Origin of the sequence: Metallococcus carri, from assembly GCF_011440275.1 — a bacterium.
In the GTDB taxonomy this organism is placed as follows: Bacteria; Actinomycetota; Actinomycetes; order Actinomycetales; family Dermatophilaceae; genus Metallococcus; species Metallococcus carri.
Map to the genome: position 1 here is coordinate 168508 of NZ_JAAOIV010000001.1, position 57388 is coordinate 225895.

Sequence of the window (57388 nt, forward strand, 5' to 3'; positions counted from 1 at the left end):
GTCGACGACCCACACGGCCGACGGCACCTTGTTCATGTCGCGGACGCCACCCAGGGTGCGCTCCAGCTTGTCCTTCTCGCGCTGCAGGATGAGCAGTTCCTTCTTGGTGTGACCCGAACCGGCCACGTCCTCGAAGTCGATCTCCTCGAGCTCCTTCAGGCGCGCGAGACGCTTGTGGATGGTGTTGAAGTTGGTCAGCATGCCGCCGAGCCAGCGGTAGTTGACGTACGGCATACCGACCCGGGTCGCCTGCTCGGCGATCGACTCCTGGGCCTGCTTCTTGGTGCCGACGAACAGGATCGTGCCGCCGTGCGACACGGTCTGCTTGATGAACTCGAAGGCGTCGTTCAGGTAGGTGAGCGACTGCTGCAGGTCGATGATGTAGATGCCATTGCGCTCGGTCATGATGAAGCGCTTCATCTTGGGGTTCCAGCGACGGGTCTGGTGCCCGAAGTGGACGCCGCTCTCGAGGAGCTGGCGCATCGTGACGACGGCCATGCCGAAGTCCTTTCGTGTGAAGGTTTCCAGTTGTTTCCTGGTGCCCCAGCAGGCCCCACCCGGCCGGGGCCGGGACCAGGAGCTCGCTCCGCACGAAACGGGACGGGACACGCGAATTCGACCCAGACATGCTGGGCCGTGGCTTCATCGTACGGGATCCGCGTCGTTTCGCGGAAATCCGTTCGCCACGGCCGCTGCGCGCCCGGTAGGTTCTCGTGCTCGTGAGCCTGCTCGAAGCCGTCCTGCCCGCGCGCATGGGAGCAGGCTTTCGCTGGCTGGTCGCCTCCTCCTGGACCGCCAATATCGGCGACGGGATCGTGCTGGCCGCCGGACCGCTGCTGGTCGCCTCCCAGACCCGCAATGCCGTGCTTGTCGCACTGGCCGCGATCCTCGAACGCCTCCCCTATCTCCTCTTCGGCCTGCACGCCGGCGCGTTCGCCGACCGCTGGGACCGCCGCCGCACCGTCATCGCGGCTGATCTGGCGCGCGCGTGCGTCGTGCTCGGCCTGTGCGTGGTGATCGCCACCGGGACCGTGTCGATCGGGTGGGTGTATGCCGCCCTCTTCCTGGCCGGCACCGCCGAAGTGTTCAGCGACTCGGCCTCGCGCACCTTGCTGCCGATGCTGGTGGACAAGGCCGACCTCGGCATCGGCAACGCCCGCCTGCAGGCGGGTTTCCTCACCGCCAACCAGCTGGTCGGCCCGCCGATCGGGGCGTTCCTGTTCGCCGTCGGCCACGTCGTGCCCTTCTCGGTGCAGGCGCTCGCCGTAGCGCTCGGCGTGGTGCTGATCTCCCGGATCCGGCTGCCGTCCGCCCGCGGCCGCGAGCAGGTCGACACCCACGTGCGGCAGGACATCGTCGACGGCATCCGCTGGCTGTGGTCCAACGCGGCAGTGCGCACGCTCGCGCTGATCATCTTCGTCTTCAACATCACCTGGGGCGCGGCCTGGTCGGTGCTGGTGTTGTGGGCGCTCGACCGGTTGCACATCGGGACGGTCGGCTATGGCCTGCTCACGACGATGGTTGCCATCGGTGGCCTGCTCGGCACGGTGAGTTACGACTGGCTCGAGCGTCGGGTGCCGCTCGCCACCCTGATGCGGATCTGCCTGACCCTGGAAGTGCTGACCCACCTGGCGCTCGCGCTCACGACGATCCCCTGGGTGGCGATGGTGATCATGGTGATCTTCGGCGCCTACGCCTTCGTCTGGGGCACGCTCGGGCAGACCGTGCGGCAGCGGGCGGTGCCGACCGAATTCCAGGGCCGGGTCGGCAGCGTCTATGTCACCGGGCTGGTCGCCGGCCTGCTCGTCGGGCAGGGTCTCGGCGGCTGGATCGCGCAGGTCTGGGGCCTCGCGGCGCCCTTCTGGTTTGCCTTCGTCGGATCGGGCCTCACGCTGGTGCTGGTCTGGCGCCAGCTGGCCCATATCGCGCACGCCGACGCGCACGCGACCTGAAGCCGTCCTACCGTGGCGTCCATGGATTCCCCACTGGTGGCCCGCATGCAAGGCTTCGGCGAGACGGTCTTCGCCGAGATGACCCAGCGCGCCGCCGCAGCCGCAGCCGTCAACCTCGGCCAGGGTTTCCCCGACACCGACGGGCCACCCGAGGTGCTGTCAGCCGCCGTTCACGCGATCGAGGCGGGAGAGAACCAATACCCGCCCGGCATCGGCATACCTGCGCTGCGGGAGGCGATCGCCGAACACCAGGCGAGATTCTGGGGGCTGTCGGTCGACCCGGCGACCGAGGTGCTGGTCACGGTCGGGGCGACCGAGGCGATCGCCGCCACGATCCTCGCGCTGTGCGAGGTGGGCGACGAAGTGGTCACCTTCGAGCCCTATTACGACTCGTATGCCGCCTCGATCGCGCTCGCCGGTGCCGTTCGCCGCACCTCGGTGCTGCGGTTCCCCGACTTTGCGGTCGACGAGGACTCGCTGCGTGCCGCCTTCTCGCCGCGGACGAAGCTGGTGTTGCTCAACACTCCGCACAATCCGACCGGCAAGGTCTTCACCCGCGCCGAACTCGACCTCATCGCGGCGCTGGCCCGCGAACACGACGCCTGGGTGGTGACCGACGAGGTCTACGAGCACCTGGTCTACGACGGGGCTCACCTGCCGATCGCGAGCCTGCCCGGTATGCCGGAGCGCACCCTCACCATCTCCTCCGGCGGCAAAACCTTCGCCACGACCGGCTGGAAGGTCGGGTGGGTGCACGGCCCGGTGGAGGCGATTTCGGCGGTGCGGACGGTCAAGCAGTTCCTGACCTTCGTGGGCAGCGGTCCGTTCCAGCCGGCGATCGCGGCGGGGTTGCGGTTGCCGAACTCCTATTTCACCGGCTTCGCCGAATCGATGCGGTCTCGCCGCGACCTGTTGGTCGGGGGCTTGCGCGACCTCGGGCTGTCGGTGGCGGTGCCGGCGGGTGGTTATTTCGTCATCGCGGATTGTTCGCCGTGGGGCGCCGACGCGCTGGCGCTGTGTCGTGAGCTGCCCACCCGGGTCGGCGTGGCGGCGGTGCCCGTCTCGGCTTTCCATGATTCCCCCTCTGCCGCAACGGGATTGGTGCGTTTCGCGTTTTGCAAGCAACGCTCCGTCCTGGAGGAAGGGTTGCGCCGGCTGAGCGCGATGGCGACCTTGTCCACAGGCTCTGCTCGCCCCTGATCGGCGTTCTCCACAGCCTGCCGTTGCGCCCCTGGCGCCGGCCGCGGCTGCCGTCGACGCTGGCGGTATGTCGATCGCGCTCCTGGCCGCCTGGCTCGGCCTGCTCGTCGGGTTGGGCCCGGTGGCCACCCCGGCACCGGCGCACGGCTACGTGTGGCCGCTCGACCCGCAGCCGCAGGTCGTGCGTCGCTTCGAACAGCCGCCCGCACGGTGGGCGGCCGGTCACCGCGGAGTGGACCTGCTCGGCTCCCCCGGCCAGCAGGTCCGCTCCGCGGGTGGCGGCGTGGTGGTGTGGTCGGGAATGCTCGCCGGGCGGGGCGTGGTGTCGGTGCGCCACCCGAACGGCTGGCGCACGACCTACGAGCCGGTCGACCGGCGGGCACCGCCCGGCACGGTGGTGACGCCGGGCGCGGCGATCGGGTCGTTGGCGACGACCGGTGGCCACTGCCTGCCGCGGGCCTGCCTGCACTGGGGGCTGCTCGTCGGCAAGGACAGCTACCGCGATCCGCTCACTCTGCTCGGCGACCAACGGGTGGTGCTGCTGCCGCTGGGTTGATCAGGTGCGCACCGGCCAGGGCCAGGCGGTGCAGCCCTGCAGGCCCTTGGTCTGCTGCACCATCACCGGGGCGCGCTGCCCCTTGGCCGGGCAGACCTGGTGGCCGTGGCCGAGCACATGCCCGACCTCGTGGTTGATCAGGTACTCGCGGTAGCCGGTGAGGTCGCCGTGGTAGTAGGGCACGCCGAGTTGCCAGCGAACAGCGTTGAGGACGGCTCGACCCGTTGTGGCACAAGACAATTCACCCTCGGTGGTGAGCGGCGCGCATTGCTTGTCGACGGTGTCCGGGCTGGCGATCTCGATGGTGACGGTCGGCTTCACGCCCTGGCTGACCTGGGCGTCGGTGAGCTGCACGAAGCGCACCTTGTCGGCGGTCTGCCAGCCGCGCGGGTTGGCGAGGGTGCCCCGCACGAGGGACGCCGCGGCCGCGTTGTCGATCCGCAGGCCGTTCTCGATCTGCAGCACGAAGGTGACGACGCGGCCCGGCCCCCGGGAGTCGATACCGGGCACCTTGACACGCGTGAACGTGCCCGGCCCGTGCTGGACCACCGTGGGCTGCGAGGCAGATGTGGTGCTCGCGCCACTCGACACCCCGGCACCCGTCGGCGCTGGTTCATGCGCCGCGGACGCCGGGCTGGTGCCGAGCGTCGATGTCGTGACGCCGCTCGCGGAGAGGCTGCCGGTCGGCGCCGGACCGGAACCCTCGGCGAGCGCACGCACACCACCGGCGGCCAGGGCCACGACACTGACCGCCACCAGGCCGGCGGCGATGCGGCGGCGGCGATAGATCGCGGCATCGCGCGGCGGCTGGGTCGGGAGGGCGCGGTGCGCACCGCGGGTCGGTTCAGGCACGCGGGTGCGCCTGCCGGTAAGACCGCCGGAGTCGTTCGACGGACACGTGCGTGTAGATCTGGGTCGTCGCCAGGCTGGAGTGGCCGAGCAGTTCCTGCACCATGCGCAGGTCGGCGCCGCCCTCCAGCAGGTGGGTTGCCGCGGTATGCCGCAAGCCGTGCGGGCTCAGTCGTTCTCCGGTGCTCGTCTGCCGTTGGGCCGCGTCCAGGCTGCGCCGCACGGTGCGGGGGTCCAGGCGTCCCCCGCGAGCGCCGAGGAAGAGCGCCGGGCCGGAGGTGGGCGTGGCCAGCGCGGGGCGCCCCTGCTGCAGCCAGGCGTCGAGCGCGTCGGCCGCGGGCACGCCATACGGCACGGTGCGCTCCTTGTTGCCCTTGCCGAGCACCCGCACGGTGCGCGTGCCACGGTCGCAGTCGTCGATGTCGAGCCCGACGAGTTCGCCGACGCGCAGGCCGCTGGAGTAGAGCAGTTCCAGCACCGCTCGGTCGCGCAGGTGCACCGGATCGGCATCGTCGGCGCTGACCTCCGCCACGTGCATGAGTTCGGCGGCCTCGTCCTGGCGGAGCACGGCCGGCAGATGGCGCGACCGCTTGGGGCTGGCGAGCCGGAGCGACGGATCGCTCGCAACCACCCCAGTGCGCACCGCCCACCCGAAGAAGCTGCGGATGGCTGCCGAGCGGCGCGCGATGGTCGACCGCGCCGCGCCGGCCCGGTCGAGGTCACCGAGATAGCTGCGCAGGTCGGCCAGCCGCACCTGCGACCACTCGTCGATCCCGACCTCGGCGAGCTGCTGGTCGAGCGCGCGCAGGTCGGCTCGGTAGGCGGCGACCGTGTGCTCGGACCGGTTGCGCTCGATCGCAAGATGATCGGCGAACCGCTCGATCACCGGCAGCGTCGCGCGCGTCTCGGTGGTCACGTGCACACGGTAGATCCTTCAACCAGCACCCTGGGCGACCGGCCGCGGCGCGTCCGACGCCGGGGTTACGCCGGCGGCCCTTCCGCGCGCAGTTTCTCCACCTCGGTCATCGCGTCGCGCAGCTTGTCCAGCCACTCCTGCAGGTGCTCACCGCTGAGCCGGACGCACCAGGCGAGGGCGTCCGAGCGCGAACGGGCGACGCCCGCATCCACCAGGGTGTCGAGCACCTGACGCTCGGGCTGGCGCAGCCTGGTCATGACCGGTGCGGCGACGTGGGTGAACAGGTAGCGGGACTCCCCCAGCCGCACCCCCCAGGACACCTTGCGCTGGAATCGCTGCTCAGCTTCTTGAGCGATGCCGATCCGCTCTGCCTTGGTGTCTGCCCGCCACCGAGCCACCGCGCCTTCTGCCTCGGCGCCGGAGGCGACCTGCTCGGTGAGCGTCCCGACCACGGTGATCTCCTCCCGGTCCGCGGTCACCTCGACATCGGAGAACCAGTCCTTCGGCAACCGGCCGGTGAACCAGTCACCCGCGTCGCCGACGTCCGGTTGTCCCGCGCCCGCGCGGCCACGACGTCCGCGGTCGGTTCCTTGTCCCGTCGATGGAGTCATCTACCGCCTCCTCCTTGATTACGTGATTACATCATTACACCTCTTCGATCGGCGTTCGGCAAGAGCCGGGTTCACGGCAGTCGCCACCCGTCGTCGCTGCGCTGCACCTCGCCCGCCCCTTCCAGGCAGGCCAGCGAGCGCAGCACCTCCGGCACGGTGAGGCCGGCGGATCGGGTGAGACGATCGACCGTGGTGCTGCCACGCGCGGGCATCGCGAACAGCACGCGTTGCGCCTCCTCCCCCAGGCGGTCGGCCGCGACGATCTGGCCACGACGAGGCGGTGCCAGGTCGCCGCCGATCGCACCGGCCAGCTCGATGACATCCCGCGCGTCGGACACCAGCACGGCCTTGCCTTCCCGCACGAGCTCGTGACACCCGGCGGACATCGCCGAGGTCACCGGTCCAGGCACGGCACCCACCGGCCTGGCCAGGGCCTCGGCGTGGGTCGCGGTGTTGAGCGATCCCGATCTCAGGCCGGCCTCGACGACGACCGTGCCGCGGGTCAAGGCGGCGATCAATCGATTGCGCGCCAGGAAGCGATGTTTCTGGGGTGCCGCACCCGGTGGCATCTCCGAGACGAGCGCGCCATCGCCGCGGATCACCTCAAGTAGCTCGGCGTGCGCCGCCGGGTAGGACCGGTCCACCCCGCACGCGAGGGCAGCGATCGTTGGCCGACGCGCACTGAGCGCGCCGCGATGGGCTGCCGCGTCGATGCCATAGGCGGCGCCAGACACCACCGTCCAGCCTCGTTCACTCAGGTCATGCCCGAGCTCCCCGGCCACGTGATCGCCATACGAGGTGGACATCCGCGACCCGACGACCGCGATCGACAGGCCGAGCAGATCGGTGAGCCGCCCGCCGCCGCGCACCCACAGACACCATGGCGGCACCTGCAGGTCGTCCAGCCCGGGCGGCCACTCCTCATCACCCGGCACCACGACCCGCACCCGCAGCTTCTCGGCGATCTGCCACAAGCGTTCGGGGTGGCGTTCGCGCACGCGCGCCGCGCACCGGGCGAACTGGCCACCGGCGTCGGTGACGATGCGGTCCCAGGCTTCCACGCCGGATAGTCCGAGCAGCTTGGGCACGATGACGCGATCCAGGGGCTCGACGACCTGTGACAGCGCGACCCGCGCGGCGCGCTCGGCGGGGTCGACCCGCTCAAGGGCGCTCATGCTGCCTGCGCCGTTCGCAGACCGAGTGCCTCGAGCACATGCGGCGGACCGGGACGGGTCTCGCCGCGCAGATCGGCAAGGGTCCAGGCAAGCCGCAGACACCGGTCATAACCGCGCAGCGTGAGTTGCCCGCGGTCCAGCTGGATCTCCAGCGGCTTGGTCGCCTCGCTCGGCAGCCGGAGCTCAATGCCACGCAGCACCGCGCCCGGCGCCTGGGCGTTCAGCCGCCATGGCCGGCCGTGCCACCGGCGCCGTTGCCGTTCGCGCGCCTCGAGCACTCTGGTCGCCACTGCCGCGCTGCCTTCGCCGGGCGGCCCGGCCAGCGCCGCCTTGGTGACCGCGCGCACCTGCAGTTGCACGTCGATGCGGTCCATCAACGGACCCGACAGCCGGGCGAGATAGGAGCGGCGGGCGACGACCGAGCACCGGCACCGCTCGCCCTTGCCGACCAGCAGACCACACGGGCACGGATTCGCCGCGAGGACGAGCTGGAACCGTGCCGGGAAACGCACCGCGCCGTGCGCCCGGGCGACCTGCACCGACCCGCTCTCCAACGGTTGACGCAGGGCGTCCAGGACGTCGCGACGGAACTCCGGTGACTCGTCGAGGAATGGAAAGTACACCTCGGTGTGTGACAACCATCGTACCGCGATCTGCGCCGATACCCGTGGTCAGAGCCCCGGGTCGCATCGGTCTCGTCGGCCAGCGGGCCAGGTCCGCCGCAGCTCAGATCGACCGAGGTCCATCCATCCTGGTGGGCTTTTCGCAGGCGCGCAGCTCGCCCATCGAACCTGGAGGACACCACCGAACCGTGCCAATCGAACTCACTCTTGCCCGTCGCGGTCTTCGAGTCGGAACTCACCGCGGATGTGGTCGAGGCGGTTCGGACGCTAGTGGAGATGGCCGCCACGACCGAGTCCCCGTTGCGGCGCTTGCGAATCAGCCTGGGTTGTGGCCACGTCGTGGAGGTCCCGACAGCAGCACGCCAGCTTGCACGCCCCGGAGATGCTTCGTCTGGTGTGCAGCCAATGCGGGACGCGACAGATGGCGCTGACCGTGTGCCCGGTCGATCCGGCGAGTGAGCGAGCTGCTCTGGTCCTGCGGACGCGTCTTGAGTTGCGCCGGGCGTTGGAGGAGGTCTCACGAGCCCAGCGCCGGCTCGGGGGAGCACGCCGGCGAGCCGAGCAGGCCAGAAGAGCTCCTCAGTCGAGTCCTGGTGGGAGAGCAGATGCACTCCGCGGGCCTGGCAGGTCGCCACCCACTCCAGACACCGGGCTGCCACCCGCAACGTGCGATCCAGTTTCCAGAACGCCACCGCCCGCACCCGACCCGAACCGATGCCGGCGCTCAGCGCACGCCGCCCCGGCCGCTCAGCCCGGGCATAGGCACTGGCCGAGTCACGGTCGACGTACTCCCCCATCACCGTCCAGCCGCCCTCGGCGGCCAGCATCCGCGTCAAGTCGACCCGCTGCCGCTCGATCGCGTCACGCCCATCCCCATACACACCCGAGACAACCGCAGGTACAAGAAGACCGCCCGCGTGCCCGGCAACGGCTCTTCCGGCCCTGTCCACCGAAACGACCCGAGAGCGCGGGTCCTTCGCGATGCTCGCGTTCACAGGTCGGCCGTGCCACTACCTAGCGCCTCTTGCCGCGGGTGCCGTAAGGACTCTGGTTGGTCGGCTTCAGCGAGACACCCAGCTCGCCGGCCCGGCTGCGCACGGCGTCTTCGGTCCGGCCGAGGTGTAGGCCCAAGACTCTGGTTGGGGTGTTCTGCGCAGCTTCACGGCGAAGCTGAGCGTCATGGGCGGCTGTCCACGAGTTGCCGGCATTGGCAGGCTTCTTGGCCATGCTGGGACCTCATCTCTCGGAGGGGCGGGTACGACATCCGCCGCTAGCACCAGCGTGCCATCAAGGTCGATACAACTCAAGCAGCAACGCGCGCGCTTTGCTTGATTTCCTTACACCGTTTCGGCGGTTCTACTCATCGGCGTGTCGCAACTACGCCTACCGGGCGGTTCTGCTTAACTGGTGTCATGACGTCATGGGACCCACATGGGCAAGTCCACCTGGACTCGCTCCGCACCAGCTTCGCCGAGGCGGGGTTGATCGACTTTGTCCAAGCCGCGACCGCCGAGGTGTGGCGGATCAACCGAGAACGCCACGAACCGGTGGAAGCGCACGACGACGCCTTCACCTTGAGCGTGCTCTCCTCGCGGAACCTGGCCAACAGGCTGCTCGCCGAGGTGCCGGACAGTGCCATGCTCCGAGCTTCGGGCGTGGTTGCCAGCAAGGAGTTCGGCTCGACGGTGCTGCACACCCCACGAGCTGACGTGCGCTTGGTGAAGGCACCCTTCGGGTCGGGGCGTCACCCGAGTTTCGAGGCGGACTTCGATTGGGCCGACTCCGAGGGCCGACAGGCCGCAGCGCTGCGCAACCATGCCGCGTACGACCCACCGTCGCGAGACCCGAAGGCTGAGCCGTTGTTCGAGTTTCCGTTGCCGAACGCTGCTGAAGCGGTCACCCACTGTCGTGAGGTGTTCCTGGTGTGGGGTGCGGAGCTGCGGACGGGCCTGACTGCCGGGTGGCTGGGACTGCCCACAGCGAACGCTCAGCGCTGGATCGCAGTGACCCCCGTCTGGTGGGACGAGCCACCCGCCCGAGGCAGCTCGACCAGTGGTGAGGGACCTGGTTCCGACGACGGATCGACCTTCGGGGATAAGCCCGCCCCAGTGCCCTCTCTGGCGCTCAAGCCGCGCCGGCAAGAAGGAGGCAACAGACTGTGACGTTCGAGTCCGAGTCACGTCAACGGGCACGTCGTCGCCGCGCGAGCGGAGCCTTGGTCGACTTGGATGGCAAGCGCCTGTCGGTTGCGCGGCGCCTACGCAGGATGCAGCGGACCGCTCTGGCAGCGCAGACCAGTGTGACGGCAGCGGCCATCACCCAGTACGAGCGCGGTGGCCGGCCCACGAACACCGTCGCAGCGGAGCTGGCGTTGGCACTGGGCGTGCCGATCGAGTTCTTTCGGCAAGGCCGCCCTTTGACGGCGGTTTCCACTGGCGACGCTCACTTCCGGTCGCTCCGAGCCACACCGGCCATCTCCCGTGATCAGGCCCTGGCCTTCGCCGAGATCGCACTGGCCGTCATCGAGGTCATCGAGCAGTACGTCGACCTCCCTCAGGTCACCGACATCATCGAGCCAGTCGACGACGAGCCCTCCCCGGCCCTGATCGCCTCCATCGCCACCGACACCCGTTCCCGACTCGGCGTGGAACCGGGGCCGGTCCCACACGTCGTCCGTCTCCTTGAGGCTCACGGCATCATCAGCCTGCGCTTGCCACCGGAGATCGATCCCCGCGTCGACGCGTTCTCCACCGAAGCCGGCCACCGACCCCTGGTGCTGCTCTCTCCGCTCAAGGACGACCGAGCACGAAGCCGCTTCGACGCCGCCCACGAACTCGGCCACCTCGTGATGCACCAAGACGTCGAGCCCGGGTCCAAGATCATCGAGACTCACGCACATCAGTTCGCTGCGGAGTTCCTGGCACCGACGCCAGAGCTTGAGCCGGACCTGCCACGCAAGGTCGACTGGGATGCGCTACTGCAAGCGAAGACCAAGTGGGGCATCAGTCTGGCTGCTCTCGTCTACCGATGCCACGCCATCGGACTATGGCGCGAACACAGCTACCGTCGCGCGAACCAGCACCTACGTAGCCAGGGCTACCCCGAACCCGGTCCGCTCGGTCCTCCTGAGTCCCCGTATCTGCTCGGCGCTGCCATCGATCTGCTCAACCAAGCAGGAACCACAACCGATGACTTGGCAAGAGCAAGCCGCTTCACCATCGAGCAGATCAACGACATCGTCGCGGCCGGTAGCGAGTCCAAGCCCCGGCTGCGCCTCGCCGTCGACCCCACACCCTGAGCCGACCCTCTAGCCCTGGGAGAACCAATGCGACTCCTTCCCGCTACAACTGAGCGCGCGGGTTCAGTCCTGATGGAGGAACCCACGCTGGGCATGTGCGCTCAAGACGGGCACGGTGTGCGGCAGCGCACTCCCATGGCGCAGCCGGCCAGCGGAGCAAAGGCCCTCGCCGAAGGGGGCACGAGATGAGGTTCAGCAGCGCCTTCGGTGTCACCCACGGCAAGAAGAGTCCGTGGTTCAATCCCCTGCTTGACCAGGATACGCCGCTGTACGTCGACCCATTCCTGGTGTTCGACGACAACAAGCCCCTGTGGGCGGGAGCCAAGCAGGAAGTCACGGACTTCTTCGACGCCGCAGCACGTCTCATCGAGCAATCCAAGGGCAACCAGAACTCGCTCGCATACAAGAAGGCGCTCGAACTGCTGAGGTTCCCCGAACCCAACGAGTTCTGCCTCGGCCTGAGCATGGGCACCCCGCACGGCTCCGGGACGGGGCCCAAGTTCGCCCGCGAGGTGGCAGGCGTTCTCGACCTCGCACGTCAGTACGGGCACATCGAAGACCTCGCGTTCATCGCGGGCTTCAACCTCTTCACCGGGGGAATCGGCCTAGATCGGATCAGCGACATCCTCTGCAACATCCTCAAGCATCGATTCATCCGATACACCCAGAAGGTGTCCAAGAAACTCGGCGTCACGATGGAGCCCGTGACCGTCAAGCACCCCGGCTGGGACCGGCAGCGATCCAGGTGGCTTCCCGACGCCAAGATCGAACTACCGAAATCCCCTATCGGTGACGGTGGAGTTCTGCTCGCACCCGAGCGGTTCTTGAAGGAAATCCCGACGGTAACTCCGGACGAGTTCTGGAGGTGGGCCGAGGTCCACGAAGGTCATCTTCTGCGACAAGACTTCAGCTACGAGATCGCACAGGGCCTCAACCAGGCAGACCGCCGCGTCCTGGCACGGAGATTCGCCCGCAAGTATCCAGACAAGGCAGCCGACTACCTGCGACTGGTAGCACAGATGCCCCACCTGCCCTACGACGTCGAGATGGACCCGAAAGGCCTGGTGTTCTGGCGGGAGACCGGAGAGGCCGTGGGTAAGGCCTCGCCCATCACCTCAGCCGACCTTCCTTCCCGGCAGCAGGAGTTCCCGGCGTTCGTCGAACTCCTCGCGGCACGCTTCCAGCATGCGGTCGAGAACACTGATCTGTGGCGCGCGCTGTGGGCCGCCGGAAGCCCGCAGAAAGAAGAGGTCATCCAGGCGATCGCCGGCGCGATGTGGACCGAAGCCTGCCGCGCCGCACAGGTTGACATCAGCCAGGAAGTCAACCGCGGCCGCAGCCCCGTCGACTTCAAATTCTCCAAGGGCTGGGAAGATCGCGCCCTTCTCGAAGTCAAAGTGATCCGCAGCAGTGGCTTCTTTAAGGGCGCCGCAACCCAGCTGCCCCAATACATGAAGACGGAGCAGATCAGCCATGGGGCGTACCTGTGCATCGGACACTACGACGAGGACTTCGCGCCAACGCGCATCAAGCGCGTCGAGGACACGATCGCCACTCTCGCGAAGGAAAAGGGCATCCAGATCAAACTCGTCCTAGTCGACGCCAGGCGAGACAACAAAACCTCTGCGTCAAAGCAATAGACGACGCCGGTCTCAGAACTATTCTTCGAGACACGTAATAAGGCGCACCGCCTCCTGGTCAGGAGCCAGCCAACCAAGAATGCGGTTGCAGACGTCGCCAACCTCAACTCCGGCAGCCGACTCTTCGGTGCCTCATCTGCAATCGGCTGGAGCCAGCATCACCGCGCTGCCCGGTCTCTACGTCATCGGGCCGCCGGGGTAGATCCTGGTGATGATCTCGACCACGAGGTTCAGGAGAGCTTCGCCTCGTCCGCCGTCACTGGCGGGTGGGAGGGCACCACCGCGAGCGAGCGGCTGGCAGCCGCGCGTCTGGCGAGATCGATCCACGAACGCCTCACCGACGACCCCGTGGCTGCGAAGGGCGAGTAGTCATCGGCCCGAGAATGCATGTCAGTGATGATGGAGACGCAGTAGAACCTGTCACGGCTCGGCCACAGGATCGTGCGACGGCCTATGCCAGCGCGCTCGATCAGGCCGTCCCGATCGCTACCGGGCGACGTCGACATCGTCCAGAAGGAGCGTGGCCGCGCTGACACTGCGACGTGGCACGATCGGAACCAGTTGCCAACCGGGCGGGGGCTCATGGTGGACACAGAGAAGTGGCTTAATCGGCGCGAGGTACCGGCCGATGCCGGGCCGCTTGCGGCCCGACTGGAACAGCTGTGCTCGGGCTGTGACGGTACCGGTGTGCTGGTCAGCGAGGCGTGGGAGGAATGGGACCGCCGGCAGACGCGCCTACAGCTGCGACGCTCCGGGGCGGAAGGAAGCACCGTGCTGGCCGCAATGCTCGATCAGAGCCTGACCGAGCACGAACAACGTCGGCCGATGCACCGGCGAGAGGTGCCTGTGAGGACTGCGGCGGGGCCGGGACGGTACCGACTGCCGAGGGTGAGGAGCTTCTGGCGTACCTCCGTCGACATTTGCACAGCGAGAAGAAGCGACGACCATAGAAGGCGCATCCCAAAGCGGCCGGGGCACGGCAACTCGTGTCGCTAGAGACTGCGGTCGGGAAAGGTCGCAATATGCTCATAGCGGTAGGAGAACTCCGAACTCAGCGACGTGCGATCAAGCCGCTGGTTCGGCGCTGCTCCTTGTTTAAGCATCCGTGTCACGTCGGCGGACTCGGTCACGATCTGTGCCTTGCCCTCGCGCAGGAGACGGTGCGGCCCGGCACTTGTAACGCTGGTGATCGGCCCGGGCACCGCGCCCACCCGGCGTCCCAGCGCCCGTGCCTCGGCGGCGAGGTTCAGGGAACCTGATCGAGCGGCGGCTTCGACGATGACGCTGGCCCCCGACAGGGCAGCCATGATCCGGCCGCGGGCAAGGAACCGGTGCCGTGTTGGGGTCGCTCCTGGTGGCAGCTCGCTGAGTAGGAGACCGACATCGCCAACGCGGTCTAGCAGCTCACGGTGCCCGGCCGGGTAGGGACGGTCGACACCGCCTGCGAGCACGGCGATCGTCTCTCCACCTACCGCGATGGCTGCTCGGTGCGCGGCACCTTCGATTCCGTACGCGCCACCGGCGACGATTATGCGCCCGTGCGAGGCGAGGTCGGAGGAGATCGAGCCGGCAACGTGCTCGCCGTACGCGGTGGCCGCGCGAGCGCCGGCAAGCGTCACCCGATCGGTGAACGGACGGGCCAGCAACGGGGCCGTGCCCCGCGTCCACAGCGCGTACGGCGCTCTGTCGCCGAGGTCGTTCACGGATGCGAGCCAGTCGGTGTCTCCAGGGGCAAGGACCCCGAGCCCGGTTTGCTCAGCGGTCTTGAGGCGTGTAGCGACGGCGGCGGTGTGTCGTGTCGGTATGAGGCGGTCGCGCCAGGTGCGTGCGTCTTCCCGGTTCATGCCTGGCACTGGACTGTCACCGTCGATGAGGCTCAGTGTTGCGACCGCGCCGACGCGGGAGAGGACGCGTCCAGTGATCGGGTCGTTGGGCTCGACGATCATCGTGAGCACCATGCGCGCGGTGAGTTCATCTCGGGTCAGGTCGGCGGTGGGCGCCATGATGGGCTCCTCTTCTCGGTCGGATGTCACCGAGAAGGTGCGCCAGGCTCGCTGCTGGATTGACGCCGGTCGGGTTTCGACAGATCAGACGAGGGCTTCGGCGGGGCGGCTTGCCGCCCGTCGCGCGCGCCGTTCAGCCGCGCGGGCGCGGATCAGGAGGGCGACACTGACTGGTCCCATGATGGCGAACTTCAATGCGTTCCAAATGAACAAGAAGACGAGCACGTACAGCCAGTCTGGTGCCCCGTCGTCGATGAGCACGGTCAGAACGCTCGCGGCGTACAGGTAGGGGATGGCTAGCAGCATGGCCGGGACACCCCACTTCAGGCCGCGCCGGGTACGGATCGCATCGAGTGCGATATTCGTGGGCATGTATCGGCGCAGGAAGTAGCGGGTGTTGGCGCTTGCGGTCCAGATCAGACGGATCATCGCGGACAGTCCTCTCCTGTGGGGTTCGGTAGCGAACAAACTCCTTGAGAGGGCCTTCGCCGAAGCATAGCCATGCCGTTGAGCTCTTCAACGGCGCGTGACTACTGCGCTACGTACATCTGATCTTAATGGGAAATCCCGGACAAGTGGAAGGGGACGGGGAGCGCGTGCCTCGTACCTACAATGTCGGTGATTGCCGTTCGGGCGTGCGGCGAGGCATCTGGCGCGGTGTCACGTTCCCGTCGGCCGTGATCTGAGCGGCGAGATTGAGGGAGCGACGGGCTCGCGCGGCGTCGACCTTCTGTGCTGTCGACTCCGGTGGTGCGCCGAGGGTTGCATCGTCGGTGACGTTGTACCTGTCGCGATAGGCGGCGATCACGCGGGCCTGCTCCCGCCATGCGGAGGCCTTACGTGCCTCGCGGGGTGGGGTCCCGAGCGGTTGCGTCCAGGGGGCTTGTACATCCAGGGCAGCGTCAAGTACGGCGTCGGCGCGGGCTTCGATCAGCTCCCGCCGGTCGTTGAGTGCCTGGCGCATGTCCTCGGACATCGGCCCGTCTGCGTACGGGATAAGCCCGGTGATCAGTCGCGGGGCCTGGCGCGTGCGACCGGAACCGGCGGGGCGGGCAGTGGCGCGGACGACACGATGGTGGAGAACGGCAGCGATGTCGTCGGCGTCGTCGAACCCGCGCGCTTGGACCAGGCGCGGGAGCAACTGGTCCATGTCGTGGTGGTTCGCCTCCGCGCGCCGTAGCTCGGCGGTGAGCGCCCCGAAAGCCTCCGACTCGATGACCGTCTCGGACTGTTCCTCGGTGAGGCCGGAGGCGCGGATGAGCGTGGCCCAGCGGTCGTGCTGGGCGACGGCTGCGATGGTCTCGTACTCGGCGGCGAGCTGGGCGATGGAACCCCAGGTGTCTTGCTCGGCGGTGATGGTCTCGTGGGCGGACAGTTCGGCGCCGGTGTGTTGGAGCACCCCGTGGAGCACGGTCCGAGCGGTGGCGTCGGGGTTGTCACCGGGGTGCGGGTGGGCATGGTCGTCGGGCCGGTCGAGGATCACATACGCCTGGTTGGATTGTCGGCCGCGGGTCATGGCGACGTAGAGGTTCTCCCGCGTCGTGGTCGACTCCACCAGCACATGCGCGCTGTCGGTGGTGAGACCTTGGGCGCGGTGCCCGGTGACCGCGTATCCCAGGTCGACCTGCTCGGCCACATACGACGCAGGAAGAACGATCGAGCCGCCGAAATGGCGTCCGGTCGGGCGGATGGTGATCGAGCCGTCGTCGCGGACGTTCGTGATGGTCCAGGTGTCGCCGTTACGCACCCACGTCTTGTGGTTGCGGAGGCGGCGGTCGTTGCGGCGGGTGATGATCGTGTCCCCGACTCCGGCGGTGGTGCCGTCGTTCAGCTCAACCTCGCGGCCCGGTGTCAGCGTGCCGTCGAGGATGAGGTCGGCACGCGCCCGCTGGTTCAGGGTCGTGACGTCGTCGCGGGTCTCGGCGATGAGCACCGAGACGAGGCCGTGGTCGCGGTCGGCGCACCAGGCGGCGTAGGCGGCGTCGCTCATAAGTTCGGCGTCGCCGTCGTGGATGCGGTCGTGTTCGAGGTAGGTGTCAATGACTTCGGTGTGACCGTGGCGGAGTGCCAGGGAGGCGGTCTTTTCCCAGGCGTGGGTGAATCGGTGGACGTCGACCAGCTCGGGAGCATCGTCCCGGTCGTTGACGAGCAGGGAGAAGGCGCCGCCGGCGTCGACGGACTGAAGTTGGGCGTAGTCCCCGACGAGCAGAACCTTCGCACCCGCATCTTCGGCGAGGGCGGTGATCCGGTCCAGGGACAAGGTGCCGGCCAGGGATGCCTCGTCGAGGATGACGAGTTGCCCCGCCTGGAACGTGGTGCCGTGGGCGAGGTGGTTGGTCCACCACTTTGCGGTGTTCTCCGTGGCGATACCGAGGTCGTCGGCCAGCACTTGTGCGGCCACGGCCGAGGGGGCCAGGCCGACCACCGAGCCCGGGCCGTGGTGCTTCTCCCAGGCGCGCCGCAGGGCGGACATGGCGGTGGTCTTTCCTGCCCCAGCTGGACCGACCAGCACGTCGATCACGCGACCCGAAACTGCAACCTTCGTCAGCGCCTGGGCCTGATCCTCGCTGAGCATCCGCCTCTCGCTGTCGGGGCGGGCGACGATCCGCTCCATCGTCTCCACCGGGACTGTCGGTGCGGTGAGGGTGCGGGAGCGGTCGAGCAGCCGGTCCTCGGCAGCGAGGAGGTCTTCGGCGGAGAACGCCGTGGAGTGCTTGGGCCGGAACACGCTCGTCCCGTCGACGCGACGGAAGACAGCAGGGCTGGCGGCCAACTCGGGCGGGGTGAGCCGAAGCGAGGCCTTTTCGGCGGCATCGACGACCATCCCGACGATCGCCTCGCGATCCCGTGTGCTGGCGAACCTCCATCCCATGGTCTGTCTTGAGGCTTCGGCGTGCAGGTTCCACCGCCGCCACGTCGACCGTTTCTCACCGACCACGGCCACCACCGCGGCCCCGAGTGCCGCAACTGTCTCCAGCGGTACATCATCAGCCCGCAACACCGCCGGGGTATCGGTGCCGGTCACGCCGCGCGCCCACGCCGTGGCATCGTGCCCGAGGAGGACGCTGGCACGGGTGCGCCACTGCTCGGTGAGGTCGGCCAGTGACCGGACCTGCTTGTCGGGTCGGGTGGCGAGGGTGGCTTGGGCGCGCAGCTTCACGATCGTCGCCGCCGAGGGCCGCCGGCCATGCTCGGTGACGTACTCGGCGATGAGCCGATCGGCCTCGACCTCGATGTCGTGCGAGCGGGTCGAGAAGGCTGCAATCAGTGTCTCCGGGACTGCGGTGATTTCCCAGGAGGGGTTGCGGTCCCGTCCTCGCTCCCGTGCCTCCCAGCCGAGGCCGAAGGTGCGGGTGAGCCGGTCGGCCAGCACCGCGTTGTAATGCTCGGACAGGGAAACCACGGCGGCGTGCATCGGCCGTCCGTCCAGCGACCGCCACCGCCCGTCCATCGCTGTCTGGACCTTGTTGCTGACCACGACGTGAGTGTGGAGCTGCGGGTCGCCGGCGCGGGAGTCGTAGTGGTCGAACCCGGTGGCGATCAGCCCGGTCACATCGACCTGGGCGACCGCACCATCGCCGGCCGCCGTGATACCGGTGCGGGTGGCCGCGACCTCGCGTTCCATGAAGTCCACCACCTCCGCGACCGCCTCATGGTGGGCCTGGGCGATCAACGCCTGCGCCCCCGCGTCGGCCACTCCCCAGAGCACCGAGACCGACTTCGGCACCGAGAAGGTGTAGTCGAACCCGGCCACCGCCCGCCGACTCCCCCGCGCGGTCTCCTCGGCTTCAATTTGCGCGATCGCTTCGGCCCGGCCTGCTGGCCCTAACTCAACCGGCAGTTGGTCGACGCGCTGCTTGATGCGCTCGGTGACTGGGGCGTAGTCCGGGAAGGCCCTTCCGAGCGGTTCACCGGTGACGGGGTCGCGGCCCATCCCGACCAAGAGCTGGAGCTGCGGCTCCGAAACCTGGTCCCCGGTCGCGAGCTGACCACCACCCAAGCCGGCGAGGCCGGAGCCGAGCCACCGTCCCGGCGGGGTACCTTCCTCCGCGTAGTATCGCGTCAACGGCGTCGACAGCGACCGGTCACCATCCGCGGCGGCTACGCTGCGAAGCAGGTACTTGTAGCCGTCACCGGCACTCATCACGCGCATCGAAACCGTCATGCAAAATAGGTGTGTCCCAACCTGATCCATGAGCTGCGCGGGGTCCCTCAGCCCAAACAAGTGTTCACGCGACCGTCCGCCAGGAGACACGGCTGAGCTGTCGGTAGCACCGACGTCGGGACGCCGGCTAGCGGCACAGGTCGAGGGCGGGTGTGCGGACAGAATGGGGCGAAGCACGGACCGCCAGTGGTGCGCGTTGCCGAGTTCGGAGGATGCGTGCGAGCGCGTAGCGGAACTGCCTTCAAGAGGATGTTCGATGGCGGAGGTTCGGCGAGTGAGGGTGCCAGCGCGCCCGCTGGGCTCGCCCGGCAGGCGCCGTTTAAGTGAGCGCACCTAGCTGCGGGTCCACCAAAGACACACCATCAGACCATATCGGTCTGATGCCGGGTGTCGTCTAAACTGGCTGCATGAACCGGGATGAACGCCAGACGCGCGCCACCCTCATCGATCCGTTATTGCGGTCGTCCGGCTGGGCAGAGGATCAGGTGGAGCGTGAGTACGCATACCGTCCTGGCAAGCTTCGGCTGCTCGGTGAGCAAACAGTGCGGGACGAACCGCAGTTCGTCGATTACGTGCTGCGCGACGAGCCGCGCGGCGCAATCCTCGCTGCCGTGGAGGCGAAGGACGAGAGCCACGCGCCGGGTGCGGGGATGCAGCAGGCATTGGCCTATGCGACCGACGTCCTCGCGCCATTCGCTTTCGCGACGAATGGGCACGAGATCGTGGAGCAGGACATGCGCACCGGCGCGGTTCGCCGACTCACGGAGTTCCCCTCGCCGGACGAGCTGCTGAAGCGGTGGCAATCCGATGTCACATGGCGCGGTCAGACAGTCACGGGCAGGCGCGGGGGTGAGGCCTCCAATCCGCTGCTGCAGCCGGCCTACAGCTTGCCCGGCGCCCCGTCGATGCGCTACTACCAGGAGCGGGCAGTCTCAGCGGCGATCGAGCAGATGCTGATTGGGCACCGTCGTGCCTTGCTGTCGCTAGCTACCGGTACGGGTAAGACGTTCATCGCGTTCAACATTGTCTACAAACTGCTCACCAGCCGGTACCTCAAGCGCGTCCTCTTCATCGCAGACCGAGTTAACCTGCGCGACCAGGCCTACAACGAGTTTGGCGGGCTGGGCGACCGCCGCGGCGTCGTGATGGGTGGGCACGTGCCGCTTGAGCGTGATGTGCACTTCGCCATCTACCAGTCACTCTACGCACAATCACCGGCAGGACCACGCGTCTTTGAGCGGTACCCGCGTGATTATTTCGACCTCGTGATCGTCGACGAGTGCCACCGTAGCGGATACGGCGACTGGGGAGCCATCCTTGAGCACTTCGACACCGCCTTCCATCTCGGTATGACGGCGACGCCCAAGGAAGACGACTCAATCAACACGTATAGCTTCTTCGCCTCCGAGAACGCAGACGACCGGGGTCAGCCGCGCCCTGTCTATGAGTACTCACTTGGGCGGGGAATCGACGACGGGTTCCTCGCCACTTACAAGGTCCTGAAGGTCAGCACCAGCGTCGACGAAGGCCTCGTGATCAACGATGAGATCGAGCGTGGGGCCGAGCTACTCGTACCCGAGGGGACCACACCCCGCGATGTCTACGAGATGCGGGCCTTTGAGCGGGACATCATCGTGCCGGACCGAACCCGGGTGCTGTGTGACCACCTGGCCGGTGTCTTGCGGACCTACGGCCCGCTCGACAAGACCATGGTGTTCTGCGTCACCATGGAGCACGCCGAGCTCGTCCGCAGTGAGATGCAGCGGCTGCTCGGCTCCGAGACCGGCAAGAACCTCTACGCGGCACGAATCGTCAGCGAGGAGCGAGACGCCCAGGCCACACTTGAGCAATTTCAGCTCGCGTCCTCCACGGAGCCGGTGGTCGTGACAACCGTCGATCTGCTTTCGACGGGCGTCAACGCGCCCTCAGTGCGCAACATCGTCTTTATGAAGCCGATCGGTTCGGTGACAACGTTTAAGCAGATCATCGGTCGCGGCAGCCGCATCGATGCGCTGACCGGCAAAACGTTCTTCCGGGTCATCGATTACACGAATGCCACCCGGCTGTTCGACGAATGGGATCTGCCCAGCCAACCCACCGTCACAGGGCCGCTGACCGGAAATGTCACCATCGCTGGATACGTGCAGGATGAGGAGTCCGGCGAGCCCGTCGGTGGCGCGTCGCTCTCCGTGCGACTCCAGGGGCGCCTGCTTGCCGAAACTCGTTGCGCAACTGATGGAAGCTTCGACGTTTCAGACCTGCCGAGTGCGGTACTCGACGTGTTTATCTCTGCCAGCGGATATACCCGACGGCATTCTCGCGTCGACAGCACATCGGATGACGCACGGAACCTCGTGGTCGCGCTGCGGCGCCCATCGCAGGGCGAACGGCGGGTGAGGATCTCCGGGCTGGAGGTATCGATCAAGGACGAGATCGAAGTTGACTTCGGCAACGGCCATGTCCTTCCGAGCTCGGATTACCTGGCACGCGCTAAGGCTGTCATCCGCGAGCGGGTGGAGTCGCTCGACGAGCTGCGAGGCGCATGGCGGGAGCGTGCACAGCGTGACTCACTCAGTGAATATTTGGCTATACGTCAAGTCACGCCCGAGTTGCTCGGACTCGTCATTGGCCGCACTGACGTAGACGCCTTCGACCTGCTCGCCGCAGCCGCCTTTGACGCTCCCATGACAAGTCGGGAGGCGCGGGCGGCCGCGGCGCAGGGCGAACTGGAGAAAAAGTACCCGAAGCTCCCTGACGGATTGATCGCCGCGGTACTCGACAAGTTCCGTCTCGGCGGCACCGCTGAGATCTCCAGTAGCGAGCTTTTCAGTCTCCTTCCCTTCAGCGCGACCTGGGGAGGCGTCCTCGGAGTGGCTTCCCAACTCGGCGGTCCAGAGCACGTCGCCGCGTTCCTCCAAGACGTACAGATTTGCCTCTTCGATACAGAAATTGACGGATGACACTCTTCGAACTGCAAGCAAAGATCAAGTCTGCCTCAGATAAGATGCGGGCCGACGACAACACCAAGAACGCGCTAAAGTACTTGGAACAACTGACGTGGCTGCTATTCCTCAAAGTCCTCGACTCGATGGAAGAGACCAAAGAAATGGTTGCCCGGATCGACGGGGCAACGTATCGGCCGCTTATCGCAGGCAAGTACCGCTGGAAGACCTGGGCACGGAACAACAAGCTGACCGGTGATGAACTCATCGAGTTTGTGACCGACGACCTTTTGCCCTACCTCCGAGGACTGCGGGGAAGCGCAAGAGCAGAGCGGATCGCAGCGATCTTCGGCGAGATTCGCACCGTGATGAAGTCGGGGTATTCGCTCAAAGAGGTCATCGCTATCGTCGACTCGATCGACTTCCATGCTCTCAACAACCACCACGCGATGAGCGTCATCTATGAGTCGCTGTTGGCACAAACAGCTGACGCCGGGTGGTCTGGGGAGTTCTACACGCCCCGCCCCGTCGTCGAGTCGATGGTGCGCATTATCGACCCGACACTCGGGGAACGGATCTACGACCCCTGCTGCGGTTCGGCTGGCTTCTTGGTGGCATCCGCCGAACATGTCGCCTCAGCAACCAAGACGGTCGAGGACAAGGAGCGTTTCAACTCCGCGACGTTTTTCGGTCAGGAGTCAGGCGAGATCGCCGCGCTTGTCGGCACGATGAACCTCATCCTGCACGGCGTCGAGGACCCCCAGGTGGTCAGACGCAACACCCTTGAGCAGGACACCCGAAACGTCAATCCGAGCGATCAGTTCGACGTCATCCTCACAAACCCGCCCTTCGGCGGAACCGAGAATCCACAGGTCCAACAGAACTTCCCGAGCAGGTCCGCAGCCACCGAGTTGCTCTTTCTCCAGCACTGCATGGCCAAACTCCGTGATGGTGGACGCGCGGCCATCGTCCTGCCCGACGGCATCCTTTACCGCACCGAGACGGCGTTCTCAACCGTCCGACGCCGCCTGCTTAACGAGTTCAACGTCACGGCTATCGTGCGGCTGCCCACAGGGGTTTTCCCGACTGCGGCGGACACACGCACCAATCTGATTTTCTTCTCCAAGGCCGGACGCACACAAACGATCCGCTACTACCAGGTACCGAACCCGCCCGGGAAACGGTCATACAGCAAGACCAACCCGCTCCCCGTGGAAGTTCTCACCGGTGCCGAGCGCTGGGTCGTCCACGGTGTCGCAGACGAGTACTCATGGGAGGTCGACTACGACACCATCATCGACAACGGGTACGACCTCGACATCCCCTGGCCAAACGCGGCCTTTTCTTCAGACGCGGCCTCAGCAGGCGCGCGCATTGAAGAACTGCGCAACCGCTTGGCGACACTGACGGAACTCACCGACGCTCTGGCCAAGGCACACGAATCGCTGGAATCCTACCCGCTCGGTGAAAACATCAAGATCGGCGACTGGGCAGTTGAGGCAGGCGCACGAGCGGGCTCCCGCACCCCCGATCGCTACGTTGGCGTGTCGAACGAGGGTGGGCTCACTCCGTTCAAGGGCACGCCCGCCAAGGACACTAGTCGCTACCGGGAACTGCGGCCGGGCGACTTCGTCTACAACCCGATGCGCGTCAATGTCGGCTCCATCGCGCTGTGCCGACGCGAGGAGGAGGCCGGTTGGGTCAGCCCCGACTATGTCGTCTTCCGCCTCGCGGAGGGTGCTCCGTTCAGCGACGAGTACCTACTCATGTACCTCAAGAGCGAGCAGGGCAAGGCCGAGATTGTGCGCGAGAGCCGCGGCGCAGTACGCAGGCGCCTCTATTTCGACGGTGTCCGGAAGATCAACGTGCCAGTCCCAGGGGACACCGAGTCCTGGTCGGCACTCATCGCATCTTTCGCGGCCGTTCGGCGGCACCTGCGCGAACTGCCCGCGACCGCGCTGACCACGCTCGCGGCGTTCGAGGCTGCCGCCTTCAGCCCGCGCGGGGCCGTCACCGACACACCGGCCGAAGTAATGGTGTAGTCTCAGCAACGATTATGCTTTATGGTGAATTCGCGGCGACTATTCTAGGAGGGATCATGCGGCTGGGCGGTTCGAGTGAGGTAGCAAAGGAGCTGGGTGTCTCACTCTCGCGGGTGACGGCGCTGCGGCAGCGTCCCGACTTCCCCGACGCCATCGGCGAGATCGCCCAAGGGCCAATATGGGACCTTGACGTCGTGCGCCAATGGAACCAGTCCGGGCTGCGCCGCTCAACCGCAGGCCGGCCCTCCGCCGATGAAGCCAAACGTACCTTGGGCGGTCGCTTCGTGCGTGAGGACGAGACGATCGGGCACGGCGGCTTCGCGGACGTCTACCGCGCCATCGACAAGAAGACCGGCGCGACCGTGGCAATCAAGGTCCTCCGCAACGTCGAGGGCATTGAAGAGGAAGCAATCAAGCGATTCCAGCGCGAACTGCGGATCATGGAGAGGCTCTCGCATCCCAATGTGGTGCAGGTGCTCGCACAAGGCGAGACCACGGAAGGCAAGGTTTGGTACGCCATGCCGCTCGCCCAGGGAAGTCTGTCGGACCACCTACCGCTCCTAAAGGACAACCCGCCCCTGATTGTCGACGTCATGCGGCAGGTCTGCGCGGGATTGACCTACATCCACGCCGAGGGCATCTTCCACCGCGACCTGAAGCCGGGGAACGTTCTCCGACTGGGAACGGAGGACGGAGACGCAGACACCTGGGCTGTATCCGACTTCGGACTCGCGGTCATGGCCGAGCGTGACACCGATCCGCTCACATCGACCTACCGACAGGGCCTCGGATCATGGGTCTACACCGCGCCGGAGCAATGGCAGAACGCGCGCCAAGCAAACCGCCTGTCGGACATATACAGCCTGGGCAAAATGCTCCAGGAACTAGTCACCGGCGAGTGGCCGGTCAACGTCGAGATTCCTCCAGGCGTCTTCCGACCCGTGATAGAGAAGGCAATCGCCAACTCACCTTCGGCGCGGTACCAGTCAGTTGCTGATTTCCGTGAGGCGGTCGAGCGGACGATCGACGCCGAACAGGACCACCAGTTGTGGGAAACCAGAGAAGAACAAGCCGAGCGACTCCGCGACCGCGTTCTCGGAATGCCGACCACCGAGGATCTCGTCGAGGTCCTCGACTGGGCCCAGTCGCTCGATGAGTACGACCGTGATGACATGTCTGCGCTCGTCCGAGTCTTGCCCTGGATGAGCGCTTCCTCGATCGGCTCCCTCTGGGAGCGCGACGCGCCAGCGTTCATGCGTGTCATGGAGCGCTTCTGCTCGTACGTGGCAACGGGCAGTTTCTCCTTCGAGTACTGCGATACGCTCGCGAACTTCATGCGACGCGTCGCCAATACTACGCGCAGTGCACCAATGCACGGGAAGATCGTCGCAGCCCTGGCACGCCTCGGCGCCCACCACAACCGGTGGCACGTCAGAGACGTTCTCGTCAAGATCCTGCAAAGCGAGACCACGCTCGACGGTGCAGCGGAGATAGTCGAGGCACTACGGTCAATACCAATCGACGAAGCGCGATGGTCGGTCACCGACTTCACATTGAGGACGCTGCCCCGCCCCGTCCGTGCCGGGCTCACTCCGTTGCTTACAGTGACGAGCTGAGCCTCCGATCACAACGGCGCCTCACTCGTGGTCCGGTCATTGAGACAGCCCGAACTGCCGAGCAATGTGACGTCTGAGCCGGAAAGCGCACGCAGGGTGTCGCCGTGAGCGGTGACCACTCGATCGGAGAGGCCGCCGGACGCCTCGGGTTGACCGCGAACGCCCTCAGGTACTACGAACGCACCGGCGTCGTCCCGCCCGCGCACACATAGCGATCTGGACGCCTGATCCGATGGCCGACACCTTCCCGTGGCGGTGACCTGTCGACGTTCGGTGGCGCCAGTCCAAAGACCCAGCGGGACACGTCAGCGGGCGTGGACGTGGCGTCACGGACTTAGCTGATGGCACCGCTACCGTTGATGGAAAGAACTGGCGGGCGTTGGAGGTGACGGTATGGATGCCGACATAATCCCGCTTGGCGAGCGCGCCCTCAGCAGCATTCTGGACCATGTGCTCGCGGTCGGAGACGAAGCCGAGACGAGCTACCTGGAGATCAAGAGAAGTCTCGACCTGACCAGCACGGAAGGTGTGGCGAAGGTCGCGAAGTTCCTTCTCGGAGCAGCCAATCGACGCCCGCAGGACGCCGCGCGATACTTCAAAGGCTACGCAGTACTGGTCATTGGCGCGCAGAAGGATCGTGCGCAAGGGGTTCCTCGTGGTGTTGAGGCCCACGAGCTAGAAGACCGGCTTCGGCCTTACCTAGGAGCACAGTTTCCAGCGTTCGAGTTCGGACGAATCGGTGTCGACGAGGGCCGCGAGGTGCTGTTCCTTATCGCACAGCCCCCGCAGGACGGACAGCCGATCTTCCCGTGCCACAAGAGCTTCCAGGGAGCGAAACGTCAGGACAACGTTGATGACGGGGCGATCTACGTGCGGGGGGCCAGCAACACCCGCCGTGCCCGAGCAGAGGAAGTGCTGGCTCTCGTCCAGCGGGCCCGGGGCGGCGGCAAGTCGCCGATCGATCTCGACGTCGAGATCCTCGGAACCATCAGCCGGGTCGAACGGGTCAACGAAGTGCTGGAGCGTCTGTATGAGTTCGAGGAAGAAGAGTTCAGCAAGCCGCGGGAGCCAGCAGAAGACATTTCGCCGTCAGCCCTTCTTGTACCGACCGTCTTCGGCAGGACGCAGCCACCATCGCCCGAGGAACGAGCGAGACGACTGGAAGCGTGGCGAGGCGAAAAGCCCGCCCATATCGAGCAGGGCCGAGAACACTTCCTGGGTGTCGCTCTTCCTGGCGTAGGAATCCGGGTCGTCAGCCGCGACCGGTTCGTCGCCAAGCCCCACCTCATCGTGACCTTCCACGACTGCGAATCGTTCGACTACCGCCTGGCAGACGACGCCGACTACAGCAAGGTGGTCGAACCCATCGTGCGGCGGCAGGACCCATACGGAATCGGATTCGACCCCTCCGACCTCCAGATCGCGACGCGCGGGTACCCGGTGGGCTGGAGCAATCACGGCAACAATGTCGAAGTCACCCTCACGCCTGAGTCGTTTCGCCCCAACGCGCCGTGGACGAGCGACCAGGACGATTACGTGCTCCTCGCGCGCGATCCACAAGCGGACGTTGTATCCGTGACGTGGGTCCTGACTGAGGACGGCAACGACGCCGTGACCAGGGGCGAACTAAAGGTTTCGACAGGAGACCTCACCGACGCTGCCGACTTGCTCAAAACGGCATTCTTCAAAGACGTGTGATTCTGCCACGGCGGGCACCACGGGCTCGATTGCAGGGGTTGCGTCCCGGTGTCACGTTCCGGGATTGCGCAACCCCGGCGCTCACCCGCGCAGGCGCTCAGCAGTTATCCTTACCCACTGCCGCTGCCATCGCGTCTTTACTGCCGGTGGGTAGTAGTTCGGGCGCACCCAGGCGACGGCGTGGTCGGGCTCGACTCTGCTGATGCACCAGGAGCGACATCGCGGCGCCGGTGCGACCTTTCCCACCACCGCAGGCGATCGCAACCCGTTCGCGCTTCGACCGAGTATGAGCTTCGCCGAGCGCGCTGATCGCGGCCTCCATGGAGTCCGGCAGGGAGAAGCCGGGCCACTTAACCCACCTGTACGGCCAACCATCGATGCCGCAGTCTCTGCCGAGTAAGTAGAGAGCGAAGTCCGGAACCGGGACGTCGCCGTGAGGGCGCCGGACTCACGTACCTCTGATGGAACGTCCGTCCGGGAACTCCACGAGGCCGCTAACCGCTTCCCGAGTACTCACACAACCACGGCAGTTCCCAGCGTCCGGTTCGCATCGCGGCAGCCGGCAGTTTGTCCTCGATCTGCAAGAGGTGTGACGGCACCGAGGAGTGCGAGAAGCTCCGTCTGAGCGTGGGCGACCCAAAGGGGGCTCAGCCGCTCGTCGACGGCAGCAAGTCGCGAGGAGACAGCCGGAAGGCGCACTGAGAATGCCAGCTCGATGAGGTGCGGCCGCATTCTACTAGGCAGTTCTGGGGAAGGGGCAGTCCGTGCTTTATGACCTTCGAATGCGAGCATTCGTGTGGCAAGGACACCGTCCTCCCACCAGAGGCGGCGCATGCGCCGCCGAGATGTGCTCGCATCCCAGAAGATAACTCAAGTTCGCAGCCGTACCGAGAATACAGGACAAGCGTTTCGGTCACGCCAACTGAGGAGCAGCGAGGTCGCCGCTGAATAGGGTGCGCAGGGCGTCCATCGCCTCCGTGCGGGCCTTGTAGTAGACCCACACGCCGCGCTTGTCGCGGTCGACCAAGCCGGCGTCGTGCAGAACCTTCAGGTGGTGGCTGAGGGTCGACTGCGACAGGTCGAAGCCCTCTGTCAGGTCACACATGGCGCACGCCTCGGCGCCCTCGTGGGACAGGATCATCGACATCAATCGCAGCCGCACCGGATCGGCCAGAGCCTTAAGCATGCGGGAGACACCTTCGGCCTGCGCCGGGGTGATCGGCTCGCGGGCGAGGGGCGTGCAGTATCCCAACGCGGCGTCACGGGCGGACGGACCAGACATCGACATGGGTACATATTGACATGCATCGAACCCTACGGCAAACTCGGAAACGTAGACTTTGACGTCCATCGAAATCCGATGTTCCACGAGCTAGAAGGAGATCAACCGTGACTGCCCCTATCCAGTTCCTCCGCTCCAAGTACCGCGCCATCGAAGGCGGCTGCGTGACCTGCGCGGGTGACCTCGCCGTCGTGGAGTCCCTGCCCGGGGTCAAGGAGGTCGACGCGCTTGCTTCCGGCCTGGTGCTGGTCACTCACGACGGCACCGTGAGCGATGACGCCGTCGTCGCCGCCGCGAAGAAGTCCGGGCTGCCCCTTGTCGCCGCCGGCCCGGCGCGCCCGGTCCGGGCATGAAGTCACCGGTGGAGGAAGGAAAATAGTCGATGAGTGCTAATGCGAGCACGTCACCACACGTCACGTCCGCTGTCGCGGTTCGGCCTCGCGCCCGCCGCTGGTGGCAGAAGCCCGAGATGGTCACGCTGGCCGTCGCCGCGGTGCTGCTGGTGGCCGGGCTGGTGGTGGAGTGGACCATCCACTCCGAGCCGGTGGCCCTGGCCCTGTTCTGCGGCGCGATCCTCATCGGCGGCGTCTACCCGTTGCGCAGCGCGATCCGGGCGGTGCGCCACAAACGGCTGACCATCACCGTGCTGCTGGTCGTGGCCGCCATCGGAGCCATCGCGCTTGGGGTGATCGAGGAGGCGGCGATGCTGGTTGTCATCTTCAGTCTCGGTGAGGCGATGGAGGCCTACGCCACCGACAAGGCCCGCGGGTCTATTAGCGCCCTGATGGAGATCGCACCCCCCACCGCCAACCGACTCAACGATGACGGGGCGACCGAGACCGTGGCGGTGGAGGAACTCCACCCCGGTGACGTCGTCCTGGTGCGTCCCGGTGAGCGCCTACCCACCGACGGCGCTGTGATCCATGGCGCCTCGTGGGTGGACGCCAGCCCGGTGACCGGGGAGTCGGTGCCGGTCGAGGTCACGGCGGGCACCGAGGTCTTCGGCGGCAGCCTCAACGGCAATGGCGTGCTGCGGATTAGGGTCACCAAGGAGTACTACGACACGGTCCTGGCCCGGGTGATCGAGCAGGTCGAGGAGGCACAGGCCAACCGCAGCGGTGCCGAGCGGTTCGCGGACAAGTTCGGTGCTGTCTACACCCCGGCGATGTTCGCCCTTGCCGTAGCCGTGGCACTAGTGCTGCCGCTGCTCGGCTTCGAGTGGCGCGAGGCGATCTACCGGGCCCTCGTGGTCCTGGTTGTCTCCTGCTCCTGCGCCCTGATCATCTCGGTGCCTGTCAGCGTGGTCACCGCAATCGCCCGGGGCGCCCGCGACGGCATCCTAATCAAGGGCGGCATCTACCTTGAGCGCCTGGCCGACATCAAGGCCGTCGCCTTCGACAAGACCGGCACCCTCACCCGCGGCCGGCCCGATCTCGCTCAAGTAACGCCCCTCGACGGGATCAGCGAGGACGAGGCTCTGACCCTTGCGGCGGCGGTCGAGTCCGAGAGCGAGCACCCCATCGCGACCGCGATCGTGGCCGGTGCCCGTGACCGCGCGTTGACCATCCCGGCCGTCCAGGATGCACGCGCCCTGCCAGGAGCCGGCATGGAAGCCACCCTCGACGGTCGCACCCTGCACATCGGCCGACCCACCGACGAGGACCGGACCGACGGCACCGCAGGCCCGGCGCTGGCGCACGCCGAGGCGGAAGGATGCACGGCCGTGGTTCTTCGCGACGACACCCGACCCTTGGCCGTCGTGGCGGTGGCCGACCAGCTGCGCCCCGATGCCGAAAGCACCCTCGCCGAGCTGCGCGACCTCGGAGTCGAGCGGGTCCTGATGCTCACCGGCGACAACGCCACCGTCGCCAGGTCCACCGCGCAGGCCCTGGGGCTAGACGACTACCGCGCCGAGCTGCTCCCCGAGGACAAATCCGCCGCAATCCGTGAGCTGCGCGAGAAACACGGCGTGATCGCGATGGTCGGCGACGGCGTCAACGACGCCCCTGCCATGGCCAACGCCGACCTCGCCATCGCCATGGGAGCCGCCAGCACCGACGTCGCCCTAGAGACCGCCGACGTCGCCCTCCTGGCCGACGAGCTCGACCGGCTCCCGGCCGCCATCCGACTCTCGCGCCGCGCTCGGAAAAACATCAAGATCAACATCGCCCTGAGCCTGACCGTCGTCGCCATCCTGATCGTCGCAGCCCTCGCCGGTTGGATGTCCCTGACCACCGGCCTGCTCCTCAACGAGGGCAGCGCGGCGCTGATCATCCTCAACGGCCTGCGCATGCTCCGCCCGGGCCGTGGCGAAACTAGGCGCGCCCAGGTCGATTTCGGTACCCGCCAAGGTTCTGACCTGAACTCCGGGCGACCGTGCGCTCCGGGCTCGACGACCGGTGGACACTCGGTAGCCGCGGGAAGCTCGTACGACCAGCGTGAGCACGGCAGATGACTTTCCGCGCCTGTCGACGTCTGCATGGCGCCGACAGGCGCGTTGCAGACCAAGGCCGCACCGTTCCGCGATGGCGAACTCATGAGGACTGGCGGGTGACGCTTGAGCGATGCCCACTTCCCCGCGAGGGCCACGGTTTCCATAGTGACTGGCCTGACCGATCTCGATGAGTGCGGTAAATGAAGGCGCCGGAACCACGCGCCGACTGCATGAGGGCTTCGCCTGGGTTGGCGAGGAACGCAGTAGATCACATCGTCTCCCGCCCACGCAGCGCTCCTTCAGGGCGGAAACGATCGCCAGTTTTGCGGCATCCCGACAGCCCGACTGATGCACTGCCTAGTAGCCGGTTGGGTATCAGGAGCCTGTGGCGTCATGTCGGATGCGCGGTCCCTCAGCGAATCTCAGGCACATACTGCGGCGGTCCGATCCGGTGATACCCGGGCTAAGCACTCTGTGGCAGGCGCCCCGGCAGCGGGCTCCTAGTGGGATACGACAGTGGATCAAGCTGGGTGTCCGAACACGGCTTCTCTCCCGTGGTGGCGCGAACGGAGAGTGTCCACCGGCGGCGTGATCCCATCGCGTATGACTGCGTGAAGCTGATCTTCGTGCGAGCCGGGTCGGCGTGGTTGTTCAGCGAGTTCGGAGAGCGACCGGTCAGGGTTGGGGACGTGGTGCTGCTTGCGGCGAACACCCTGTGCGGGGCCGAACCGGAGCAGCGGGTCACGGTCACGACGCTGTTTCTGCATCGAGACTATGTGGTCGATCAGGTGTTCTGGCAGCACGCCGCGGTGTTGGCCGACCGGCTGGAGGCCAAGGATTTCATCGCGGCCCGCTATGCGGAGGCCGCCCAGGTGCTGCGGCTGGGCGAGGACCGAGCCGCGTGTGTGATGCCGTGGTTGGATGAACTCGGTCGGCTCAGCCTCAATGGGCCTGCACCGGAGCAGTTCTATCGGATGCAGTCCTTGCTGTTCGCCGTCTTGGATGTGGTGTCGCCGTTCGTGAAGACGACCGCGGTGCGCCGGTCCGCGACCCAGCACAAGGCCACCTACCTCGGCGCACCTGCCCTCCGGCGTTTGGCACCGTTGCGGGCCGAGGCCCGTGCCGCAGCCGACCGGCTGCGGGACCAGCCAGCACGACGGTGGACGCTAGCGGAGTTGGCCGAGTCGGTGCACCTGTCGCCGTCCCAGCTCGGCCGGGTCTTCGTCGACGCCTATGGGAAAACGCCGATGACATACCTGGCGACGCTGCGTGCCGAGCACCTGGCGCGGTTGCTGCGTGAGACCGATCTGCCGATCGAGGTGGCGATGCGTGAGGTCGGCTGGCACAGCCGGGGTCACGCCGCGCGGCTGTTCCGCCGGTGTGTCGGAGCGAGCCCGACGCGATACCGCCAGGTCGTCCGGCAGAAGGCACGGACCTGACGGTTCGATACGGATATTCGCTTTTGCGATACGCGTATCCGCATCATCGCCCGATCCTGCGCCCTCGTCACCTGACGGGCTGGTAGTCCGGTAGGTCTCGGCGGGTTCACTGCCGCGCCTGACCGGTCGCATCCTCGCCTGTCTTCGTGTTGGTGTTCCCGGCGTACCTGATGGTCACCGAGCCCGACCGGCCCGGTGCTCAGGGTATCGGGAGGAGACAGCGACGATGGCCACGACACGAGAGGAAGCTCAGGCCGCGCGGGAGGCGAAGCTCGATGAGTTGCACGAGCGGCTGACCGGTGCGGTCGAACAGCTCGTCTCCGGCGACGACTGGGGTCGCGCGCTCGCGTTCGCGGCGCGGTTCAGGGCGAGATCGTTCTCCAACACCTTGTTGATCTGGGCACAGCATGCCGCGGCTTACGAGGCGGGTCGGGTGCCGGAGCCGTTGCCGTCGTATGTGGCCGGGTATCGCCAGTGGCAGACCCTGGACCGGCAGGTGCAGAAGGGTCAGTCGGGGTACATGATCCTCGCCCCGGTCACCGGCCGATTCGCCACCGCCACACCGTCCGACCCAGAGTCGTGGCGGCGACTCGGCAAGGGCGAGAAACCCCGCCCCGGTGAAGTCGTGCGCTCGAAAATGATCACCGCCAAGCCCGCCTACGTGTGGGACGCCTCGCAGACTGCCGGCGACCCGATCCCAGAACCACCCGCACCGAAGCTGCTGGAAGGCGAAGCACCAGTCGGGTTGTGGAATGGTCTGGCCAAGCTGGTTGAGGAGCGCGGGTTCACCGTGCTGCGGGTGCCGCACGAGGGCATGATCCACGGCGCCAACGGCGTGACGGACTACACCGCGAAGACGGTCGCGGTCCGGGAGAACATGGACCCCGCCGCTCAGGTCAAGACGCTTGCCCACGAACTCGGGCACGTCCTGATGCACGGCCCCGACCAGGAGGACGCCCGCCAGCATCGCGGCATCGGGGAGGTGGAGGCCGAATCAGTGGCGCTGATGATCGGCGCCGCCCATCACATGGACACGACCGGGTACACGATCCCCTACGTGTCGACCTGGGCCGCAAGGGTGGACGGCAAGGAACCGGTCGAGATCGTCAAGGCCACCGGCGAGCGGGTCCGCAAGACCGCCCTGACGATCCTCGATCAGCTCGACACCGCCCAAGTCGGTGACGGCACTCCACCGGGTCTCGACCGTGAGACGCCGCAGCGCAACCAGCCATCCCACGAGCGTTCAGCACCCGAACGCGCAGCGTCGGGCAGGCAGGCCGAGCCCGTGCCCGAAACGGGCACCCGCCCAGCGGCCAGCGCGACCGTGATGCAGGGACGGGATCTGTGATGGCCGCTACGGACGCGCTCGCGGGCGTATTGTCGCAGATGACCGGGCCATGGCCGATCTCCGCCGCAGCACGAGAACTCGCCGCCGCAGGCGTGCCGGTGTTCCCGTGCGTGCCGGGCGAGAAGCGTCCGCTCACCGAGCACGGCTTCCACGACGCCACCACCGATCCAGGCCAGGTGGAGGCCTGGTGGCGGACGCACCCGGATGCGAACCTCGCTGTCCCCACCGGTGCCGCCTCCGGGGTGGTGGTGGATGTCGATGTCCACGGCACCGTCGACGGATTCGCCTCCTTCGAGCGTGCCCACCGTGCCGACCTCGTGTCGGGGTGGGCGTTCCTGGTGTCCACGCCGTCGGGCGGGATGCACGCCTACTACCCGGCGACACCGGAGCGGGCGCAGCGGTCCTGGCAGGCCGCGCGCGCCGGTGTGGACTTCCGTGGCGACGGCGGCTACATCCTCGTCCCACCCTCGAAGGTGTCCACCAACGGGGCAGCTGTCGGCTACCGGGTGCGGCAGATCAACACCGGCCCCTCGGCGACGCTGGATGCGGACCGGTTGCGGGACTTCCTCGACCCGCGCCCAATGCCCCCGCCCAGGACGGGCGACGATGTGCAGCGGTCGGTGGATGTGTCGCGGCTGGCGGCGTGGGTCGCTGCCCGCGGCGAAGGGGAACGGAACCGGGGCCTGTTCTGGGCCGCCTGCCGACTGGCCGAGAACGGTGTCCCGGCCCCCGATGCACTCGATGTGCTCGCGGCCGCGGCCTCGGAATCGGGGTTGGGCGAGCGGGAGATCACCGCGACCGTCCGCTCGGCCTACCGCACCGCCCAACCCCAAGCCCGCCCTTCGCCGCCGGTGGCCCGCGGCGCGCCGCGGGCCGCGGACGGGTGGTTTGCTCGCGATGCGACCGTGCGAACGTCCGCTCCGATGCGGGGGCTGTCATGACGGTCCCGACCAGCCCGTCGAGCCGCCGTTCCAGCCTAGCGAGTCGACGGTGGGCGGTGATCACGGCGGTGGCCGGGACGGTGTTCATCGCCGGCGGCGCGTTCTGGCTGTCGTTCACGGCGCTGGCGGACCTGGCCGTCCGCTCCGGGGTCGGCGGCTCGCAGGCGTGGGCGTGGCCGCTGATCGTCGACGGCATCATCGTCGTGGCCACCGTCGCCGTCGTCGCCCTGGCCGGCCAGCGGTCGGCGTGGTACCCGTGGGCGCTGCTGATCGGCGGCGCTCTGGTGTCGGTGACCGCCAACGCGATCCACGCCGTGGTGGCTGCCGATGCGGACGTGCCCGGGGTGCTGGCGGCTGCGGTGGCGGCGGTGCCGCCAGTGGTGCTGCTGGCGATCACCCACCTGACCGTCATCCTCACCCGACCGCAACTCGCCGCCGAGGTGCCTGCATCCACCGACGAGTCCGCGATCGAGGTCGCAGCGATCGAGGAGTCCGGTTCGAACGCAGCGTGGGAGCCGGTATCGGCGGTGACACCCGCGGATCTCGGGGAAGCCACCGCACTGTCGGCGCCGACCCCGCAGGAGAACGACCCCGTCGCAGCTCCCGGCACGAGGCAGGCATCAGCGGACGGGCGCGCTGACCCGCAGGTCGATGCCGCGGCGGAGTCGCCCGACCGGCGGGCGCGGGCGGCGGCGCTGCGCGGGCAGGGCTGGTCGAACAAGAAGATCGCCCGGGAACTGGGCGTGCACCCGTCCACGGTGGGCCGGTGGTTCACCAGCGCGCACCTTCCCGATACCACCGAACACGTCGATGCCGAGGAGGCGAGGGACGCATGAATCCCGATCGCGACCACCAGCAGCAGGAACGTCGCCGGCGACCGCGACCGCCGATGCCGGAGACCGACCACCCGCCGTCGACGCCAGCCGAGCAGGTCGAGACACCGCCGGCCGAGAAGACCGAGACACCAGAGGCAGTGCGAGCGGCGAGGATCGCCGGCCTCAGGGGCAACAGCCGTGAGCGGCTCGCCCACGATGCGGGCCTGCGTGCGCGGGGGGTGGAGTGGGTGCGGCCTACCGACCTGCTTGCCCGCCAGGGTGCGGCGCTGGCGGGGCGGGGCATCGACTTCGAGGTCGAGTTGGCTCGCCGCACCCGCACCCGCACCGCCACGAACACCGGTGTGCGGGGGTTCGGGGATCGGGCGCGCCGATTGCCGCCGCTGTCGGCCTTCGGCCGCAGCAGGACAACTCAGTCCGTTCCGTCGCGGTCGCCGGTCGGATGAGCTGAGCAGGTGAGAGGTCATGAGCACCACCCGGGCAGGCAGCATGGACGTCGTCGTTGGGGACGGCGTGCGCACCTGCCTGTCAGGAGGTGCCCCCACCATGACCGAGAACACCCATACCACCCATCGCCAGAGAACCGAGAGCGGCGAGGATTTCACGAGCAGCGAAGGTCTACGCACGCTACTGACTCGCCTCCACGATGCCGGGCCGGGTGCGTGGGAGCACGACCGGACCGCCGCGGCACTAATGGCCTACGCGGCGGAGAAGTACGCGCCCCTGGCGCATAAGCACGGCCTGGACCCCTGGGAGGCCGCCACCGCGGCGTTCGACGTGATGCGCACCCAAGCTGTCCGCACGGCGAATGATCCGTGGGCGGTGGTCACCCACGCGGTGCGGATCACCTGCATCTTCGAAGAACGCGCCCAAGGACTCCTGTGCTCGGTCCACCAGGCACGCCGCCCGCATATCTCAGCCTTCCACGACCCCGAACGCTTCTCCGACCGGGAGAACCCGCTGGCCGACTACCACCCCGCATTCCAGAGCACCGATGACACCCCGGCCACAGATGAGGAGAACGACGGCACGCCAGCGTCGTCGCGGGCGCGCACGTCGGCGGGCTCCACGGTTGAGGACGCGATCACGCTGTTCACGCTGCTGGACTGGCCGCCAGCCACGGCGCGCGCCGGGATCGAGCACGTGTGCGGGGTGCTGACCAAGACCGGCACCCGCCAGGCCACCTACGAGGCGCTGCGCCGCGACAAGCACGCCCGCGCCCTGCTCGACATCCCCGGCCACTCATGGACTTCGCTGTTGAAGGCGCTGCTCGGTAACCCCCACCCCGCCTACGCCGCCACGACCGCGGGGCGGGGCGTGCTGCTGCGGCTGCTGATCGGCGAAAGCCTGCCGGTGCTGCTGCGCGACGACGACCTCGTGCTCACCATCTCCCTCGCCTCCCCCGGTAGCCGGAATCCCCGTGGGGGCGGGTCGCGATGAGCGCGCCGGCGGGGTTCATCGAGCTGGAACGCACCGTCGCCTCTATCCAGGTCGGGCGCCGACACCGCACCGAGCTGGGCGACATCGACGACCTGGCGGCCTCCATCGACCGCGACGGCCTCCTCCAACCCATCACCATCACCCCCGACGGCGTGCTCGTGTGCGGGGCCAGGAGGCTGACCGCGATCAAACAGCTCGGCTGGAAGACCGTCAACGTGTGGGTCCGCTCCGGCATCTCCGACCGGCTCGGGCACCTGCTGGCCGAGCAGGGCGACAACGTCCTGCACAAACCCCTGACCCAGACCGAGGCCGCCGCCCTCTACCGGGAGCTGAAGGCGCTGATGGCCGAGGACGCCGCCCGCCGGCAGGCCGCGGCCCGGTTCAGTGCGGCGAAACAGCCGGGAGGTGACGGTGGTGCAAATTGTGCACCACCGTCAACTGGCGCCTCCGGGAAGACCCGGGAGCAGGCGGCGGCGATGGTCCCGGGCGGTGCGTCCCACACCACGCTGGACAAGATCAGCTACCTCCAGCAGCTTGCTGACGACACCGCCCAACCGGCCGAGCTACGCCAATACGTGGCCAGCGAGCTGGCGCGGATCGACGCCGGTGCCGCCGTCGATCCGCTCTACCGGCACATCCACGATCTCGCCGAGACGGCCAGGAACCAGCGCGAGGCGGACCTGCACCAGCTCGCCGCCGACGCGCTCGCACGCGCGAAGACCGCGACAGCGAAGAAGCGCACCCCCCGGTCCACGGCTCCAGCCGACGACGATGCTGCGCCGGTGCGGTATCCGGTGCGGGCGTTCGTGCTGACCTGGACCGAACTGGCCGACTGGTGGACCCACTACGACGCCGAGCAGCTCGCCGCCGAACTCACCGACGAGCAGATCGAGTCCTTCCTGACCGCCGCCGAGGGCACCAGCAGGTTCGCCGAGGAACTGCGTACCGCCCGTGATCGCCGGGCGGGCCACGAGACCCCGCCCGCACGGGGGCACCTGCGCGCCCTCTGAGCATTCGGGCGACTGCGGGTGCTCGTGGTGCACCTACCGGGCATGAAGACTCCCGACCTGTCTGCCCCGCGTTCGCGTCACCGGCTGATCGCCGCCCTCGCCGCCCTCGTGGCGGTCCTGGTGCTGGCCGGTGTCGGCGTCTACGGCCTCCTCGCCGGACCACCCACCGGCAGCACGGTTGAGACCGAGCCTGGACCAGGTATTACTGCCTCCAGCCATCCGGTGCCCGGTGATCCGGCGCCGACCGCGACCCCGCGTCTGCCGACGGTGCGGGCCTCGGCTGATCCGGCGACCTTCGCCCGCAACGTCGCGACGGCGCTGTTCGCCTGGGACACGGCCAGCGGGTTCATGCCCCTGGACTACACCTCGGTCGTCCTCGCCGTCGGCGACCCCTCGGGTGCGGAGCAGGCCGGCCTTGCCTCCGACATCGCCACCTACCTGCCGAACCGGGACGCCTGGATCGAGCTGCGCCACTACGCCACCGCCCAGCACCTGACCATCGACGACACCTATGTGCCCGATGCCTGGGATGCGGCCCTCGAACAGGCACAACCGGGCCAGCTCGCCGAGGGCACCATCGCCTACACGATCGAGGGCACCCGCCACCGCGAAGGGGTCTGGAACGACGAGACCGTCACCTCCGAGCATCCGGTGGCGTTCACCGTGTTCCTCGTCTGCGCACCGACCTACGACACCTGCCACCTGCTGCGGCTGTCCCAGCTCGACAACCCCCTCCGATAGGCCGGAGGTGCGCTCATGGTGAAGAAGCTCGCTCTGGCCGCTCTCGCGCTGGTGTTCCTGGCGCCGTCGCTGGTGCTGGTCGGGGTCGGGGTGGTGATGAACCCTGCTGCCTCGGCCTCCTGCACCGTGGCTGGCACAAGCGTCAGGGGCGGCGACGTCCCCGACGAGCTGGAGGTCACCACCGCCAACGGTGAGACCTTCACGCTGAACAATCAGCAGCTCACGCATGCGGCGACGATCATCGAGACCGGGTCCGGCATCGACGGCATCACGCATGACGGGCTAGCGATTGCGCTGATGGCGGCGCTGACCGAATCCACCCTGCGGATGCTGTCCAACACGAGCGTCTATCCGGAGTCGGCGGACTATCCCAACGACGGCGACGGTTCCGACCACGACTCCCTGGGGTTGTTTCAGATGCGGCCGCAGTCCGGGTGGGGCACCGTCGCCGAGCTGATGGACCCGACGTATCAGGCGCAGGCGTTCTTCGGCGGACCCACCGGCCCCAACCACCCCTCACCGCGTGGCCTGTTGGACATTCCCGGCTGGGAGCAGATGGACAAAGGCGAAGCCGCCCAAGCCGTCGAGGTGTCCGCCTACCCCGACCGGTACCGCAACCACGAGCCCGTCGCCGAGACCATCCTGACCACCCTCACCGGCACCACCACGACAGCCAGCGCGGGCGCCTCGACCGGCGACGCCACGGTTCCGGCCGTGCAGACTGTTGCTGCGGAGTCCTCGCGGGTGGTGTTCCCGGTGCCCGCGGGCACCTGGGTGCTGACCAGCGAGTACGGGCCGCGGGTCCATCCGATCTCCGGGGAGAGTTCGTTCCACACCGGCACCGACTTCGCAGCCCCGGACGGCACCCCGATCCTCGCGGCCGCCGACGGCACCGTCACCGTCGCCGAGTTCTCCGGCGGCTACGGCGGGCTCATCGTCATCGAACACACCCTCAACGGGCAGACCGTCGCGACCGCGTACGGGCACATGTGGGAGACCGGCATCCACGTCCAACCCGGCGACACCGTCACCGCCGGCCAGCACATCGGCGACATCGGCTCCTCCGGCAACAGCACCGGGCCGCATCTGCATTTCGAGGTCCGGACCGGCGGCACCGACGGCGAGCACACCGACCCCGCCGCCTGGCTCAACGCGCATGACGCCGCCGACCTGCCCGAACCCGAGACCGGCACCCCCGCCGGCTGCGACCCCGCCACCGCGACCCCCGGCGGTGACCCTGCCCCGGTCGACGGTGAGCCGGACCGCCTCGTCGACGACCCCACCTCCGGGGGGCAGATCACCGCTCGGATGCTGCACCTGTACCAGCAGGGCACCGCCGCCTTCTCCGACACCTCCTGGGCCTGCTACTCACCGCGGCGCGGCACCCGCTCCGAACACCCCCTGGGGCGGGCCTGTGACCTGACCTTCGGCAACGCCATCGGCCAGCACCCCACCCCGGCGCAGCTCGAAGCCGGCTGGGAGGTCACCAACTGGATGAAGGACCACGCCGAAACCCTCGGGGTCGAATACCTGATCTGGCAGGGCAAGATCTGGTCCCTGGCCCGCGACGCCGAGGGTTGGCGCGACTACACCGGCGGCGGCATGCATGACCCCGGCGACGTCACCGGCGGCCACTACGACCACCTCCATGTCACCGTTCGGTCCAACTAGCAATTATTACATTAGATGTAATCGACCAGGGCTGGGATCGTGCGGATTCCCTGGTCAGGCAAGGGTATCAGTGGGCGACAGTTGGGCGCTGCGAAGCGGCTCGTGACCGGGGGGACGCGCCACTGCTTACATTAGATGTTCTTTTCTTACATTAGATGTAAGACTATCGGGGTGGACTTCGAGGACGGGAACCGGCCTGGATCGGTGACGGCGCTGCGGCCGGGCAACGTGTCGTTGCTGCGCCCGGTGGAGCAGGTCTTCGATGACATGCTGGCCGGCTGGTCGGCGCAGCAGTCCTCGCGGATGCTGAATGCGAAGACGATCGGGGCGCGACTGGCGCAGGTGCGCCGGTTCGCCGGGTTCTGCGGGAGCCTGCCGTGGGAGTGGACTCCTGCCGACATCGAGGAGTGGACGACCGAGCTGGTCTCCGGCGACAAGCCCTGCTCGCACGGCACGATCCGCTCTTATCAGAACGCGGTCGCGTTGTTCTGCGACTTCCTCACCGACCGTCGTTACGGGTGGGTGGAGCGGTGCGAGGAGCTGTTCGGCACCCACCCGGTGCAGGTCTGCCACGAGTGGAACACCGCGATCCACACGGGCGATCACGAGGCACGCCCGACGGTGCGACCTCTGTCGCGGATCGAGGTGCAAACCTTCTTCGACTACGCCGACGATCGCGTCGACCAGGCCCGCACACGCGGGAAGAAGGGCTGGAAGTCGGTATTCCGCGACGCGACGCTGTTCAAGATGATCTACGCTTTCGGGCTGCGTCGTCGTGAGGTCGGGATGCTGGACCTTCATGACTTCACCCGCAACCCGACCGCGACCGAGTTCGGCCGGTTCGGGGTCTGCAACGTCCGGTGGGGCAAAGCCAGCCGTGGCTCTCAACCCCGGCGTCGCGCGGTGCTGGCGGTGTTCGACTGGACCCGCCCGGTGATTGAGGAATACGTCACCGAGGTGCTGCCCCTGTTCGACACGGCCGGCAGCGGGATGCTCTGGCCGACCGAGCGACAATCCAGGGTCAGCGGGAGCTACATCGGGCTACGGTTCGCCGAGTACCGCGACGAGCTCGGCTTCGACCCCGCCCTGCACCCGCACTGCCTGCGGCACTCCTATGTGACGCATCTGATCGAGGACGGCTTCGACCCGCTGTTCGTGCAGCAGCAGGTCGGGCACCGCTGGGGATCGACCACCGCCCTCTACACCGGCGTCTCCGGCGACTACCGGAACCGCACCCTGCGCCGCGCTCTGGACGCGGCGTTCACTCCACCATCGGCGATCGAGGAAGGCTGACCATCATGACGAAGACCGTGGCCTATCGCTGGCACGTCCGCAAGGTGATGAACGAGCACGGCATGCAGTCCACCACCGACCTGGTGCCGCTGCTGGCCGAACGAGGCGTGGTGATGACCTCCACGCAGGTCTACCGGATCGTGACCGGGCAGCCCGAGCGGTTGAACATGCGGTTCCTGGCCGCGCTCTGCGACATCTTCGATGTCACACCGAACGACCTGATCGAGCCCTACGTCGCGACCAACTCCCGGCGCGGCCGCAAGACCGGCACCACCGGGGCGGCCACGCCGTCGAAGCCGAGCAAGAACCGTCCGACTCGCGCGGTCATCAGACCGGCCGGGGACTGATCGACTGAATGGCGAGCACGATCGTCCGCGGTACCTGTTTCCGCTGCGGACGGGACAAGAACCTGCGCTGGAACCACATCCTGGATCGGGGCGAATGCCGAGCCTGCCGCGCGCAGCGCTCACCCGAGGAGGTCTGCACGGGCTGCGGCAGGACGCGACGGGTCAACGCCCGCACCGACGATGGCGGCACGATCTGCGTGACCTGCTACGCCCGCACCCGCACCGCCGAGGACGCCTGCGACGAATGCGGCACTCTCGGCCCACTGGCTACTCGGGCCGGCGGGAAGCGCGCGGGATCGCGGAACCTCTGCCCGCGTTGCTACCGCAACCCGAAGCGGGTCTGCGGCGTCTGCGGCCGGCTCAAACGGATCGCGTTGAAAGCCACCGCGACGACGCCGGATATCTGCCCGACCTGCTACCAGGCGCCGGTGATCGACTGCTCGATCTGCGGGCGGCAGGCCCTCGGCCGCCGCACCACCAATCATGGCCGTCCCCGCTGCTTCGCCTGCCAAGCCGCCCAGCAGATCGACGCCGCACTCACCGGCCCAGGCGGGACGATCCGCCCCGAGCTCAAAGGCGTCCGCGACGCGCTGACCGAGCTTCGCCAACCCCGGTCGCTGCTAAGCAACTGGCGGGGTCTTGCAAGCCTGCGCCTGCTCACCGACATCGCCGCCGGCCGGCTCGACCTGTCCCACGATGCTCTCGATGCCCAGCCGCAGGTCTTCTCGGTCAACTACCTGCGCGCTATGCTCGTCGCCGCCGAGGCGCTCCCGCCACGCGATGAGAACGCCACCAGGCTGCACCGCTACGTCACCGAAACCGTCGCCGGCATCACCGATCCCGAACTGCGCGGAGTGCTGACACGCTACGCCCGCTGGCACGTCGCCGGCCGCGCCAAGACCAACCGCCACGGTCGCATCAGCGCGCACGTCGCGGCCCGCTGCCGGGGCGACATTCAGACCGCCAAGAGCTTCCTCGACCACCTCACCGCCTACGGCCATGACCTCGACGATTGCCCGCAAGCCTGCATCGATGCCTGGCTCGGCGGCCCCAGTCGGAGCGCCCGTCTGAGCTTCATCCGCTGGCTCAAACGAGGCGGCTACCTACCCCGAGTACGACTGCCCGAGCCCATCGCGCCGAAGGACCCAGGCCACGACGCTGATCCCGACGAACAACTCGCCCTGGCCCGACGGCTCCTGCACGACCCCGACTCCGCCAGCATCGAGGACCGCGCCGCAGCCTGCCTGATCCTGCTCTACGCCCAACCCGCCGCGAAGATCGCCGCCCTAACCACCAGCGACATCAAGGTCAGCGACGGCGACACCTACCTCGCCCTCGGCCCCGAGCCACTGCTGCTCATCCCGCCGCTCGACGCCCTGGTCACCGCGCTGCCGGTCGCCAAGCCCTTCGGCACGGCAAGCACCCTCGCCGATCCCCGCTGGCTGTTCACCGGGAAGAACGCCGGCACCCACCTGCACCCCACGTCGCTCATGGCGCGCATGAACCGGCTCGGGATCATCACCCGCGCCAGCCGCAACACCGCCCTGCTGCACCTAGCATCCACGACCCCGCCCGCCGTGTTCGCCTCCCTCACCGGCATCAGCATCGGCACCGCCACCCGCTGGGCCGAACTCACCGGCTCCGCCTGGAACAACTACGCCGGCGCGCGCCGCTGACGCTGAGCAGCCTGGCGCGCTCGGGGAGGGCCACCAGCCCGAACCATCAAGAGGGCGGAGGGTTACAGGTCTCGAATGTCCTCGACACCCTGATCGCTAATCTTGAAGATCGCCACCTCGGGGTTCGTGTCAACGAGGTACCTGTTCAGCAGGTCGCTGACTCGATCGATGGTCTGCGTTGCGTCGTCGATGGAGTCGTAGAGCTTCCGATACAGCTCGGGGCTGTCCCAGCCGGGGATGCCCTTCCATCCGCCGTGGTCGAACAGCAACCGGTGGACCAGATAGTTCCGCGCCTCGACAAGAGTGCGGTACTCGGCTTGGAGATGGTCTGGAAGCTGAGGCTCCACGGCCTTTGCTTTCGCCCCCAGCGTGCTCCGCTCGCGAGGGGGCTTGCCCAGCAGCACCTGGTGGATCGTCTCTGCGGCGGCTTCGGCGACCTGGCAACGGGCGATCGCTCTGCCGAGCAGCAGGTACAGCAACTGCTGAGCGTCCTCCGGGTTACCGGGAACGGGGACCTCCTGCGCCAACAGACCACCTCTCAGATCAGCGTCGCGCATGGCACCAGATGCTTGCGATCCCTCCTCGCCCGACGACCTCAGCCTACCGACGCCGACCCCCATGGGTTCTGCCGCGCACCTCGTGGCATGGACATTTCAACCGCTTCGAATAATTGCTAGCGCCGGTTTAATCTCGGAAATTGCATCTAATGCACGATTCTTACGTTAGCTGTACGGCGGATTCACGCCGACCTAGGGGGATTGCAGACTCCTCGAACGTAGCGCCCACGCTACCTGGAACAGCTACGACCGCTCCAAGACCGCTCCAAGGTGACAGGACTTCGCAGGCGAACGAGGCTCCGGAATCGCTAAAGGTAGACACAGACCGCACCCGCCTGGCACGTCTCGGGCTCAACGTCCTCAGCAGCCGCCCGTAGCTGGGCGATGGTCTCACGCAGCCGGCCGAGTTCGGCAATCTGCTCATCGACTTCGGCCAGGCGCATACCCAGCAGTTCCCGGACGTGTTCACACGGGGCCGTCCCGCTGTCCCGGATCTGGAGGATCTGTCGGATCTGCGCGAGCGTCAGTGCTGCGGCTTGGCCGCGATGGATGAAATCGAGCCGGGCGAGAGTCTCCGGGCCATAATCGCGGTAGCCCGATGCGGTTCGCGCAGCAGGCAGCAGAAGCCCCTGGTCTTCGTAGAATCGCAGCGTCTTGGCAGTCGTGCCCGCCGCTTGGGCCAGCTCCCCGATACGCATGACGTCCTCCTCCGCCCTCGCTTGACCTTCCAGTGTAGTGGAAGGTTGAGAATGATGGTCGGAGGCGAGAACCGAACGTCTGGGAGGAACGCATCATGGGCTCGAAGGTCGATCTGGCGATCATCGGATCAGGCGGCGCGGCCTTCGCCGCAGCGATCCGGGCCACCTGGCTGGGCAAGTCGGTGGTGATGATCGAGCGGTCAACGTTCGGGGGCACGTGCGTGAACACCGGTTGCATTCCCTCGAAGAGCCTGCTCGCAGCCGCCGAGGCGCGGCATACAGCGTCCGATGCCGCGCGGTTTCCGGGGATCGCGGCGGCGGCCGGCCCCGTGGACATGCCGGGCCTGGTCGGTGCCACTCAGTCACTGGTGGAATCATTGCGCGGTGAGAAGTACGAGGACGTGGCCGACGCCTATGGGTGGCGGGTCCTGCACGCCGACGCCTCGTTCGCCGGGACCCCGGACGGCCCGTTGCTGCACACCGTCACCGGTGACGGCAAGGCTGAGGCGATCAGGGCCGATCACTACCTGATCGCGACGGGATCAGCCCCCTGGGCGGCACCAATCCCCGGCCTGGCCACCATGGACTATCTGACCTCGACTACCGCGATGGAACTCACCGAGGTCCCCGACTCCCTGCTCGTGCTCGGTGGCGGCTACGTGGCGATGGAACAAGCACAGTTGTTCGCCCGACTCGGCGCCCGGGTCACCATGCTGGTCCGCTCCCGGCTGGCATCGAAAGAGGAACCCGAAGCCTCCCGGGCCCTGGAGGACGTGTTCGCCGACGAAGGCATCCACGTTGTTCGACCCGCCGAGGTCACCTCCATGCTCCGCGACCCGGCCAGCAGCCAGGTCGTCGCGACGGCGAACGTCTCCGGCACCGAGCAGGAGTTCCGAGCCGACCGGGTGCTGGTGGCCACCGGCCGTCGCCCGGTCACCGAGGGACTCAACCTCGACGCCGTCGAGGTCAACACCGGCCAGGCCGGAGAAGTCGTGGTCAGCGACCAACTTCAGTCGACGAACCGGCGGGTCTGGGCTGCCGGGGACGTGACCGGGCACCACGAGTTCGTCTATGTTGCCGCGCAACACGGGGCGATGATCGTCGACAATGCGTTCACCAGCACCGACCGCACTGTCGACTACGCCCGCCTGCCACGAGTGACGTTCACCAGTCCCGCCCTTGCAGCGGTGGGTATGACGGAAGCAGACGTCCTCGCTGCGGGGATCCGGTGCGACTGCCGGGTCCTGCCCCTGACATACGTGCCCCGCGCGCTGGTCAACCGAGACACCCGCGGCTTGATCAAGATCGTCGTCGACGCCGACACCGGTCGCATCCTCGGACTCACTGCGGTCGCCAAGGACGCCGGTGAACTCGCCGCAACCGGTGTCTACATCCTCGAAGGCGGGATGACACTCGAACAGGTCTCCCGAAGCTGGGCGCCGTATCTGACGATGGCCGAAGGCATCAGGATCGCCGCCCAATCATTCACCACCGACGTCTCCAAACTCTCCTGCTGCGCGGTATGACCCGCTGGGCCGAACTGTCGCGGGCCGCCTGGAACAATGACACGGCGGCCGCAGCTGACGCACATCACACCGTCGAGGTTCACCGACTGCCAGATCTGGCTCAGCGCAGATCCAGAAACTGGTGCAGCTCGGTAAATGCCTCGCGGACCACTGTGTAGTGAGCCCACCTGCCGCGCTGCTCCCGGGTCAGCAGACCCGCCTCGACGAGCTTCTTGAGGTGGTGACTCACAGTCGGTTGGCTGATGTCAAGGACCTCGATGAGGTCGCAGGCGCACACGGCCTCACAGCCCTGGGCCGCCACGTGTGACAGCACACGCAGCCGTGTCGGGTCCGACAGCGCTTTGAGTCGCTTCGCGAGGCACTCGGCGTCGGCGGCACCGATCGGGGTCGCGGCCAGCGAGCAGCACTCCGCCGGTGCCTCGACGACCATCTTCGGGCTCTCCAGTGCAGTGCTCATCACCCCATCTTACATTGACGACCATCGATGTGACGGTTAGCGTGGGACATAGACATTCATCAATACGAGGAGTCGGGCGAATGGCACGACAGCAACTACGCCTGCGCCGAATGCCGCGCCGGTGCTGAAGGAGATGTCCTTCCTGGACCGGTGGCTACCGGCCTGGATTCTGCTGGCGATGGGCGTCGGGCTGCTGCTGGGCCGCTTCCTACCGGGACTGAACACGGCGCTGGAATCGATGACGATCGGTGAGGTGTCCCTGCCGATCGCCATCGGGCTGCTGGTGATGATGTACCCGGTGCTGGCGAAGGTCCGCTACGACGAGACCCGTCGCGTGACCGGCGACAAGCGGTTGCTGGGCCTGTCCCTGGTGCTCAACTGGGTCGTCGGTCCGGCAGTCATGTTCGTGCTGGCCTGGGTCTTCCTGACCGACCTGCCCGAGTACCGCACCGGGCTGATCATTGTGGGCCTGGCCCGCTGCATCGCCATGGTCCTCATCTGGAACGACCTAGCCTGCGGCGACCGCGAGGCCGCCGCCGTGCTGGTAGCGGTCAACTCGGTGTTCCAGGTCTTCGCCTTCGGCGCCCTGGGCTGGTTCTACCTCCAGCTCCTGCCGTCGTGGCTGGGCCTGCCGACCACCTCGGCGGACTTCTCCGTCTGGGCGATCGTGGTTTCCGTGCTCGTGTTCCTCGGCATCCCCCTTCTCGCCGGATTCCTCACCCGCGTCCTGGGCGAGAAAGCCAAGGGACGGCAGTGGTACGAGGAGAAGTTCCTGCCCAAGCTCGGACCCTGGGCGCTGTACGGGCTGCTGTTCACCATCGTGCTGCTGTTCGCACTCCAGGGTGGGGCCATCACCTCCCAGCCCTTCGACGTCGTCCGGATCGCCGTTCCGCTGCTCATCTACTTCGCACTCATGTTCGCCATCGGCCTGCTCGCCTCAAGAGCCGCCGGCCTCAGCTACGCAAAATCGACCACTGTGGCGTTCACCGCCTCGGGCAACAACTTCGAACTCGCCATCGCCGTGGCGATCGGCACCTTCGGCGTCACCTCCGGTCAAGCCCTGGCCGGGGTCGTCGGCCCGCTCATCGAGGTCCCCGTCCTCGTCGGCCTCGTCTACGTCTCGCTCTGGGTCGGCCAGCGGCTCTTCCCGAACGACCCGACTGTCCCTGCCCGCAGAACTCAGGAAGCCCGACGATGACCACCGCACCTGCCCCGAAGCCCAGTGTCCTGTTCGTCTGCGTCAAGAACGGCGGCAAGTCCCAGGTGGCCGCAGCACTGATGCGCCACCATGCCGGGGATGCGATCGAGGTCCATTCGGCCGGCACCAAGCCCGGCGGGTCGCTGAACAGCCTCTCGACCGAGGTGATCGCCGAAGCTGGGGCTGATATGGCCGGCGAGTCCCCGAGGCCCATCAATCCCGACCTGCTGGCCCGGGTGGACCGGGTCGTCGTGCTCGGCGACGAGGCACACATCAAGCCCCTCGACGACATGACCGGGACCATCGAGACCTGGCACACCGATGAGCCCTCCACGCGCGGTATCGAGGGCATCGAGCGGATGCGCATGGTCCGCGACGACATCGACCGCCGCGTCCGCACCCTCCTGACCGAACTCATGAGCGCCTGACCCCCAACCCGCCTGATTGGAAGGCTCCGCATGAGCACAGCACCCGAGACCAAGCCCAGCGTCCTGCTCGTCTGCGTCCACAACGCCGGCCGCTCCCAAATGGCCGCCGGTTACCTGCGCGCGCTATCCGATGATCGCATTGAAGTCCGCTCAGCCGGTTCCGAGCCCGCCGAACAGCTCAACCCTGTCGTCGTCGAGGCGATGACCGAAGACGGCATCGACATCACCGCAGCCACCCCCAAAGTGCTGACTAGGGAGGCGGTCCACGCCTCCGACGTCGTCATCACCATGGGCTGCGGGGACGCCTGCCCGATCTTCCCCGGCAAACGCTACGAGGACTGGCAGCTCGACGACCCGCAGGAGAAGACATCGATGAGGTCCGCCGCATCCGCGATGACATCAAACACCGGATCACCTGGTTGATCGCCGACCTCCTGCCGCAGAAGGACGACGTGCAGTGACGTAGAGGCCACCCCGCCGCATCGGCCACCCCGTTCTACCTCTGCGATTACCGATGGCCGACAGTGCGCTCAGCGAGAATGCACCCGCCTTCGGAACAGGCCTATGGCTGCCACCTTTTCGGTGGTCGGGTACTTCTCAAGCAGTTCCTTGGCCCAGGCCCGGCGGTTGGCCAGCGGTAGTGGGATCGCCGGCGAAAACGTCACGCAACCACTGCCGCGGATTTTCTTGTCGCCAAGCCTGGCGCTGCGCACTGACTGAGCCACGGTAACGATCCTCCGAGCGAACCTGGGCGACTGCGCGGAACACACCACCGCTGCCGGCGATCAATGACGTGTCGGCCCGCTCTTCACTGGCCAGCAGGCCCTCCGGGCTGCCGGCCCCGACCGTCCCGATTCCGAGCCACTGGCGAGCCTTGCCGCCGCTGTTGGTCGCCATCCGCGACGGCATCAAGCAGGACCCGCGACCTCAGATCGCGTTCACGCCATCAGAGAGGGTGGGCGCACCTGGATGACATGAAGGAAGCAATCAAGCTATTCCGGGACTTCGATCATCCGACCCTGCCGGTCGGGAGCTGAGCGGCATGGACGTGTTTCCCGACTTCGACGGGATCGGCGGGATCGGTGACCTGCGCGCGGTAATCGGGGCGCTGCTGACGTTCGTGCTCATCACGGCCGTGCTCATGCTCATCGTCTGCGCCATCGTCTGGGCGCTGGCCACTGCCAACGGTCACCATGCTGCGGCCAGCAAGGCGCGCACCGGCGCATGGACCGCCGTTGGCGCTGCGGTCCTCGCTGGGGGTGGGGTGGCGTGGATGAACTGGCTCATCGACCTCGGGCAGACGCTGTAAGCGTCACGACCGGAGGCGCTGGGCGATGAGGTCGCCATGTCGGCGCGCCCCCGGGTCGGTTCGGGTGTGGGTGGCGACCACGGTGAAACCAGCGTCCTCGATCACCGCGCGCAGCACATCCGTGGGCCAAAAGTAGGCGGTGGTCACCGCGTGGTCAAACTCGGTGAGGTCAGCGCCGGCGAAGAAGCCCACCAGCAGGGTGCCGCCGGGACGCAGGGCACGGGCGAACTCGTCGAACACCGAACTGATGCGGGCGGGGTGGGCGTGAATCAGCGAGTACCACGCCAGGATGCCACCCACGCTGGCGTCGTCCACATCAAGCACCTCGGCCCGCCCGACCTGGACGGGAACATCGGGGAATCGGGCGCGGGCGTGGTCGATGAACTCCGGCACCGGATCGATCCCCGTCACCTCGACGCCGGCCTGGTGCAGAAAACCGGCCCAGTGCCCGGGCCCGCATCCGACATCCAGCACCGGCCCGTGGACGCTACGACCCCACGCCTCGATCAACTCCTGGTCTACCAGTGCCGTCGCATCGATCGACCCGAGCCGGGAGATGTACTCCCCGGCACGTCGCGCGTACGCCTCGCGCACCGTCTCGATCCTCACCCTGACCATCCTACGAACCCGGTATGACGACGTCCGTGCACCTGAAGAGCGAGAACCCCTGTCCTCGCGCGCCTAAGGAGCACCCCGCCATGACCGCCCTGACCCTGATCACCGACACCGCCACCACATTTGCCGCGCTGCCGGCCCTGGTACCGATGGATGTCGACATCTCCCCCAACGATGACGGCCTGCCCGGCATCGCCCAATTGCGCACCATCGTCGGCGCGGTGATGACCATCGGTCTGATCCTGTCCGTCCTCGCGCTGATCATCTCCGCCATCGTGTGGGGATTCGGCGCCAACTCCTCCAACCCGCACTTGGCGGGCCGCGGGAAGATGGGCGTCCTCGTGAGTTGCGGGGCCGCGGTGATCTGCGGTGCCTCGGTGACGTTGATCAACTTCTTCTGGGACGTCGGCCAGCAGGTCTGACACGACCGGCCGTCTCGACCCCGTGAAGGAGTGATTGCGGTGGGTGTGTGCGATATCCCCGTCATCTCGGCCGTGTGCGACACCGCCGGCGAAGCCGCCGCGAGCTTGGTCGCGGCCCCGTTCGACTGGCTCGCCCAGGCGATGGGTGCCGCCGCCGGCTGGCTGTTCGAGGCCGTCTGGGCGGTGTTCGACACCACCACCCTCGTCGACGTCACCCGGCCCGAGTACGTGGCGGTCTACAACCTGCTGTTCGGCATCGCCGTGTTCGTGATGCTGATCTTCTTCTGCCTCCAATTGATCACCGGCCTGGTCCGCCGTGACCCGACCGCTTTGTCTCGGGCCGCCCTCGGGTTGGCGAAGTCCGTGCTCGGGTCCTTCGTAGTGATCACGCTGACAGCGTTGCTGCTGGAGATCGTCGACCAGCTCTGTGTCGGGATCATCCAGGCCGCCGGAGAGACCACCGAGTCCATGGGCGACAAGATCACGCTGCTGGCCGCGGGCTTGGTCGGGATCAACATCGCCGCGCCCGGTGTGGGTGCGATCATCACGATCTTCCTCGCCGGCCTGGCGATCGCCGCCGCTGCCATCGTGTGGCTATCCCTCCTGATCAGGAAGGCGCTGTTGTTGGTGGCGATCGTGTTCGCACCCCTGGCGTTCTCCGGCGCGTCGTGGGACGCCAGCCGGGGGTGGATCGGGAAGTGGGCGATGTTCGTCATCGCGCTGATCTGCTCCAAGCTCGTCCTGGTCGTGATGTTCCTCGTCGCCGTCACGCAGGTGTCGGCACCGATCGATGCGGACCTGTCCTCGATCAGTGACCCGTTGGCGGGGATCGTGCTGATGGCGATGGCCGCGTTCGCCCCCTACCTGACGTACAAGTTCATCAGTTTCATCGGGTTCGACATGTACCACGCGATCGGTTCTGAACAAGACGCCAAGCAGGCCCTCAACCGGCCCGTCCCCACCCCCACGAAACCGGCCGGCGACGGCCCGAAGAAGGTCCTCAACGGCGGCACCAGCAGCGGCGGTAACGAGACCGGTGGCGGCGGCAGTGGGAGCGGTGGGGGCGGTGGAAAGACGCCGCGCCAGGCCAAGACCTCCACACCCCAGGCATCCGGGGGCAGTACCGGTGCCGCGGGAGGCGCTAGCTCCGCCGGTGGGTCCGCCGGAGCCAGCGCCAGCGGCGGCGCCGGAGCGGGAGCCGGTGCGGGAACTGCGGCGGCGGGACCGGCCGCGGCAGCGGTGATCGCCGCGAAGGTCGCCAAGGACGCGGCGACCGCCGGGCCGAAAGCCGGCACGGCCCTCGGCAACCAGGCCGAGACTGCCGCCGACGACGCCGGGCAAACCGGCACCACACCCCCTCCAGCGGCGTCCCCGACACCGTCCGCACCGACCACGAAGGCTCCACCTCCGACCGAGCCGAAGACACCGACAGCCGGTCCGGGCCCGGCACAACCTGAGCCGCGTGCGCTGAAGCCGGCCCCGCCGCCGGCGCCGAAGCCGACCGGTCCGCCAGCGCCAAAGTCGACCGGGAAGGACTGAGACGGCCATGACCTCAAAGCAGAAGGAGTCCGCCACGGAGCTGGTGCCGGTCAAGTTCTCCCGCCTCACCCGCCGCGGCATCCTCCTCGGCCTGTCGCTGGCCCAGCTGATCACCCTCGCCACCGGTGTCCTCGCCGTCGTCGGCGCCCTGTATGCCGGCGGTGGCATCCTGCTGGCCTACACCGCTCCCGTCTGGGTGCTCGCCGCCGCGCTGACGTGGATACCCGTCGCCGGGCGCCCGGCGGTGGAGTGGCTGCCGGTGGCGTGCTGGTGGCTGTGGCGCACCACCGCGGGCCAGCTGCTCTACCGGCGCCGCATCGTGGCACCCCGGCCGGTCGGCACGCTCGCGCTGCCCGGCGACATGGCCCGCTTGCGCGAGTACACCGACCCCGACACCGGCGCCGGGATGATCCACGACCCCCACGCCGCGACCCTCACCGTGGTGTGCGAGGTGACCCATCCGGCGTTCGTGCTCCTCGACCCGGGTGAGCAGGAACGCCGGGTCACCTCCTGGGGCCGGGTGCTGGCCACGGTGTGTCGCTCCGGGCGGGTCGCCACCCTCCAGGTCCTGGAACGGACGCTGCCGGACTCCGGCACCGGGCTGGCCGAATGGTGGGCCTCCCACGGCACCGCCGACGACACCTGGGCCGCGACCACGTACGCGGAACTGATCGAGCGTGCCGGGCCGGCCGGGGAACGGCACGCCACCACCCTGTCCCTGTCATTGGATATGAAGACCGCGGCGCGACAGATCAGGACCGCCGGTGGCGGCATCCGCGGAGCCGCTGCCGTGCTGCGTCAGGAGATGTCCACCCTGGTCGCGGCGCTGCGCTCCGCCGACCTGAAACCCTCCGGCTGGTTGAGCCCGGGACAGATCGCGGTGATCCTGCGCAGCGCGTACGACCCGGCGATCGCCGCGACTCTGGAGCGCCACGGCGAACTCGGCCAGCACCTCGCTACCGCCGGCCCCGTGGCCGTCACCGAGTCCTGGGCCCGGTTGCGCACCGACTCTGCCCACCACGCGGTGCTGTGGATCAGCGAGTGGCCGCGCTCGATGGTCTACCCCGGTTTCCTGTCTCCGGTGCTGCTGTCCACCGGCATCCAACGCTCGTTCTCGCTGCTGTGCACCCCAATGCGCTCGGACCAGGCCGCCCGGGACATCCGGAAGAAGAAGGTCGAGCACATCTCCGACCAAGCGCAGCGGGCGAAGATCGGGCAGATCGAAGACGCCACCCAGACCGCCGAGTACCACGACGTGCTCCAGCAGGAAGCCGACCTGACCGCCGGCCACGGGGTGCTGCGGTTCACCGGCCTCCTCAGCGTCTCCGCACCCACCGTCGAGGAACTGGACGCCGGGGTGGCCGCGATCGAGCAGGCCGCGATCCAAGCCTCCTGCGAGACCCGGCTGCTCGTGGGACAGCAGGCCGCCGCGTTCACCGCCGCGGCACTGCCGCTGTGCCGATGCATCTGACGCCCAGCACACACCGGCCCGTTGCGCGGTGGGGGCGCGCGTGCACCTGGCAGTCGACCCCGGATGCCCGGGGCTTTCGCGCTTGTCACAGGAGGCCGCTCATGCCCACGTATCACGACCCACTCCAGGATGCTGCCGAAGCATCCGAGGCGCTGCGCGGGCTCGCGCACGCCAGCCGGGTCTTCGACAACCCCGCCGACACCTACGGCGTGCTCGGTGACCTCCTCTCCGGGGTCCGGTCGCTGCGCCAGGTGCTCGACCAGCTCGGCTCCGCACATCTGGCTCATCGCGACCGCGCTCACGACGATGACGGTGACCACGCGATCGGTGCGGCCGAAGCCCTCGCCGCGGCAGACGACCTGCACCACGCCGGAACACTCCTCGATGGAGTCGAGGAGCGCGTCAATGCTGCGATGACCCATTCGGGACGCGTGGCCTGGCACGCTCCAGCCCACGAACTGGACCGGGAGGCAGTGTCCACCGAAGCACCGCGGCGCTGGATCAGCGTGGTCTTCCTCCAAGGCGCCGAGGCCGACGAGGTGCTCGACCTCATCGACCGCGACGGCTCCGACGCGGCCATCGAGTACCTGCGCGGTTGGGACTACGGGGACGAGACCACCGACGCGGCACTGGAGAACGGGTACGTCTACGACGAACCACCCACCGGCCAGCTCGACCGGACGGTCACCGACGGTGACTACACCCTCACCTACAACCCGCTCATGGGCCACGTCAGCCTCCTACGCTCACATCCCGCCGCGATGTCCGACGCGGGCCTGGATGAGACCGACGTGGTGACCGCGCGAGAGGCCATCAGCGGCGTCGGGCCACTCGATGCAAGCACGCCAAGGTCCTCGGCGACACCCGCCTCCGCGCGGACGCAGGAGAGGCCGGCGGGCGTGGACCGGGACTGGTTCGCCGGTCCGACCCGCTCCCCGGGGTCGACTGGGCGGGGGCTGTCGCTATGAGCGCACGAGAGACCGAGCGGCTGCACGCCTCCGTCCTGGTCGCCCCGGCCGCTGAACGCCGCAGACTGCGCACACAACGCCGGCGGGCCGCCACAGCACTGCGGGCCGAACAGCACCGCGCGGAGCAGGCTGCCGCGCGCGCGAAGGCCGACGCGGAACGCAGTGAACGGCGCGCGACCACGTACCTGCCTGCCGCCGGTGAGCCCGGCCCGGCGGCGCTGCGCACTCCAGGCAGGTTCCGGCTCCCACGCCATCAGGACACGTCGGCCACGTTGGCCGGGGCCTACCCGTTCGTCGCCGAAGGCGGCCTCGGCGCCGACGGGGTGTTCGTCGGTCAAGACCTCTACTCTGGCGGCTCGTTCGTCTACGACCCCTGGGTGCTCTACGCCCGCGGGATCATCACCGCCCCCAACGTGGTCCTTGCCGGGATCGTGGGCTCGGGCAAGTCCTCGCTGGCGAAATCGCTCTACACGCGGTCGCTGCCGTTCGGGCGCCGCGTCTACGTCCCCGGTGACCCGAAGGGCGAGCACACCGCCGTCGCCAATGCAGTCGGCGGACGGGCGATCGTCCTCGGCCACGGCCTGAGCACGAGACTCAACCCTCTCGATGAAGGTCACCGGTCCGCCGGGCTGTCGGATCGGGAGTGGGCCATCACGGTCGCCTCCCGCCGTCGCGACCTCATCGGTGCCCTGGCCGAGACCGTCCTGGCCCGCGGGTTGACGCCGTTGGAGCACACCGCGATCGACCTCGCCCTGACCGCAGTCGTCGCCCAGAACACTGTGCCGATCTTGCCGATGGTCGTCGACCGCATCCTCACCCCGGACGAGGCCGCCGACGGCAGGTTGGCCGAGGACGGACGGCTCGTCGGCCATGCCCTGCGCCGCCTGGTCGCCGGTGACCTCGCGGGCCTGTTCGACGGCCCCAGCACGGTCCGGTTCGACCCCAGCCTGCCGATGATCAGCCTCGACCTGTCCCGTGTCACCGAGAACAGCACATTGATCTCGGTGTTGATGACCTGCTCGTCGGCGTGGATGGAGTCCGCGCTGCTGGACCCCAACGGCGGGCAGCGGTGGGTGATCTACGACGAAGCGTGGCGGCTGATGTCCCACCCGGCCTTGTTGAAGCGGATGGACGCCCACTGGCGTCTCGCGCGGCATTACGGGATCGCGAACATGCTGATCTTCCACAAACTCTCCGACCTGGACAACGTCGGCGACGCCGGCTCCGCCATGCGATCCCTCGCCAACAGTCTGCTGGCCAATGCCGAGACCCGGATCGTCTACCGGCAGGAATCCGACCAGCTCGGCCCCACCGCCCAAGCGCTTGGCCTGACCGGCACCGAGCAGAAGCTCCTCCCGGGCCTGGGTGTCGGGCAGGGGCTGTGGCGGATCAAGGATCGGGCCTTCGTCACCCAGCACCAGCTCCATCCCGCCGAACTGGCACTGTTCGACACCAGCTCGCGACTGAACTCAGGGGTGAAGTGATGACCCGCAAAACGCGCCGCACGAATCGGCCGGAACCGGAGGAGATGCCGGTCGTGCTGCCGCACGCGGTCATCAGCGTCACCGAGACCGGCGCCCTGGACGTCACCATCGACGGCACCGACCTGCCACCCCCGGAGGGTGAAGCGTGGACGCGAAGCACCTTCGGGCCCCTGCTGGATCTGCTCACCCGGGACCGGACCATCACAGTGCGCATCGAAGTGCACGAGAATGACGGGAGCGTGTTCACCGACGTGATCCGCGCCCATCGCCGCACCAGGCCCGAACCGTCAGAGATCGAGGCGCAGCCCGAGGCGGAGGACGAACGGACCACGCAGTTCACGAGCAGAAGCAAGCGGCGGCCGGACCTGGTCGAAGTGAGCGGCGAGGGGTTCGTGACCGGTGAGGACGTCGCCGTCGCGGTCATCGTTTCCCACACCGACGCGACCGACACTGGTCATGCCCGCACGCTGCTGGACCGCGGTCGGCTTCGGCCGCTGCTGCCCGATGGCGGCGGCGAGGTGATGCTGTTCGGCCGCATCTCGGGCACGATCCACGTGCGGCGGCTGCCGTGAGCACCCCCTCCGGGCGGCAGGCCGGGTCGTTCGGTGACGAGCTGACCAACGCCGCGCTGATCGCCCAGGTGGGGATGTTCGGGATCGCGCTCATCCTCCGCGCCTCCGGGTCCGTAGCCGCGTTCCTCACCGGCACACCCCAACCCGAGGCTGGCCCCGCGTCCGGGCTCGGAGTGCTGTTCAACCCCAGCAACCCGGCGGGCGCGCTCGGGGCCGACGGGCTGTCTCCGGTCGCCTATTGGACTGTCACCGGGTTGCTCCTGGCGGGACTCGCCAGCGGTATCGGATGGGCGTGGGTGCGGCTGCGCCGCCATTCCCGCAGGGTCGAGACCGACCCGCGCCGCCTCGCCGGCACCGCCACGGCCCATGAAGTCGCCCAGACCGCGTCCGCGAAGGCGCTGCT

The 57388-nt window shown here is 67.7% G+C and carries 52 protein-coding genes and 2 pseudogenes (2 of these 54 running past the window's edge); 37 read left to right on the forward strand and 17 right to left on the reverse strand.

What is annotated here, in order from left to right:
- Window positions 1-498: the 5' portion of a 30S ribosomal protein S2 gene (gene rpsB, locus G9U51_RS00830; RefSeq protein WP_166191807.1), read on the reverse strand. It extends 411 nt beyond the left edge of the window; the window shows 498 of its 909 coding nt (coding positions 1-498); it begins with the start codon at window positions 496-498; its stop codon lies beyond the left edge, outside the window.
- Window positions 499-752: 254 nt separating this feature from the next.
- Between rpsB and G9U51_RS00835 the strand changes: the two genes are divergently transcribed.
- The 3 genes from G9U51_RS00835 (at window position 753) to G9U51_RS00845 (ending at window position 3708) form a co-directional block, all read left to right on the forward strand.
- Complete coding sequence (locus G9U51_RS00835; protein WP_166192594.1) at window positions 753-1952, forward strand: MFS transporter; 1200 nt, start codon at window positions 753-755, stop codon at window positions 1950-1952.
- 21 nt (window positions 1953-1973) lie between these two features.
- A complete protein-coding gene (locus G9U51_RS00840; protein WP_166191810.1) occupies window positions 1974-3152 on the forward strand; it encodes a pyridoxal phosphate-dependent aminotransferase in 1179 nt (392 codons plus the stop codon).
- Between the two features lie 67 nt (window positions 3153-3219).
- Window positions 3220-3708: a M23 family metallopeptidase gene (locus G9U51_RS00845; protein WP_166191813.1), complete on the forward strand. Its 489-nt coding sequence runs from the start codon at window positions 3220-3222 to the stop codon at window positions 3706-3708.
- Here G9U51_RS00845 and G9U51_RS00850 read toward each other — a convergent pair whose 3' ends face one another.
- From G9U51_RS00850 to G9U51_RS17165, 6 genes and pseudogenes are all read right to left on the reverse strand, one after another.
- Window positions 3709-4560, reverse strand: coding sequence for a DUF3152 domain-containing protein (locus G9U51_RS00850; protein ID WP_166191816.1), 852 nt, complete (start codon window positions 4558-4560; stop codon window positions 3709-3711).
- Entirely contained in the window at window positions 4553-5473 is a 921-nt protein-coding gene (gene xerC, locus G9U51_RS00855) for a tyrosine recombinase XerC (RefSeq protein ID WP_328823237.1), read from the reverse strand. Before xerC ends, G9U51_RS00850 begins: the two co-directional genes overlap by 8 nt.
- Before the next feature lie 65 nt (window positions 5474-5538).
- Window positions 5539-6084 (reverse strand): hypothetical protein, encoded by a 546-nt coding sequence (locus G9U51_RS00860; RefSeq protein ID WP_166191819.1) that lies wholly within the window; start codon window positions 6082-6084, stop codon window positions 5539-5541.
- Window positions 6085-6155: 71 nt separating this feature from the next.
- Entirely contained in the window at window positions 6156-7259 is a 1104-nt protein-coding gene (dprA, locus tag G9U51_RS00865) for a DNA-processing protein DprA (protein ID WP_166191822.1), read from the reverse strand.
- Window positions 7256-7882 (reverse strand): ATP-binding protein, encoded by a 627-nt coding sequence (locus G9U51_RS00870; RefSeq protein WP_328823238.1) that lies wholly within the window; start codon window positions 7880-7882, stop codon window positions 7256-7258. The genes dprA and G9U51_RS00870 overlap by 4 nt, the downstream gene beginning before the upstream one ends.
- Window positions 7883-8526: 644 nt before the next feature.
- A pseudogene (locus tag G9U51_RS17165) lies at window positions 8527-8709 on the reverse strand (recombinase family protein); the annotation flags it as partial.
- A 585-nt stretch (window positions 8710-9294) separates the two neighbouring features.
- On the opposite strand from G9U51_RS17165, the gene G9U51_RS00880 reads away from it, so the two are divergent.
- The 3 genes from G9U51_RS00880 to G9U51_RS00890 all read left to right on the forward strand — a co-directional run bounded on the left by G9U51_RS00880 (window position 9295) and on the right by G9U51_RS00890 (window position 12820).
- Window positions 9295-10044, forward strand: a complete 750-nt coding sequence (locus tag G9U51_RS00880) for a hypothetical protein (protein WP_166191825.1) — start codon at window positions 9295-9297, stop codon at window positions 10042-10044.
- The gene (locus G9U51_RS00885; RefSeq protein WP_166191828.1) at window positions 10041-11180 is read left to right on the forward strand and encodes a helix-turn-helix domain-containing protein; all 1140 of its coding nucleotides are present in this window, start codon (window positions 10041-10043) and stop codon (window positions 11178-11180) included. Before G9U51_RS00880 ends, G9U51_RS00885 begins: the two co-directional genes overlap by 4 nt.
- A gap of 185 nt (window positions 11181-11365) precedes the next feature.
- Window positions 11366-12820, forward strand: coding sequence for a hypothetical protein (locus G9U51_RS00890; RefSeq protein ID WP_207947900.1), 1455 nt, complete (start codon window positions 11366-11368; stop codon window positions 12818-12820).
- A gap of 992 nt (window positions 12821-13812) precedes the next feature.
- Here G9U51_RS00890 and G9U51_RS00895 read toward each other — a convergent pair.
- From G9U51_RS00895 to mobF, 3 genes are all read right to left on the reverse strand, one after another.
- The gene (locus G9U51_RS00895; RefSeq protein WP_166191835.1) at window positions 13813-14823 is read right to left on the reverse strand and encodes a DNA-processing protein DprA; all 1011 of its coding nucleotides are present in this window, start codon (window positions 14821-14823) and stop codon (window positions 13813-13815) included.
- 84 nt (window positions 14824-14907) lie between these two features.
- Window positions 14908-15252, reverse strand: a complete 345-nt coding sequence (locus tag G9U51_RS00900; protein ID WP_166191839.1) for a sulfate permease — start codon at window positions 15250-15252, stop codon at window positions 14908-14910.
- 178 nt (window positions 15253-15430) lie between these two features.
- On the reverse strand, window positions 15431-18988 hold the full coding sequence (mobF, locus tag G9U51_RS00905) for a MobF family relaxase (protein WP_166191842.1): 3558 nt from the start codon (window positions 18986-18988) through the stop codon (window positions 15431-15433).
- Window positions 18989-19395: 407 nt separating this feature from the next.
- Between mobF and hsdR the strand changes: the two genes are divergently transcribed.
- From hsdR to G9U51_RS00930, 5 genes are all read left to right on the forward strand, one after another.
- Window positions 19396-21948, forward strand: coding sequence for an EcoAI/FtnUII family type I restriction enzme subunit R (gene hsdR / locus G9U51_RS00910; RefSeq protein WP_166191845.1), 2553 nt, complete (start codon window positions 19396-19398; stop codon window positions 21946-21948).
- Window positions 21945-23972 carry an N-6 DNA methylase gene (locus tag G9U51_RS00915; RefSeq protein WP_166191848.1) on the forward strand — a complete coding sequence of 676 codons (2028 nt, stop codon included), beginning with the start codon at window positions 21945-21947 and terminating at the stop codon, window positions 23970-23972. The genes hsdR and G9U51_RS00915 overlap by 4 nt, the downstream gene beginning before the upstream one ends.
- Before the next feature lie 56 nt (window positions 23973-24028).
- Window positions 24029-25588 carry a serine/threonine-protein kinase gene (locus G9U51_RS00920; protein ID WP_166191851.1) on the forward strand — a complete coding sequence of 520 codons (1560 nt, stop codon included), beginning with the start codon at window positions 24029-24031 and terminating at the stop codon, window positions 25586-25588.
- A 104-nt stretch (window positions 25589-25692) separates the two neighbouring features.
- Window positions 25693-25800, forward strand: coding sequence for a MerR family DNA-binding transcriptional regulator (locus tag G9U51_RS17955; protein ID WP_166191854.1), 108 nt, complete (start codon window positions 25693-25695; stop codon window positions 25798-25800).
- Window positions 25801-25981: 181 nt separating this feature from the next.
- Complete coding sequence (locus tag G9U51_RS00930) at window positions 25982-27286, forward strand: hypothetical protein (RefSeq protein ID WP_166191857.1); 1305 nt, start codon at window positions 25982-25984, stop codon at window positions 27284-27286.
- Window positions 27287-27383: 97 nt separating this feature from the next.
- On the opposite strand, the gene G9U51_RS17710 is transcribed toward G9U51_RS00930, so the two are convergent.
- Window positions 27384-27608 (reverse strand): phosphatase domain-containing protein, encoded by a 225-nt coding sequence (locus tag G9U51_RS17710; RefSeq protein ID WP_328823239.1) that lies wholly within the window; start codon window positions 27606-27608, stop codon window positions 27384-27386.
- A gap of 591 nt (window positions 27609-28199) precedes the next feature.
- Window positions 28200-28574, reverse strand: coding sequence for an ArsR/SmtB family transcription factor (locus tag G9U51_RS00935; RefSeq protein ID WP_166191860.1), 375 nt, complete (start codon window positions 28572-28574; stop codon window positions 28200-28202).
- A 101-nt stretch (window positions 28575-28675) separates the two neighbouring features.
- On the opposite strand from G9U51_RS00935, the gene G9U51_RS00940 reads away from it, so the two are divergent.
- The 14 genes from G9U51_RS00940 to G9U51_RS01005 all read left to right on the forward strand — a co-directional run bounded on the left by G9U51_RS00940 (window position 28676) and on the right by G9U51_RS01005 (window position 43741).
- A complete protein-coding gene (locus tag G9U51_RS00940; protein ID WP_166191863.1) occupies window positions 28676-28921 on the forward strand; it encodes a hypothetical protein in 246 nt (81 codons plus the stop codon).
- A gap of 116 nt (window positions 28922-29037) precedes the next feature.
- A complete protein-coding gene (locus tag G9U51_RS00945) occupies window positions 29038-31023 on the forward strand; it encodes a heavy metal translocating P-type ATPase (RefSeq protein WP_166191866.1) in 1986 nt (661 codons plus the stop codon).
- Between the two features lie 533 nt (window positions 31024-31556).
- Window positions 31557-32441, forward strand: coding sequence for a helix-turn-helix transcriptional regulator (locus G9U51_RS00950; protein WP_328823266.1), 885 nt, complete (start codon window positions 31557-31559; stop codon window positions 32439-32441).
- Between the two features lie 226 nt (window positions 32442-32667).
- A complete protein-coding gene (locus G9U51_RS00955; protein WP_166191872.1) occupies window positions 32668-33789 on the forward strand; it encodes an ImmA/IrrE family metallo-endopeptidase in 1122 nt (373 codons plus the stop codon).
- Window positions 33786-34730: a bifunctional DNA primase/polymerase gene (locus tag G9U51_RS00960; RefSeq protein WP_166191875.1), complete on the forward strand. Its 945-nt coding sequence runs from the start codon at window positions 33786-33788 to the stop codon at window positions 34728-34730. Before G9U51_RS00955 ends, G9U51_RS00960 begins: the two co-directional genes overlap by 4 nt.
- A 56-nt stretch (window positions 34731-34786) precedes the next feature.
- Complete coding sequence (locus tag G9U51_RS00965) at window positions 34787-35566, forward strand: DUF2637 domain-containing protein (protein WP_166191878.1); 780 nt, start codon at window positions 34787-34789, stop codon at window positions 35564-35566.
- Window positions 35563-36009, forward strand: a complete 447-nt coding sequence (locus tag G9U51_RS00970) for a hypothetical protein (protein ID WP_166191881.1) — start codon at window positions 35563-35565, stop codon at window positions 36007-36009. Before G9U51_RS00965 ends, G9U51_RS00970 begins: the two co-directional genes overlap by 4 nt.
- Before the next feature lie 100 nt (window positions 36010-36109).
- A complete protein-coding gene (locus G9U51_RS00975) occupies window positions 36110-37003 on the forward strand; it encodes a hypothetical protein (protein ID WP_166192603.1) in 894 nt (297 codons plus the stop codon).
- Window positions 37000-38013: a ParB/RepB/Spo0J family partition protein gene (locus G9U51_RS00980; RefSeq protein WP_166191884.1), complete on the forward strand. Its 1014-nt coding sequence runs from the start codon at window positions 37000-37002 to the stop codon at window positions 38011-38013. The genes G9U51_RS00975 and G9U51_RS00980 overlap by 4 nt, the downstream gene beginning before the upstream one ends.
- Window positions 38014-38055: 42 nt before the next feature.
- Window positions 38056-38754 (forward strand): hypothetical protein, encoded by a 699-nt coding sequence (locus G9U51_RS00985; RefSeq protein ID WP_166191887.1) that lies wholly within the window; start codon window positions 38056-38058, stop codon window positions 38752-38754.
- A gap of 15 nt (window positions 38755-38769) precedes the next feature.
- A complete protein-coding gene (locus G9U51_RS00990; protein WP_166191890.1) occupies window positions 38770-40425 on the forward strand; it encodes a M23 family metallopeptidase in 1656 nt (551 codons plus the stop codon).
- A 135-nt stretch (window positions 40426-40560) separates the two neighbouring features.
- Window positions 40561-41718: a tyrosine-type recombinase/integrase gene (locus G9U51_RS00995; protein WP_207947903.1), complete on the forward strand. Its 1158-nt coding sequence runs from the start codon at window positions 40561-40563 to the stop codon at window positions 41716-41718.
- 5 nt (window positions 41719-41723) lie between these two features.
- On the forward strand, window positions 41724-42065 hold the full coding sequence (locus G9U51_RS01000) for a helix-turn-helix domain-containing protein (RefSeq protein WP_028707572.1): 342 nt from the start codon (window positions 41724-41726) through the stop codon (window positions 42063-42065).
- Window positions 42066-42073: 8 nt separating this feature from the next.
- Window positions 42074-43741 (forward strand): hypothetical protein, encoded by a 1668-nt coding sequence (locus G9U51_RS01005; protein ID WP_166191893.1) that lies wholly within the window; start codon window positions 42074-42076, stop codon window positions 43739-43741.
- Between the two features lie 62 nt (window positions 43742-43803).
- Here G9U51_RS01005 and G9U51_RS01010 read toward each other — a convergent pair whose 3' ends face one another.
- Window positions 43804-44298, reverse strand: a complete 495-nt coding sequence (locus G9U51_RS01010) for a hypothetical protein (protein ID WP_041205245.1) — start codon at window positions 44296-44298, stop codon at window positions 43804-43806.
- 308 nt (window positions 44299-44606) lie between these two features.
- Complete coding sequence (locus G9U51_RS01015) at window positions 44607-44996, reverse strand: heavy metal-responsive transcriptional regulator (protein ID WP_101624675.1); 390 nt, start codon at window positions 44994-44996, stop codon at window positions 44607-44609.
- Window positions 44997-45091: 95 nt separating this feature from the next.
- On the opposite strand from G9U51_RS01015, the gene merA reads away from it, so the two are divergent.
- On the forward strand, window positions 45092-46522 hold the full coding sequence (gene merA / locus G9U51_RS01020; RefSeq protein ID WP_101624674.1) for a mercury(II) reductase: 1431 nt from the start codon (window positions 45092-45094) through the stop codon (window positions 46520-46522).
- Between the two features lie 100 nt (window positions 46523-46622).
- Here the strand turns inward: merA and G9U51_RS01025 are convergent, their stop codons facing one another.
- Complete coding sequence (locus tag G9U51_RS01025; RefSeq protein ID WP_101624666.1) at window positions 46623-46979, reverse strand: ArsR/SmtB family transcription factor; 357 nt, start codon at window positions 46977-46979, stop codon at window positions 46623-46625.
- 133 nt (window positions 46980-47112) lie between these two features.
- Here G9U51_RS01025 and arsB point away from each other — a divergent pair, with 133 nt between their 5' ends.
- The 3 genes and pseudogenes from arsB (at window position 47113) to G9U51_RS01040 (ending at window position 49066) form a co-directional block, all read left to right on the forward strand.
- Window positions 47113-48177 (forward strand): ACR3 family arsenite efflux transporter, encoded by a 1065-nt coding sequence (arsB, locus tag G9U51_RS01030; RefSeq protein WP_101624665.1) that lies wholly within the window; start codon window positions 47113-47115, stop codon window positions 48175-48177.
- Window positions 48174-48605, forward strand: coding sequence for an arsenate-mycothiol transferase ArsC (locus G9U51_RS01035; RefSeq protein WP_166191900.1), 432 nt, complete (start codon window positions 48174-48176; stop codon window positions 48603-48605). The genes arsB and G9U51_RS01035 overlap by 4 nt, the downstream gene beginning before the upstream one ends.
- 30 nt (window positions 48606-48635) lie before the next feature.
- Window positions 48636-49066, forward strand: a pseudogene (locus G9U51_RS01040) (arsenate reductase ArsC).
- 69 nt (window positions 49067-49135) lie between these two features.
- Here G9U51_RS01040 and G9U51_RS01045 read toward each other — a convergent pair.
- Entirely contained in the window at window positions 49136-49330 is a 195-nt protein-coding gene (locus G9U51_RS01045) for a hypothetical protein (RefSeq protein WP_146001433.1), read from the reverse strand.
- A gap of 317 nt (window positions 49331-49647) precedes the next feature.
- On the opposite strand from G9U51_RS01045, the gene G9U51_RS01050 reads away from it, so the two are divergent.
- Window positions 49648-49914 (forward strand): DUF6112 family protein, encoded by a 267-nt coding sequence (locus G9U51_RS01050; protein WP_166191903.1) that lies wholly within the window; start codon window positions 49648-49650, stop codon window positions 49912-49914.
- A 3-nt stretch (window positions 49915-49917) separates the two neighbouring features.
- On the opposite strand, the gene G9U51_RS01055 is transcribed toward G9U51_RS01050, so the two are convergent.
- On the reverse strand, window positions 49918-50523 hold the full coding sequence (locus tag G9U51_RS01055; protein WP_166191906.1) for a class I SAM-dependent methyltransferase: 606 nt from the start codon (window positions 50521-50523) through the stop codon (window positions 49918-49920).
- A gap of 89 nt (window positions 50524-50612) precedes the next feature.
- Between G9U51_RS01055 and G9U51_RS01060 the strand changes: the two genes are divergently transcribed.
- The 7 genes from G9U51_RS01060 to G9U51_RS01090 form a co-directional block, all read left to right on the forward strand.
- Window positions 50613-50951 carry a DUF6112 family protein gene (locus G9U51_RS01060; protein WP_166191909.1) on the forward strand — a complete coding sequence of 113 codons (339 nt, stop codon included), beginning with the start codon at window positions 50613-50615 and terminating at the stop codon, window positions 50949-50951.
- Between the two features lie 39 nt (window positions 50952-50990).
- The gene (locus G9U51_RS01065; protein ID WP_166191912.1) at window positions 50991-52490 is read left to right on the forward strand and encodes a conjugal transfer protein TrbL; all 1500 of its coding nucleotides are present in this window, start codon (window positions 50991-50993) and stop codon (window positions 52488-52490) included.
- Window positions 52491-52497: 7 nt separating this feature from the next.
- On the forward strand, window positions 52498-53961 hold the full coding sequence (locus G9U51_RS01070; RefSeq protein WP_166191915.1) for an SCO6880 family protein: 1464 nt from the start codon (window positions 52498-52500) through the stop codon (window positions 53959-53961).
- 101 nt (window positions 53962-54062) lie between these two features.
- Window positions 54063-54929, forward strand: coding sequence for a hypothetical protein (locus G9U51_RS01075; RefSeq protein ID WP_166191918.1), 867 nt, complete (start codon window positions 54063-54065; stop codon window positions 54927-54929).
- Window positions 54926-56413: an ATP-binding protein gene (locus tag G9U51_RS01080; RefSeq protein WP_166191921.1), complete on the forward strand. Its 1488-nt coding sequence runs from the start codon at window positions 54926-54928 to the stop codon at window positions 56411-56413. Before G9U51_RS01075 ends, G9U51_RS01080 begins: the two co-directional genes overlap by 4 nt.
- Window positions 56413-56985: a hypothetical protein gene (locus tag G9U51_RS01085; protein WP_166191924.1), complete on the forward strand. Its 573-nt coding sequence runs from the start codon at window positions 56413-56415 to the stop codon at window positions 56983-56985. The genes G9U51_RS01080 and G9U51_RS01085 overlap by 1 nt, the downstream gene beginning before the upstream one ends.
- Window positions 56982-57388, forward strand: partial view of a type IV secretory system conjugative DNA transfer family protein gene (locus tag G9U51_RS01090; protein WP_166191927.1) — the start only. 1375 nt of this gene lie beyond the right edge of the window; only the first 407 of its 1782 coding nucleotides appear in the window; its start codon is at window positions 56982-56984; the stop codon falls past the right edge of the window. The genes G9U51_RS01085 and G9U51_RS01090 overlap by 4 nt, the downstream gene beginning before the upstream one ends.

Excerpts from the sequence above, each read along its gene's own strand:
- G9U51_RS00835 (WP_166192594.1), top strand. The coding sequence starts at position 753 with ATGGGAGCAGGCTTTCGCTGGCTGGTCGCCTCCTCCTGGACCGCCAAT.
- G9U51_RS00840 (WP_166191810.1), top strand. The coding sequence starts at position 1,974 with ATGGATTCCCCACTGGTGGCCCGCATGCAAGGCTTCGGCGAGACGGTC.
- G9U51_RS00845 (WP_166191813.1), top strand. The coding sequence starts at position 3,220 with ATGTCGATCGCGCTCCTGGCCGCCTGGCTCGGCCTGCTCGTCGGGTTG.
- G9U51_RS00860 (WP_166191819.1), bottom strand. The coding sequence starts at position 6,084 with ATGACTCCATCGACGGGACAAGGAACCGACCGCGGACGTCGTGGCCGC.
- dprA (WP_166191822.1), bottom strand. The coding sequence starts at position 7,259 with ATGAGCGCCCTTGAGCGGGTCGACCCCGCCGAGCGCGCCGCGCGGGTC.
- G9U51_RS00880 (WP_166191825.1), top strand. The coding sequence starts at position 9,295 with ATGACGTCATGGGACCCACATGGGCAAGTCCACCTGGACTCGCTCCGC.
- G9U51_RS00890 (WP_207947900.1), top strand. The coding sequence starts at position 11,366 with ATGAGGTTCAGCAGCGCCTTCGGTGTCACCCACGGCAAGAAGAGTCCG.
- G9U51_RS00895 (WP_166191835.1), bottom strand. The coding sequence starts at position 14,823 with ATGGCGCCCACCGCCGACCTGACCCGAGATGAACTCACCGCGCGCATG.
- G9U51_RS00900 (WP_166191839.1), bottom strand. The coding sequence starts at position 15,252 with ATGATCCGTCTGATCTGGACCGCAAGCGCCAACACCCGCTACTTCCTG.
- mobF (WP_166191842.1), bottom strand. The coding sequence starts at position 18,988 with ATGACGGTTTCGATGCGCGTGATGAGTGCCGGTGACGGCTACAAGTAC.
- hsdR (WP_166191845.1), top strand. The coding sequence starts at position 19,396 with ATGAACCGGGATGAACGCCAGACGCGCGCCACCCTCATCGATCCGTTA.
- G9U51_RS00915 (WP_166191848.1), top strand. The coding sequence starts at position 21,945 with ATGACACTCTTCGAACTGCAAGCAAAGATCAAGTCTGCCTCAGATAAG.
- G9U51_RS00920 (WP_166191851.1), top strand. The coding sequence starts at position 24,029 with ATGCGGCTGGGCGGTTCGAGTGAGGTAGCAAAGGAGCTGGGTGTCTCA.
- G9U51_RS00930 (WP_166191857.1), top strand. The coding sequence starts at position 25,982 with ATGGATGCCGACATAATCCCGCTTGGCGAGCGCGCCCTCAGCAGCATT.
- G9U51_RS17710 (WP_328823239.1), bottom strand. The coding sequence starts at position 27,608 with ATGGAGGCCGCGATCAGCGCGCTCGGCGAAGCTCATACTCGGTCGAAG.
- G9U51_RS00935 (WP_166191860.1), bottom strand. The coding sequence starts at position 28,574 with ATGTCGATGTCTGGTCCGTCCGCCCGTGACGCCGCGTTGGGATACTGC.
- G9U51_RS00945 (WP_166191866.1), top strand. The coding sequence starts at position 29,038 with ATGGTCACGCTGGCCGTCGCCGCGGTGCTGCTGGTGGCCGGGCTGGTG.
- G9U51_RS00955 (WP_166191872.1), top strand. The coding sequence starts at position 32,668 with ATGGCCACGACACGAGAGGAAGCTCAGGCCGCGCGGGAGGCGAAGCTC.
- G9U51_RS00970 (WP_166191881.1), top strand. The coding sequence starts at position 35,563 with ATGAATCCCGATCGCGACCACCAGCAGCAGGAACGTCGCCGGCGACCG.
- G9U51_RS00975 (WP_166192603.1), top strand. The coding sequence starts at position 36,110 with ATGACCGAGAACACCCATACCACCCATCGCCAGAGAACCGAGAGCGGC.
- G9U51_RS00980 (WP_166191884.1), top strand. The coding sequence starts at position 37,000 with ATGAGCGCGCCGGCGGGGTTCATCGAGCTGGAACGCACCGTCGCCTCT.
- G9U51_RS00985 (WP_166191887.1), top strand. The coding sequence starts at position 38,056 with ATGAAGACTCCCGACCTGTCTGCCCCGCGTTCGCGTCACCGGCTGATC.
- G9U51_RS00990 (WP_166191890.1), top strand. The coding sequence starts at position 38,770 with ATGGTGAAGAAGCTCGCTCTGGCCGCTCTCGCGCTGGTGTTCCTGGCG.
- G9U51_RS00995 (WP_207947903.1), top strand. The coding sequence starts at position 40,561 with ATGTTCTTTTCTTACATTAGATGTAAGACTATCGGGGTGGACTTCGAG.
- G9U51_RS01000 (WP_028707572.1), top strand. The coding sequence starts at position 41,724 with ATGACGAAGACCGTGGCCTATCGCTGGCACGTCCGCAAGGTGATGAAC.
- G9U51_RS01005 (WP_166191893.1), top strand. The coding sequence starts at position 42,074 with ATGGCGAGCACGATCGTCCGCGGTACCTGTTTCCGCTGCGGACGGGAC.
- G9U51_RS01010 (WP_041205245.1), bottom strand. The coding sequence starts at position 44,298 with ATGCGCGACGCTGATCTGAGAGGTGGTCTGTTGGCGCAGGAGGTCCCC.
- G9U51_RS01015 (WP_101624675.1), bottom strand. The coding sequence starts at position 44,996 with ATGCGTATCGGGGAGCTGGCCCAAGCGGCGGGCACGACTGCCAAGACG.
- merA (WP_101624674.1), top strand. The coding sequence starts at position 45,092 with ATGGGCTCGAAGGTCGATCTGGCGATCATCGGATCAGGCGGCGCGGCC.
- G9U51_RS01025 (WP_101624666.1), bottom strand. The coding sequence starts at position 46,979 with ATGAGCACTGCACTGGAGAGCCCGAAGATGGTCGTCGAGGCACCGGCG.
- arsB (WP_101624665.1), top strand. The coding sequence starts at position 47,113 with ATGTCCTTCCTGGACCGGTGGCTACCGGCCTGGATTCTGCTGGCGATG.
- G9U51_RS01035 (WP_166191900.1), top strand. The coding sequence starts at position 48,174 with ATGACCACCGCACCTGCCCCGAAGCCCAGTGTCCTGTTCGTCTGCGTC.
- G9U51_RS01050 (WP_166191903.1), top strand. The coding sequence starts at position 49,648 with ATGGACGTGTTTCCCGACTTCGACGGGATCGGCGGGATCGGTGACCTG.
- G9U51_RS01060 (WP_166191909.1), top strand. The coding sequence starts at position 50,613 with ATGACCGCCCTGACCCTGATCACCGACACCGCCACCACATTTGCCGCG.
- G9U51_RS01070 (WP_166191915.1), top strand. The coding sequence starts at position 52,498 with ATGACCTCAAAGCAGAAGGAGTCCGCCACGGAGCTGGTGCCGGTCAAG.
- G9U51_RS01075 (WP_166191918.1), top strand. The coding sequence starts at position 54,063 with ATGCCCACGTATCACGACCCACTCCAGGATGCTGCCGAAGCATCCGAG.
- G9U51_RS01080 (WP_166191921.1), top strand. The coding sequence starts at position 54,926 with ATGAGCGCACGAGAGACCGAGCGGCTGCACGCCTCCGTCCTGGTCGCC.
- G9U51_RS01085 (WP_166191924.1), top strand. The coding sequence starts at position 56,413 with ATGACCCGCAAAACGCGCCGCACGAATCGGCCGGAACCGGAGGAGATG.